The organism is Flavobacterium psychrotrophum, assembly GCF_003403075.1.
GTDB lineage: Bacteria > Bacteroidota > Bacteroidia > Flavobacteriales > Flavobacteriaceae > Flavobacterium > Flavobacterium psychrotrophum.
In genome coordinates, this window is the sequence record NZ_CP031557.1 from 1,671,734 (window position 1) to 1,729,404 (window position 57,671).

49 protein-coding genes (2 of these 49 running past the window's edge) are annotated in these 57,671 nt (G+C 39.7%); 32 read left to right on the plus strand and 17 right to left on the minus strand.

The genetic code is table 11. From position 1 onward, the window contains the following. The 3 genes from DYH63_RS07295 to DYH63_RS07305 form a co-directional block, all read right to left on the minus strand. Positions 1–666, minus strand: the 5' end (the start) of a protein-coding gene (locus DYH63_RS07295) for a PH domain-containing protein (RefSeq protein ID WP_162926957.1). The gene continues 831 nt to the left of window position 1, outside the view; 666 of the gene's 1,497 nt are visible here — the first part of the coding sequence; the start codon lies at positions 664–666; its stop codon lies off the left edge, out of view. Beyond that, positions 650–1,258 (minus strand): PH domain-containing protein, encoded by a 609-nt coding sequence (locus tag DYH63_RS07300; RefSeq protein WP_116788180.1) that lies wholly within the window; start codon positions 1,256–1,258, stop codon positions 650–652. The genes DYH63_RS07295 and DYH63_RS07300 overlap by 17 nt, the downstream gene beginning before the upstream one ends. A gap of 125 nt (positions 1,259–1,383) precedes the next feature. Next, positions 1,384–2,226, minus strand: a complete 843-nt coding sequence (locus tag DYH63_RS07305; RefSeq protein WP_116788181.1) for a 1,4-dihydroxy-2-naphthoyl-CoA synthase — start codon at positions 2,224–2,226, stop codon at positions 1,384–1,386. A 207-nt stretch (positions 2,227–2,433) separates the two neighbouring features. Between DYH63_RS07305 and DYH63_RS07310 the strand changes: the two genes are divergently transcribed. The 3 genes from DYH63_RS07310 to DYH63_RS07320 all read left to right on the plus strand — a co-directional run bounded on the left by DYH63_RS07310 (position 2,434) and on the right by DYH63_RS07320 (position 5,340). Then, positions 2,434–3,630, plus strand: a complete 1,197-nt coding sequence (locus tag DYH63_RS07310; protein ID WP_116788182.1) for a serine hydrolase domain-containing protein — start codon at positions 2,434–2,436, stop codon at positions 3,628–3,630. A gap of 200 nt (positions 3,631–3,830) precedes the next feature. After that, positions 3,831–5,045 carry a sterol desaturase family protein gene (locus DYH63_RS07315; RefSeq protein ID WP_116788183.1) on the plus strand — a complete coding sequence of 405 codons (1,215 nt, stop codon included), beginning with the start codon at positions 3,831–3,833 and terminating at the stop codon, positions 5,043–5,045. A 4-nt stretch (positions 5,046–5,049) separates the two neighbouring features. Further along, the gene (locus DYH63_RS07320; protein ID WP_116788184.1) at positions 5,050–5,340 is read left to right on the plus strand and encodes a hypothetical protein; all 291 of its coding nucleotides are present in this window, start codon (positions 5,050–5,052) and stop codon (positions 5,338–5,340) included. A gap of 1 nt (position 5,341) precedes the next feature. Here DYH63_RS07320 and ygiD read toward each other — a convergent pair whose 3' ends face one another. The 3 genes from ygiD to DYH63_RS07335 form a co-directional block, all read right to left on the minus strand. After that, positions 5,342–6,172 (minus strand): 4,5-DOPA-extradiol-dioxygenase, encoded by an 831-nt coding sequence (gene ygiD, locus DYH63_RS07325; RefSeq protein ID WP_116788185.1) that lies wholly within the window; start codon positions 6,170–6,172, stop codon positions 5,342–5,344. A gap of 268 nt (positions 6,173–6,440) precedes the next feature. Further along, positions 6,441–7,262 carry a DUF4249 domain-containing protein gene (locus tag DYH63_RS07330; RefSeq protein WP_116788186.1) on the minus strand — a complete coding sequence of 274 codons (822 nt, stop codon included), beginning with the start codon at positions 7,260–7,262 and terminating at the stop codon, positions 6,441–6,443. Positions 7,263–7,294: 32 nt separating this feature from the next. Further along, a complete protein-coding gene (locus DYH63_RS07335; protein WP_116788187.1) occupies positions 7,295–9,670 on the minus strand; it encodes a TonB-dependent receptor in 2,376 nt (791 codons plus the stop codon). 303 nt (positions 9,671–9,973) lie between these two features. Between DYH63_RS07335 and DYH63_RS07340 the strand changes: the two genes are divergently transcribed. Then, complete coding sequence (locus tag DYH63_RS07340; protein ID WP_116788188.1) at positions 9,974–11,020, plus strand: sensor histidine kinase; 1,047 nt, start codon at positions 9,974–9,976, stop codon at positions 11,018–11,020. A 4-nt stretch (positions 11,021–11,024) separates the two neighbouring features. Beyond that, positions 11,025–11,747, plus strand: a complete 723-nt coding sequence (locus DYH63_RS07345; protein ID WP_116788189.1) for a LytR/AlgR family response regulator transcription factor — start codon at positions 11,025–11,027, stop codon at positions 11,745–11,747. Between the two features lie 86 nt (positions 11,748–11,833). On the opposite strand, the gene DYH63_RS07350 is transcribed toward DYH63_RS07345, so the two are convergent. Next, complete coding sequence (locus tag DYH63_RS07350) at positions 11,834–14,464, minus strand: valine--tRNA ligase (RefSeq protein WP_116790766.1); 2,631 nt, start codon at positions 14,462–14,464, stop codon at positions 11,834–11,836. A gap of 160 nt (positions 14,465–14,624) precedes the next feature. Between DYH63_RS07350 and DYH63_RS07355 the strand changes: the two genes are divergently transcribed. Continuing rightward, positions 14,625–15,053 (plus strand): DUF1573 domain-containing protein, encoded by a 429-nt coding sequence (locus tag DYH63_RS07355; RefSeq protein WP_116788190.1) that lies wholly within the window; start codon positions 14,625–14,627, stop codon positions 15,051–15,053. Between the two features lie 82 nt (positions 15,054–15,135). Here DYH63_RS07355 and DYH63_RS07360 read toward each other — a convergent pair whose 3' ends face one another. The 3 genes from DYH63_RS07360 to DYH63_RS07375 form a co-directional block, all read right to left on the minus strand. Beyond that, entirely contained in the window at positions 15,136–15,642 is a 507-nt protein-coding gene (locus DYH63_RS07360) for a hypothetical protein (RefSeq protein ID WP_116788191.1), read from the minus strand. Then, positions 15,635–16,789, minus strand: coding sequence for a type III secretion system effector protein (locus tag DYH63_RS07365; RefSeq protein ID WP_162926958.1), 1,155 nt, complete (start codon positions 16,787–16,789; stop codon positions 15,635–15,637). The genes DYH63_RS07360 and DYH63_RS07365 overlap by 8 nt, the downstream gene beginning before the upstream one ends. Positions 16,790–17,178: 389 nt before the next feature. After that, positions 17,179–17,460, minus strand: a complete 282-nt coding sequence (locus DYH63_RS07375) for a hypothetical protein (protein WP_116788194.1) — start codon at positions 17,458–17,460, stop codon at positions 17,179–17,181. Between the two features lie 175 nt (positions 17,461–17,635). Between DYH63_RS07375 and DYH63_RS07380 the strand changes: the two genes are divergently transcribed. Both DYH63_RS07380 and DYH63_RS07385 read left to right on the plus strand, forming a co-directional pair. Then, entirely contained in the window at positions 17,636–17,923 is a 288-nt protein-coding gene (locus DYH63_RS07380) for a DUF3817 domain-containing protein (protein WP_116788195.1), read from the plus strand. Next, positions 17,924–19,171 carry a mechanosensitive ion channel family protein gene (locus DYH63_RS07385; protein ID WP_116788196.1) on the plus strand — a complete coding sequence of 416 codons (1,248 nt, stop codon included), beginning with the start codon at positions 17,924–17,926 and terminating at the stop codon, positions 19,169–19,171. A gap of 14 nt (positions 19,172–19,185) precedes the next feature. On the opposite strand, the gene DYH63_RS07390 is transcribed toward DYH63_RS07385, so the two are convergent. Together DYH63_RS07390 and DYH63_RS07400 are read right to left on the minus strand one after the other, a co-directional pair. Beyond that, the gene (locus DYH63_RS07390; protein WP_116788197.1) at positions 19,186–20,907 is read right to left on the minus strand and encodes an ATP-binding protein; all 1,722 of its coding nucleotides are present in this window, start codon (positions 20,905–20,907) and stop codon (positions 19,186–19,188) included. A 652-nt stretch (positions 20,908–21,559) separates the two neighbouring features. After that, entirely contained in the window at positions 21,560–21,922 is a 363-nt protein-coding gene (locus DYH63_RS07400; protein WP_162926959.1) for a hypothetical protein, read from the minus strand. Positions 21,923–22,248: 326 nt separating this feature from the next. On the opposite strand from DYH63_RS07400, the gene recG reads away from it, so the two are divergent. From recG to pdeM, 7 genes are all read left to right on the plus strand, one after another. Continuing rightward, positions 22,249–24,348 (plus strand): ATP-dependent DNA helicase RecG, encoded by a 2,100-nt coding sequence (gene recG, locus DYH63_RS07405; RefSeq protein WP_116788199.1) that lies wholly within the window; start codon positions 22,249–22,251, stop codon positions 24,346–24,348. A gap of 75 nt (positions 24,349–24,423) precedes the next feature. Then, the gene (locus DYH63_RS07410; protein WP_116788200.1) at positions 24,424–24,843 is read left to right on the plus strand and encodes a lipocalin family protein; all 420 of its coding nucleotides are present in this window, start codon (positions 24,424–24,426) and stop codon (positions 24,841–24,843) included. A 99-nt stretch (positions 24,844–24,942) separates the two neighbouring features. Beyond that, positions 24,943–25,734 (plus strand): glucose 1-dehydrogenase, encoded by a 792-nt coding sequence (locus tag DYH63_RS07415; RefSeq protein ID WP_116788201.1) that lies wholly within the window; start codon positions 24,943–24,945, stop codon positions 25,732–25,734. Between the two features lie 420 nt (positions 25,735–26,154). Beyond that, positions 26,155–27,192, plus strand: a complete 1,038-nt coding sequence (locus DYH63_RS07420) for a ligase-associated DNA damage response exonuclease (RefSeq protein WP_116788202.1) — start codon at positions 26,155–26,157, stop codon at positions 27,190–27,192. Then, complete coding sequence (locus tag DYH63_RS07425; protein WP_116788203.1) at positions 27,193–28,797, plus strand: ATP-dependent DNA ligase; 1,605 nt, start codon at positions 27,193–27,195, stop codon at positions 28,795–28,797. Positions 28,798–28,942: 145 nt separating this feature from the next. After that, on the plus strand, positions 28,943–31,411 hold the full coding sequence (locus tag DYH63_RS07430; RefSeq protein WP_116790767.1) for a ligase-associated DNA damage response DEXH box helicase: 2,469 nt from the start codon (positions 28,943–28,945) through the stop codon (positions 31,409–31,411). 217 nt (positions 31,412–31,628) lie between these two features. Then, entirely contained in the window at positions 31,629–32,261 is a 633-nt protein-coding gene (gene pdeM, locus DYH63_RS07435; RefSeq protein WP_116788204.1) for a ligase-associated DNA damage response endonuclease PdeM, read from the plus strand. Between the two features lie 120 nt (positions 32,262–32,381). Here the strand turns inward: pdeM and DYH63_RS07440 are convergent, their stop codons facing one another. Next, a complete protein-coding gene (locus DYH63_RS07440; protein ID WP_116788205.1) occupies positions 32,382–33,257 on the minus strand; it encodes a DUF8428 domain-containing protein in 876 nt (291 codons plus the stop codon). A 106-nt stretch (positions 33,258–33,363) separates the two neighbouring features. Between DYH63_RS07440 and DYH63_RS07445 the strand changes: the two genes are divergently transcribed. Beyond that, the gene (locus tag DYH63_RS07445) at positions 33,364–34,398 is read left to right on the plus strand and encodes an arginase family protein (protein ID WP_116788206.1); all 1,035 of its coding nucleotides are present in this window, start codon (positions 33,364–33,366) and stop codon (positions 34,396–34,398) included. A gap of 294 nt (positions 34,399–34,692) precedes the next feature. On the opposite strand, the gene DYH63_RS07450 is transcribed toward DYH63_RS07445, so the two are convergent. After that, positions 34,693–35,370, minus strand: coding sequence for a hypothetical protein (locus DYH63_RS07450; RefSeq protein WP_116788207.1), 678 nt, complete (start codon positions 35,368–35,370; stop codon positions 34,693–34,695). Between the two features lie 244 nt (positions 35,371–35,614). Between DYH63_RS07450 and DYH63_RS07455 the strand changes: the two genes are divergently transcribed. Together DYH63_RS07455 and DYH63_RS07460 are read left to right on the plus strand one after the other, a co-directional pair. Continuing rightward, positions 35,615–36,163, plus strand: a complete 549-nt coding sequence (locus tag DYH63_RS07455; RefSeq protein WP_116788208.1) for a helix-turn-helix domain-containing protein — start codon at positions 35,615–35,617, stop codon at positions 36,161–36,163. A 25-nt stretch (positions 36,164–36,188) separates the two neighbouring features. Next, complete coding sequence (locus tag DYH63_RS07460; protein WP_116788209.1) at positions 36,189–36,635, plus strand: response regulator; 447 nt, start codon at positions 36,189–36,191, stop codon at positions 36,633–36,635. A gap of 172 nt (positions 36,636–36,807) precedes the next feature. On the opposite strand, the gene typA is transcribed toward DYH63_RS07460, so the two are convergent. Continuing rightward, positions 36,808–38,604, minus strand: a complete 1,797-nt coding sequence (gene typA / locus DYH63_RS07465) for a translational GTPase TypA (protein ID WP_116788210.1) — start codon at positions 38,602–38,604, stop codon at positions 36,808–36,810. Between the two features lie 348 nt (positions 38,605–38,952). Between typA and DYH63_RS07470 the strand changes: the two genes are divergently transcribed. From DYH63_RS07470 to DYH63_RS07485, 4 genes are all read left to right on the plus strand, one after another. Further along, positions 38,953–39,852: a MerR family transcriptional regulator gene (locus DYH63_RS07470; protein ID WP_116788211.1), complete on the plus strand. Its 900-nt coding sequence runs from the start codon at positions 38,953–38,955 to the stop codon at positions 39,850–39,852. Between the two features lie 61 nt (positions 39,853–39,913). Further along, positions 39,914–41,410, plus strand: coding sequence for a bifunctional phytoene desaturase/3,4-desaturase (gene crtID, locus DYH63_RS07475; protein WP_116788212.1), 1,497 nt, complete (start codon positions 39,914–39,916; stop codon positions 41,408–41,410). Further along, positions 41,407–42,246, plus strand: a complete 840-nt coding sequence (locus tag DYH63_RS07480; protein WP_116788213.1) for a phytoene/squalene synthase family protein — start codon at positions 41,407–41,409, stop codon at positions 42,244–42,246. The genes crtID and DYH63_RS07480 overlap by 4 nt, the downstream gene beginning before the upstream one ends. Before the next feature lie 8 nt (positions 42,247–42,254). Next, positions 42,255–42,704 (plus strand): sterol desaturase family protein, encoded by a 450-nt coding sequence (locus tag DYH63_RS07485; protein WP_116788214.1) that lies wholly within the window; start codon positions 42,255–42,257, stop codon positions 42,702–42,704. Positions 42,705–42,789: 85 nt separating this feature from the next. Here the strand turns inward: DYH63_RS07485 and DYH63_RS07490 are convergent, their stop codons facing one another. After that, positions 42,790–44,010 (minus strand): dipeptidase, encoded by a 1,221-nt coding sequence (locus tag DYH63_RS07490; RefSeq protein WP_116788215.1) that lies wholly within the window; start codon positions 44,008–44,010, stop codon positions 42,790–42,792. A gap of 355 nt (positions 44,011–44,365) precedes the next feature. On the opposite strand from DYH63_RS07490, the gene DYH63_RS07495 reads away from it, so the two are divergent. The 5 genes from DYH63_RS07495 (at position 44,366) to DYH63_RS07515 (ending at position 49,118) form a co-directional block, all read left to right on the plus strand. After that, positions 44,366–45,112, plus strand: a complete 747-nt coding sequence (locus tag DYH63_RS07495; protein WP_116788216.1) for an alpha/beta fold hydrolase — start codon at positions 44,366–44,368, stop codon at positions 45,110–45,112. Between the two features lie 161 nt (positions 45,113–45,273). Next, positions 45,274–46,305 (plus strand): methionine ABC transporter ATP-binding protein MetN, encoded by a 1,032-nt coding sequence (gene metN, locus DYH63_RS07500; RefSeq protein WP_116788217.1) that lies wholly within the window; start codon positions 45,274–45,276, stop codon positions 46,303–46,305. Then, on the plus strand, positions 46,298–46,951 hold the full coding sequence (gene metI, locus DYH63_RS07505; RefSeq protein ID WP_116788218.1) for a methionine ABC transporter permease MetI: 654 nt from the start codon (positions 46,298–46,300) through the stop codon (positions 46,949–46,951). The genes metN and metI overlap by 8 nt, the downstream gene beginning before the upstream one ends. A 29-nt stretch (positions 46,952–46,980) precedes the next feature. Continuing rightward, the gene (metQ, locus tag DYH63_RS07510) at positions 46,981–47,799 is read left to right on the plus strand and encodes a methionine ABC transporter substrate-binding lipoprotein MetQ (RefSeq protein WP_116788219.1); all 819 of its coding nucleotides are present in this window, start codon (positions 46,981–46,983) and stop codon (positions 47,797–47,799) included. Between the two features lie 35 nt (positions 47,800–47,834). Next, entirely contained in the window at positions 47,835–49,118 is a 1,284-nt protein-coding gene (locus tag DYH63_RS07515; protein WP_240409075.1) for a Glu/Leu/Phe/Val family dehydrogenase, read from the plus strand. A 50-nt stretch (positions 49,119–49,168) separates the two neighbouring features. On the opposite strand, the gene DYH63_RS07520 is transcribed toward DYH63_RS07515, so the two are convergent. Beyond that, positions 49,169–50,311: a helix-turn-helix transcriptional regulator gene (locus DYH63_RS07520; RefSeq protein ID WP_116788220.1), complete on the minus strand. Its 1,143-nt coding sequence runs from the start codon at positions 50,309–50,311 to the stop codon at positions 49,169–49,171. A gap of 85 nt (positions 50,312–50,396) precedes the next feature. Here DYH63_RS07520 and DYH63_RS07525 point away from each other — a divergent pair, with 85 nt between their 5' ends. The 5 genes from DYH63_RS07525 to DYH63_RS07545 all read left to right on the plus strand — a co-directional run. Further along, positions 50,397–52,811, plus strand: coding sequence for a TonB-dependent receptor (locus DYH63_RS07525; protein WP_116788221.1), 2,415 nt, complete (start codon positions 50,397–50,399; stop codon positions 52,809–52,811). Between the two features lie 3 nt (positions 52,812–52,814). Beyond that, positions 52,815–54,077 carry a DUF4374 domain-containing protein gene (locus DYH63_RS07530; protein WP_116788222.1) on the plus strand — a complete coding sequence of 421 codons (1,263 nt, stop codon included), beginning with the start codon at positions 52,815–52,817 and terminating at the stop codon, positions 54,075–54,077. An 85-nt stretch (positions 54,078–54,162) separates the two neighbouring features. Beyond that, positions 54,163–55,656 carry an ankyrin repeat domain-containing protein gene (locus DYH63_RS07535; RefSeq protein WP_116788223.1) on the plus strand — a complete coding sequence of 498 codons (1,494 nt, stop codon included), beginning with the start codon at positions 54,163–54,165 and terminating at the stop codon, positions 55,654–55,656. Positions 55,657–55,658: 2 nt separating this feature from the next. Continuing rightward, positions 55,659–56,144 (plus strand): DUF2271 domain-containing protein, encoded by a 486-nt coding sequence (locus tag DYH63_RS07540; protein WP_116788224.1) that lies wholly within the window; start codon positions 55,659–55,661, stop codon positions 56,142–56,144. 7 nt (positions 56,145–56,151) lie between these two features. Next, positions 56,152–57,671: the 5' portion of a PepSY domain-containing protein gene (locus DYH63_RS07545; protein ID WP_116788225.1), read on the plus strand. The gene runs 643 nt beyond the window's last position; only the first 1,520 of its 2,163 coding nucleotides appear in the window; its start codon is at positions 56,152–56,154; the stop codon falls past the right edge of the window.

Below are 57,671 nucleotides of genomic sequence, written 5' to 3' on the forward strand. Positions count from 1 at the left end.
AAAGCTCTCTTTTGTATCGTTATAAGTAAGATAGTCATCCAGGTGCTGAAATGTAGAGATAAAAAAGGCAAACAATATACCAAAGCTCCTTACATAATTACTGGTAATACCTGTTTTTAATATACTGGAAAAGCTTATGTAAATAAAAGGCTTTTGCTTTGTTAATCCTAAAAATTCATCATCATTAAAAGTATCATCGGTTACAGCACCATCTTGTAAAAGGCGTTGTTTAAGAGCCAGTGCATACTGCCTGGATACTGCTTTTATGGTTATTTCGGTTTTTGAGCTTCCCGCAGTATCAACCTCCAGTTCATATACTTTAAGTATACGCTGTATAAAATTCTGGTTGATGTTTACCTGCTGTATTTTATGCAACGGAACTGCAATGCGGGTTTTTTTAAAGATCCCTTTCCGTAAAACAAAATCGCCGTCTTCTATAAAAAAGGTAAAATTAAGGTACCGGAAATAACCTATTATTAGTCCGCCAACAAGTACAATAGCAAAAGGAATCACATAAAAAAGCCATTTCTTTTTTTCTGAAAACAACGATATTACAACAAACGGCAATAAGGCCCGCACACCCTCCTGAAACGAATCTGCAAACATTATAAAGATACCCAGTAATGACTGTCGCTGCGGGGTGTTGAAATTAATTTGCTGCTCCATCCTCATCGGTTGTTTCAGACAAAATTTCACGGTTACGCTCTTCAACAGCTGCCGAATAAAGATCAGTCTCCTCTTCTTCCTGTTTGTTTTCTATTTTACCAATAAGTAATTTTTTCAGGGCTGAAGCGTGTATTTTTTCAAGGCCGGGAATTTTAATGTCGCCACCTGTACCCCCGGCAGTAAATATCTCAACAGTAGCCAGGCCAAGCCAGCGCGCTACAATACCTTCATGCTGGGCTACGTGCTGCACCCTGTTATAAGGTATTATCATTGTAGTGGTGCTTATGGCACCGCTACGGTAAATAACATCGTGCGTGCGAAACGCAAAGCCTTTATTCCTGAAACTTATATAACGGGTTATAATAGTAAAAAGTAACAATACAATATACCCTATAGTTATTTGCATCCAGTAATCAGGCGCATCAGTAACAAAATAAAAGAGCAACCCGGCCACTATGGCCATAATGCCAAATACAAAGGCTATATTAAACCATATCACATTGAGGTATGAAGGATGTATGGGTGTAAGCTCCACATCTTCATACCGGGGCAGGTTAAGGGTATCTATAGTTTCGTTGCTAAAATCGTTCATTTTAGTTATTGGTTGTCAGTTGTTGGTTGTCAGCCTTACTCAGATAATTGTATGAAATAATTCATTATAAGCTTATAACGTATGATGAAGTTTCTATCAACCTGTAACTAACAACCATAAACCGGTTACGGTATCCACTTAATATCACGGAAGTTAGGCTTTCTCTTTTCAAGAAAAGCATCACGTCCTTCTTTTGCCTCTTCGGTCATGTAAGTAAGGCGTGTGGCCTCACCGGCAAATACCTGCTGACCTACCATACCATCATCGGTAAGGTTAAAGGCAAACTTAAGCATCTTGATAGATGTAGGCGATTTACCCAGTATTTCCTGTGCCCATTCATAAGCTGTATCTTCAAGTTCGGCATGGGGTATAACAGCATTTACCATACCCATATCATAAGCCTCCTGCGCGTTGTAGTTTCTTCCTAAAAAGAATATTTCACGTGCACGTTTCTGGCCTACCATTTTAGCAAGGTATGCAGAACCATATCCACCGTCAAAACTGGTAACATCGGCATCGGTTTGTTTAAAAATAGCGTGTTCTTTACTGGCCAGGGTAAGGTCGCAAACTACATGCAGGCTATGCCCCCCGCCTACTGCCCATCCGGGAACTACGGCAATAACTACCTTTGGCATAAAACGGATAACACGCTGTACCTCTAAAATATTAAGGCGGTGCATACCATCATCGCCCACATACCCCTGGTGTCCGCGGGCTTTTTGGTCGCCGCCACTGCAAAAGCTGTACACACCGTCTCTGCTTGAAGGCCCTTCGGCGCTAAGTAATACGACACCTATAGAGGTATCCTCCCTGGCATCTATAAAAGCTTCAAAAAGTTCGGCTGTGGTTTTAGGACGAAAGGCGTTGCGCACATCGGGCCTGTTAAAAGCTATGCGGGCTACGCCATTACATTTCTTATAGGTTATATCTTCAAACTCCTTTACGGTTTTCCAGTTAATTTTATCCATTACAGTAGTTATATTTTACCGTAAAAATAGGCAATTTTTATTGTTTGGTCGCAAGAAAAAAAATGCTTGGTACCAAAGCCGCTGCCTTTCAAAAAGTTAAAGAAAACAACACAATAAAATTTAAAAAATAACTGTTAACACTATCAAAAAAGGGTTTTATAACTAATGGCTTTAATTATATTTGCGGTTTCGACCCTAGACACACACATGAAGATTTTACGATATACACCCTTTATATTATTACTTTTATTAACGGCCTGTAAACAGGAATCAAAAGCACTGGCAGACAATACAGATGATAATGAGCCTGATACTGTACTACATATAACACCGTTAAACACAAAGTTCGCAAAGCTGAGCGACAGCTACAAAAATTCAAAAAAAACAGCCATACAGCATTTTTATAATAAGGTATGGTCTAAAGATGACCTGAGCGGTGGCTTTTTAGTAGCCAAGAACGGGCAAATAATTTTTGAACATTATGGCGGCTTTGCAAACAGGAAAGAAAAGACTGAGATAACCGAAGATACCCCGCTGCACCTTGCATCGGTAAGTAAGGTACTAACAGCAGCCGTGATACTTAAGCTGGTAGACCGTGGCAAACTGGATCTTGACCAGAAGGTAAACACGATTCTTCCGGAATTTCCTTATGAGGATATTTCTATAAAAATGCTGCTTAATCACCGTAGCGGACTGCCTAACTATGCTTATTTTAGTGATGACCGCGCCATTTGGGACCGGTCTATGATGACCAACCAGGATGTGTTGAATTTATTGGCTGAGCATAAATTTGCGCTTTACTTTAAGCCCGATAAAAAGTTTGGTTATTGTAATACAAACTATACCATGCTGGCACTGGTAATAGAAAAGCTTACCGGCATGAACTATCGCCAGGCAATGAAAAAGGTAATTTTTGAGCCGCTGGGCATGAAGAACACTTTTGTGTTTGATTATGAGAAAGACAAAGCTACGGCATCGCTGTCTTATAAAGGGAATGGCGTGTTGTATGATTATGATTTTTTAGATAACATATATGGCGATAAGAACATCTACTCTACCCCGAGGGATATGCTTAAGTTTGACCTGGCTACCTACTCTAAAAAATTCCTGAATCCTAAACTTGTAAAGCAGGTTTTTCAGGGGTACAGTTATGAACATAAGGGTGAAAGAAATTATGGCCTTGGCATACGTATGCACGAATGGGAAACAGGTGAAAAACTGTTTTACCATAACGGATGGTGGCATGGTAACACAACATCATATGTTACGCTAAAAAAAGATACTGTTACGCTTATAGCACTTAGCAACAGGTTTTCGTATAAGCCTTATAAAATATGGAAGCTTTCTACCCAGTTTGGTAAATATCCTATAAAACCGGATAAAGGAGACGACGGCGCAGAATAAATATAATCGTTTAAAAATTTTATAACCCCACTATGCAGTATGTGTATGTGGGGTTATTTTTTTGTGCGCGATAAGTCATTTTATAAATGTATTTCAGAATGTTTTGGGTTGTAAACAAAAATAGGTTGATAATTTTTTAATTCATTACTCTACTAATTTAGTAGAGTTTTATATTTTTGCAGTGCACACAATCAAAACACATGGAACATTATAATTACCTTGCCTTTGCCATGCCGGCATTTTTCCTTTTTGTATTTTTAGAATACAAGGCGGCACAGCGGCAAAAAAGGCCTGAATTATTTAAGTACGAAAGCTCGGTAAGTAACGTAAGCATAGGCATTGCAGAAAGGCTGCTTAACCTTTTTGTTGCAGGCGCATTCTATACCCTTTATTATTGGATATACGAGAACTTTGCCATATTTAAGATACCTAACCATTGGGCAATATGGATAGGCCTTATCCTGGCTACAGATTTTGTATGGTACTGGTACCACCGCCTTGGGCATGAAGTAAACATATTCTGGGCAGCGCACATTGTGCATCACCACAGCGAGGAATTTAATTTTACAGCTGCTGCACGTATCACTACAATACAGGCCGTTATCCGTACAGGATTTTGGTGCTTGTTGCCGTTATTTGGGTTCCATCCAGATATGGTTATTACCATGCTTATTGTTCATGGCGCTTACTCCTTCTTTACACATACGCAAATTATAGGGCGCATTAAGTGGCTGGAGTATGTTTTTATTACGCCTTCATTACATGGCGTACACCATGCTAGCGATGAGAAATATCTTGATAAGAACTATGGCGATATGTTTGTATTTTGGGATAAACTATTTGGTACTTTTCAGGTAGAAGAAGAAAAACCAAAGTACGGGCTTACGCACCCGCTAAAGAGTTATAGCTTTTTATGGCAGCATTTTCATTACTATTTTGAGATAGCCGAAAGTTACAGGCGTGCAAGCGGTTTTAAAAATAAGTGGAATGCTGTTTTTGGTAGCCCTGCAAATATGGACCAGGATATTCGCCCGGAACTTGAAAAGCGTTTTTTACAAGACAGGAGCCTAAAGCTAAAAGCCCTGCGTTTTAAAGGATATCTTGCCGTGCAAATTGCACTTTCTACTTTTGTATTAATGCTGTTTACCTTCTTTTTTGATGGCCTTACATTAGAAGATAAAGTTTTTACCCTGCTCTTTATACTTATTACACTTATAAATTGCGGTGCCTTGCTGGAGCAGCGCAAATGGATATATTACCTTGAGTATGCCCGCCTGCTCTTATTTGCTACACACATTTTATATATTGAGGGTTATCCTGAATATTCGTTTGTAGTGCTTATTATGATGGTGCTTGCCGAGAAACTTTTCTCATTAGGAAAATGGTATCAGGGATATATTCTTCAAACACGATAAACCTATGGATACAACTAAAATAAAACTGAAGATGCTGCGCCGCATTATGGATGCCGATGAAACACAGCTGGAACAAAAAGTACACGAAGCCTTTACAGAATTTTGTAGCGACTGTAATACATCGCCAAATTCTGTATGTGCTAAAAATGAAATACCTAATCCTGTTTTAGCCTACAGCCGCGACGGCCAGCCATTAACAGCCACAACCCTGAAAGAAGAACTTCTTTCTATTACCGAAGATGCTAACAAGGGGTTGCCGGTACAGCACAGGTTAAATAGTATTTTCTGGCTGTAGCTTAGCCTATCTTAACCCCTGTCATGTTTAATGATCCGCCTACCATTTTATCATTAAAAAAGTTAACATTATCTGTACTATCCTGCAGGCCGAGAGTGTATAATAACGGATAGTAATGATCTGGCGTAGGGATGGCAAGCTTTGCTGCTTTATTTAACTTTTCATAGTTAATAAGCTCATCATGGCTACCATTACCTATCTTCTCTTTAAAAATGGAATTCATTTCTATAGCCCAGTCAAAACCGTAATTGGGTTCGTTTAATTTCTTCCAGTCTACCATGCGCAGGTTGTGTACCATATTACCGCTACCTATAATCAGTACACCCTTTTTACGCAATGCTGCCAGTTGTTTTGCAAGGTCATAATGATATTGTGGTGGCTTGTTATAGTCAATACTCAACTGTAAAACCGGAATATCGGCATCGGGATACATGTGGCGCACCACCGTCCAGGTACCATGATCTAAGCCCCAGTCGTGGTCAAGGCCAACGTTTGTTGATGTAATTAGCTTTACTGTTTCTTCAGCAAGTGACGGGCTGCCGGGAGCCGGATACTGCACATCAAACAATGCCTGCGGGAATCCGCCAAAATCGTGTATGGTTTTTGGGTTATCCATAGCAGTTACGTGAGTGCCATGCGTAAGCCAGTGTGCCGAAACTACAAGTACAGCTTTTGGTTTTTCTACCTCCTGCCCCAGCCTGTGCCAGGTACGGCTAAACTCTGTATCTTCTATACCATTCATAGGTGAGCCGTGGCCTATAAAAAGTACAGGCATTTTTATATCTTCCTGTTTAAGGTTATCTGTCCAGTTTTTAAAAGTATGTAATGACATTGCTTGTAGTATTTAAATTTGATATCTACACATACAACTATTGTAAATACTTAACATGTATACACAACATTTGTATATACAAATATAATATATTTATTCTGATAAATAGATATTTTTAAATACAGTATAACAGCGGTTTATGGTGGTTTTATACTCTGGGTTTTTAAGCAATAGTTTTTTTGCTGTACCAATCGAAGTATTTAATAATAAAAATGCCGGCTTACGCTTTTGTAAGCCGGCAAACAAACCCAAAACAAAATTTATGAAACTACTGTATTGTATAATCTTTTGTACTAACCTCAGTAAGCCTGAAATAGCCAAAAGCAAAGTTGTTAAAATCGGTCTGGTTTACAATATTTCCGCGTACGGCAGACGGTGTTGCAGGCCATGGGCCACCATCGGCGCCAGATGCTACAATTAATTTATTCATGTATTCATAATAGCGTTTAGAAATTCCGTAGAGCTTTATATTAACTAAGTCTCCGGGTTTTAAATCTTCATGCGAGTAAAATTCGGGCACTATATTACCCTGGTTGCTTAGGTCATCTTCAACCTCATATACAGGGAAGGATACTCTTGGTGAGGTTACGCCAAACAAATAATAATTTGTAGCATTAGCATCATCCTGGTAATAGTAGGTAATTTCTATTTCGTCGCCGCCCATACCACCTTCATTATCCTGTTCAATAGTATCCATGATATCCGGAGCAGATGTTAGTGTCTCAGATGCTTTGTAAGTCTGCCCGTTAAGAATTATGGTCATTTGGTACGTTTCTCCTAATACCGGCTCGAAATTATTACATAGGTACTCACCGGCATTGCCCGATTCCGCAAAATAAAATACTGTTCCAGTGGTATTTTTAACGGTTATTTCTGCACCGGATACCGTTGGAAAATCGGCACTGTAGTAGCCTGTAGTGGTTGACAGCACTATCTTCTGTTCATTGCCGGGAGTACCTTTTACCCAGTCTATAGAGGCATCTATTACAAGTTGTGGCGCAGCAGTATCAAGGTCTACAGTTATTACATCTTCGCAGGAAACCATCAGGCTTCCAATAATTAGTAATGCTATTATTTGGTATATTTTCATTTTATTGACTTTTAGATTATTCTACTGCATTTTTAAAACTTGAAATTGTATGTTACGCTGGGCATAATGCCGAATATAGACATACGTTTTGCCTCGCTTGCACCGGTATCCTGGTTTTGCCCAAAGGTGTATGAAGCTGCATTATTACGGGCATAGGCATTATAAATACTAAATACCCATTCACCTTGCCAGCCTTTAATTTTATCGGGTTTAGGAACATATGTTGCAGAAAGATCAAGATGGTGGTAAGCCGAAAGGTTATCGTCATTTCTTGTTCCGTAGTTTGCTACTGTGATACCCTGATATTGGTATTTACCATTAGGGAATGTAGCAGCTTGGCCACTCTGTAATGTGAATATTGCCCCGAATGACCATTTCTTGGTAAACTGGTAAGCACCTGTTAACGAAAGGTTATGGGTTTTATCATAATTAGCCCGGTACCAGTCGCCATTATTTATGCCCTTACCCCCTGCTATGCCACCAGGTGTACGCTGTTCTGCCCTTGATAATGTGTAAGAAAGCCAGCCTGTAAGCTTGCCTGTATTCTTTTTTAACATTAGTTCAAGCCCGTAAGCCCTGCCTTCGCCGTTAAGCATTACTCTTTCAATAGCTCTGTTCGCAATCAGGTCGGCTCCATCAATATAATCAGCTTTGTTTTTAATGGTTTTATAAAACACCTCTGTTTCAAGCGAGTATTTATCTTCAGAGAAATTCCTGAAATATCCTAATGCTACCTGATCAAGGATTTCGGGCTTAAGGTATTGATCTGTTGGCGCCCATATATCAAGTGGCGTAGCAGATGCTGTGTTTGAGATAAGGTGTATGTACTGGCTCATGCGGTTGTAGCTCGCCTTTACAGATTGGTTGTCGTTTAGCGCATAGCTAATGCCTAACCTGGGCTCAAGGTTATCAAAACCTGCAACTTTTTGATTACTGTTGTATTGCTTGGTACCTGTTGGCGTTGCCTCTTCATACACCTGAAACTCTTCGTTAAATACCACCGGTCTATTATCTGCATAAGTATTCCTTAACTCTTTACCTAACCTTAAAAAGTTACTATAACGCAACCCGTATGTCATAGATAAGTTATCGGTAATTTTATGCTGCGCACTTATATAAGCTGCGTTTTCCCAGGCATATTTTTTTTCAAGCTGTTCAGGGTTCACACTAGATGTACCTGCAATGGGCGTAATTGTACCGGGATTAAAGTTGTAATAAATAGAGTTTACACCATAATCAAGCGAAAAACTGTTAGACACATAGTGTTTAAAGTCGTACTTAAAATTATAGTTCTTAATTTCGGTAACCGCGTTAAGCCCGGCAAACTTAATCCTGAGGTTATAATCATAATCGCTGTAAATGGCAGATGCGTTTGAGAAAAGCTTATCTGAAAAAATGTGGTTCCATCTTACATTTAAAAAAGTGTTACCATAATCATTAACCAGGGCATCATTAAAATTCATATAGTCGTAACCGTAATAGCCGGATAGAAAAAGGTTATTATTATCATTAAACTTATAATTAAGCTTAGCATTTAGGTCATAAAAATAAACAGAGTTGGGTTCATCAGCCAGTTTAAGAAAAAGATGCATGTAGGAGCCCCTGCCCGCCACAACAAATGAACTCTTTTCTTTTACTATAGGGCCTTCTACCAAAAGCCGGCTTGATATAAGCCCTAACCCGCCTGTGGCATGGAATTCTTTATTGTTTCCCTCTTTTTGGTAGATGTCCAGTACTGACGATATTCTACCACCAAAATTAGCAGGTATGCCGCCTTTATATAACTTAAGGTCTTTAATAACATCTGAATTAAATACAGAGAAAAAGCCAAAAAGATGCGAGGTGTTATATATTACTGCCTCATCTAAAAGCACGAGGTTACCATCTACAGATCCGCCCCTTACATTAAAACCGGAGGCACCCTCCTGAGCATTAGAAACACCGGGCAATTGTAATATGGATTTCAGTACATCAACTTCTCCCAGTACGGCAGGCATTTTCTTAATTGTTGCTATCGATAATTTGTTTACACTCATCTCAGGCTTGCGGATGTTAGCCTTGCCGGAATTTGATGTAATTACAACTTCTTCCAGCTGTCGGCTGCTTTCTGTCATTGCAAAATCTTTTTTAGTATTTGCCTGTAAACTAACCTGCTCCTGTACATCTGTAAATCCCATGTAACTTATAATAACTGTATAAGTTCCCTTAGGGAGTGTAACCGAGTAAAAACCATAAGAATTTGTAGTTAGCGCCACATCGGCTTCAGGAATGTAAATACTTACACCTATCAGCGTTTCGTTATTAGATTGATCTGCTACCGTGCCACTAAGTGTGGCTTTTTCCTGAGACCAGGCGCTAAAGCCTACTGTTAAGGCTAAAAGCAATACATAAATGATTTTCTTCTCCATATTTAATGATTAGAATTAATATTTAAATCCGGAGCTAAACTAATTTTTTACATAACCCTTATTTTAGATACTATACCAACTTGAATGTTTACTATATTAAAATAAGTATTGGCACTACTAAATAAATTAGCTTATGGGTTTAAAGGGATAAAAGCAATCAAACTTTTTAGCTGTTCAAATTATATCCTTTTATATAATGTACATTTGGCAGCCAAGTTGGTAGATGCCATTTTATATTTAGTATAATAAAAATATGCTGTCGTGCTTTTTAAAATACATTTGCCCGTATAATATAATAGCGTTATGATTGAAACTTTACATACACAAACAATGGATACCGATTTGGTACTCCAATTAATTACTTCAAAAAAATACCGTATATACAGGCATATAATATTAATGATATTTAGCATCACGGTACTTTACTATAGCCCGCCAGAGTATACAGAACCAACTGAGACACATAGCCGTATTGTTTTCTTTTTTCAGATATTGCTACTGGCATACAGCAATATGTATTTTTTTGTACCTAAATTTTTATTTAAAAAAAAATATCTAAACTATGGCGCATGTGTATTGGTAGCAATGATTATTTCATCTCTGATTTATTGGGTTGCTTATGAGTTTTTTGAGCCTTACTTACTGCCCAGTAAAGAAGACAGCATTAACCTTTTTACATTTTCTTTTATAATATTGGTCCTTATTCTTGCATCGGCAGCAGTTAAGTTATTCCAGCAATGGATATTTGATGCGCAATTGATATACGATCTTAAACAGGCAAAAACAAGCGCTGAATTAGAACAGCTTAAAAATCAGATTAATCCTCATTTCTTGTTCAATATGTTAAATAATGCCAATGTGTTGACTAAAAAAGACCCTGATAAAGCCTCTGAGGTATTGGTAAAACTTAGTGACCTGCTACGATACCAGCTTTACGATAGTAGCCGCGAGAAAGTATTGCTTACATCAGACATACACTTTCTCGAAGACTTTTTAAATTTAGAAAAAGTAAGACGCGACAGTTTTCATTTCATGATATCTAAAGAAGGCAACCTGAGCGGGGTTCAAATCCCCCCCCTGCTTTTTATTACATTTGTAGAAAATGCTGTAAAACATAATAACGATGCTTCGGGTCAATCTTATGTTCATTTGTTTTTTGCTGTTGTAGATAATGAACTCTACTTTATATGCGTAAATTCTAAACCTGCAAAAAAAGCCGTGAGTAAAGAAGGCGGACTGGGACTGGCAAACATCAAGCGAAGGCTCGAACTTTTATTTCCGTCGTCTTATATGCTTAAGATTGACGATGAAGAGGAAACTTATACTGTTACGTTAATAATAAAACTATAAAAACATGACCTGTATTATTGTAGATGATGAACCACTGGCAAGAGAAGCTATACAAATGCTGGTTGAGCAATTTAGTCAACTGGAACTTATAGGCACCTTTAACGGCCCAGAAGCCGCCGGGAATTTTATTACAGATAATAAAACAGATTTAATATTCCTGGATATACAAATGCCGGGTATAAACGGCATTGAGTTTGCCCGTGCCATATCTAAAGAAACACTGGTAATATTTACAACAGCATTTTCTGAATTTGCAACAGATAGTTATGAAGTTGATGCAATAGACTATCTTATTAAACCGGTAAAAGCAGAACGCTTTGCCAAGGCTGTAGAAAAAGCCGCTTCGTACCAAAAGCTGCTGAATGCTGATAATAGCGCAAATAATATTCAGAATGTAACAGAAGATTATTTTTTTGTAAAAGCAGACCGTAAAATGTTTAAAGTATATTTTAAAAATATACAATATGTAGAAGGACTTAAAGACTATGTGGTAATGCACACCGAAGGCCAAAAGGTTATTAGCGGTATGAACATAAAAACCATTTTTGACCAGTTGCCAAAAAGTATGTTTGTAAGAGTGAGCAAATCATATGTTATAAACATAAACCATGTAGATTCTGTAGATAACAATACCGTGTATATTGGAAGAGCCGAAATACCTATTGGCAATGTGTACCGCGATTTCTTTTTTGATGAATATGTAACAAAAAAAATATTAAGTAAATAATCTCTTCAATAAAGCTACAATATAAAAACAAAATGGCTACTTCATTTTTGAAGTAACCATTTTGTTATTTTTAAAGCATAACTAAATTATCTTAGTGATTCCAGGCTTTGTTGAAGCGTTGCAATTTTTGCAAGGGCATCAGCTTCTTTTTGTCGCTCGTTAGCAACAACCTTTTCAGGTGCGCCGGCCATAAACTTCTCGTTATTAAGTTTTGACTGTACCGATTTTAAGAAGCCCTGGTTGTATTTCAGCTCCTCTTCCAGTTTAGCGATCTCCTCTTCAATATTTACTGCACCGGTAACAGGAATAAAATATTCATTGCTCTTAACACGGAAGGTAAGTGCGCCGTTTATTTTTTCGGTTATATATTCTACGGCAGTTACGTTACCCAGTTTTGTAACAATACTGTCAAAACTGTCAGATACATTTTCGCTGTTAACAATTTTAAGTTCAATAGTCTCCCTGAACGGAATATTCTTGTCTTTTCTTATTGTACGTATACCCGCAATTACCTCGGCAGCATGGTCAAAGTCTGTAAGCAACTTTTCATCAACAGGCTTTGCTACCGGCCATGTAGATACAATAAGTGCTTCTTTAGTAGATCTTTCTGCAATGTGTTGCCAAATTTCTTCGGTAAGGAACGGCATAAACGGATGCAGCAGCTTAAGGTTACTTTCAAGCATTTCTATAGCTTTAGCAAAAGTAGCGCCGTCAATAGGCTGCTGATAGCCCGGCTTAATCATTTCAAGGAACCAAGAACAGAAGTCGTCCCAAACCAGTTTGTAAATTGCCATAAGCGCATCGCTTATTCGGTACTTTTCAAAATGGTCATCAATTTCTAAAAGGGTCTTGTTCAGCTTAGCTTCATACCAGGCAATCGCTTTTTTAGCATATTCGGGCTGTTCTATATCAGCTACCTCCCACCCTTTTATCAGGCGGAATGCATTCCATATCTTATTTGTAAAGCCTTTACCCTGGTTACAAAGCTCTTCGTCAAACATAATGTCATTACCGGCAGATGCGCTAAGCAACAAACCTACCCTTACACCATCGGCACCAAATTTTTCAATAAGGTCCAGCGGATCCGGTGAGTTACCTAACGATTTGCTCATTTTCCTGCGCTGGTTATCGCGTACCAGACCAGTAAGGTATACATTAGTAAACGGCTTTTCGCCACTAAATTCATATCCCGCCATGATCATACGTGCCACCCAGAAGAAAAGGATATCCGGGCCGGTAACAAGATCATTTGTTGGATAGTAATATTTAAATTCTTCGTTATCAGGGTTTACAACACCATCAAATACGCTCATTGGCCACAGCCATGCAGAGAACCAGGTATCAAGCGCATCAGGATCCTGCTTCAGGTCGGTAATGGTAAGTGCTGCATTACCGGTTTTTTCCTTGGCTAATTCCAGTGCAGCTTCGGGTGTATTAGCTACAACAAAATCTTCTTTTGTATCGCCATAATAGTACGCCGGTATCTGGTGTCCCCACCACAGCTGGCGCGAAATATTCCAGTCGCGTATGTTTTCAAGCCAGTGGCGGTAAGTGTTGTTAAAACGGCTTGGGTACAGCTTTACATCTTCCGTTTCAAGTACCGCTTTTATGGCCGGCTTTACAAGATCTTCCATTTTAAGGAACCACTGGTCGCTAAGCCTTGGCTCTATAACCGCTTTAGTCCTTTCAGATGTGCCTACCTTATTAAGGTGTGTTTCTACTTTTTCAAGATTGCCAAGTTCTTTAAGTTCTGTAGCAATTTCATCGCGCACCACAAAACGGTCTTTACCAGCATAGTGCAGGCCATAACTGTTAAGGGTAGCATCTTCGTTAAATATGTCAATTATCTCAAGGTTGTGCTTGTTACCAAGCTCCTTATCATTAACATCGTGCGCAGGTGTTACCTTAAGTGCACCTGTACCAAATTCCATGTCTACATACTCATCAAAAATGATAGGTATTACACGGTTTACAATAGGCACGATTGCCTTTTTACCCTTAAGGTGCGTATAACGCTCATCGTTAGGGTTAATACATATTGCAGTATCGCCAAGAATAGTCTCAGGGCGTGTTGTAGCAACAGTTATATAATCCTGGGTACCTTCAATCTGGTATTTAATATGATATAGCTTACCCTGGCGTTCTTCATAAATAACTTCTTCGTCAGAAAGCGTTGTCTTTGCCTCCGGATCCCAGTTTACCATACGGTAACCACGATAAATAAGTCCTTTGTTATACAGGTCTACAAACGATTTTATAACCGCTGCACTCATATCAGGGTCCATAGTAAACTTGGTACGCTCCCAGTCGCATGACGCTCCCAGTTTTTTAAGCTGGTCCAGGATTACACCACCATATTTATGTGTCCACTCCCAGGCATGCCCTAAAAATTCTTCACGGCTCAGGTCGGCTTTGTTTATGCCTTCTGTTTTTAGCTTGGCAACTACTTTAGCTTCTGTAGCTATACTGGCGTGGTCTGTGCCGGGTACCCAGCAGGCGTTAAAGCCCCTAAGGCGTGCACGGCGTATAAGTACATCCTGTATGGTGTTATTAAGCATGTGGCCCATGTGCAGTACCCCGGTAACATTAGGCGGCGGGATGACTATGGTATAAGGTGTACGGCTATCTGGCTCTGAATGGAAATAGTTGTTTTTCATCCAGTAGTCATACCACTTGGTTTCTACTGCTTTTGGGTCAAATTGCGATGGTATTGTCATATCGTTTTTCTTGCTTAAATAAACATCCAAAAAAATGGTGCGATTTTTGTAAAATTGTATGCAAAAGTAACCATATAAGAACAATTATAAAAAAAGACAATGCAATATTTGTTCTTTACTTTAAACTGAGTATTTTTACGGATAAGAAATGCATTTTAGAATGAAAAAAATTTTACTATTAGCAGCTGTGCTATTTACCGGAGTTGCTACTTATGCACAGAACGGGCCTAAAATTGAATTTAAGAGTGATACCGTAGATTATGGTACCACCACAAAAGAAGAAGACAGCGGCCTGAGGGTATTTGAATTTACCAATACCGGAAATGCCGACCTTATAATTACCGATGTAAAATCTACCTGTGGCTGTACGGTACCCAGCAAGCCTAAAGACCCTATTAAGCCCGGACAAGCCGGAAAAATTGAGGTGAAATATAACATGCACCCCGGCCCCATAAGGAAAACAATAACCGTACAAAGCAATGCGGTAAACTATCCTGAAGGTACTGTAGCCCTAAAGCTTAAAGGCGAAGTAGTTGAAAAGGGTAAAGTAAACGTACTCGAAAAGAAAAAGTCGCTGATGGACCAATAAGAACATTAATCTGCCAGTAGTTGATATAAAAATGAAATCCCTGAGTTATGCTCCGGGATTTCATTTTTATATCAGATGTGGATTATATTCTCATATATCCAAATGTACTTAATTCGGCCTTTCTCAATATAATATTTTTATCTTTCCTCTTCAGACTCTCTTCATCTATAACATAAATTACTTTTTTAGAAGGGGCATAGCTCCTTGCCCCCAGATACCCAAAGAAAAATTCCCGGTTTCTGTATTGCTTTATGATATCCAGATTTAAAATCTGTTTTTTATATGTTTTTAAAAACATTTTCCTATTTACCTCTATAGGAAAATTATCTTTAACTATTTTAGGATTCAACCTGATGCTAATTTCAATTAATTTTCCAACAGAATCTTTATCTGTAAAAACATATTGAGTAACGAAACCATTAGAGTCAATAGCAATATCAAATTTATTGTACTTTATATGTGAGGGAGTTTCACTAAACATCTTTGGTAAAGAAATGTAAATGGTGTCCTGAGATTTCAGATAATCTAAATTTTGTGCTGAAAGTTTTAAAGAAACGATAAGCAATATATATAATATTATTTTATTCATGTTTAAAAGCGGAATTACCAATGCCTATATATTTTTTACAAAAATAGTAATCATTTGATCCTCTTGGGAAAATATTTATAAACTCAGGATGATCTACTAATCCATCATAACTTTGCCATTGAAAAAAATTACTCCAGTTCCATAGTAAAATCTGCTGAGATTGCGTAAGAGGATTAGCAGGTGATATATTTAAAGGCGCATATAAATAAAAACTTTCATAAACTTCAGGATGTTCTACTTTATGAATTTCAGCCGCTGTAAACAAACTGTTTTTAATTTCTAACAACATTTGGGTTATTACAGGCCCAAAATTTTGGGCCATAAAATTATGTTGTCCTGCTTCATTAGCCAAATCATTCTTGTAATAATTGTGTATGCAAGCCGCTAAATCGTCTGATGCTATAATTGATGGGTCTACTCCACCACGTAGCCTCAGTACGTTTAGGTATGCATGTATCATTTCATGTATTATGGTGGTAGCAATACTTACTGTAGATCCCTGTGTTAGAAAATCAGGGCTTAGTGTTACTGTATTTGTAACTGTGCTATTAGACGAAGCCGGTATTGTTGTACCATTAGCATTTACGGTCGGGCCTATCTTAAACTTTACATTGTATCTTTCACTGGTGCCAAACATATTTGTAATCATTTTTTTAAACAATGGTGATGACGCAACCGTATTATAGATGGCATTAAAACGCTGCTCATTAGCTGAATTGCCGGCTACGGCACTAAAATCTATATTGGCTGGCGATGCCACAGATTTTTCTATATCATAAATTGCACCGTTTAACCTTGCCTCATCAAGCAACTGATCTAATATTTGCTTCAAACTGTTTGATAAAGGATGGGTTTTTAAGTATTCCTGTATACTTTTTACAATTTTAGAACTTTGACTCTTATTCCAAAATTCTTTATTAGCATCACTTAACGTATTGGTATAGCGCTCTAAATTAGTATAAAGTGGATGTACAATACCTATAATTGGCAAGGTATAAGGGTTATTATATTGCGAGTCAGGATCCTCATCTTTTCCCGGGTTAGGATTAAAAAGGCTTGGTGTACTACTCCATGAGCCACCTCCAACAGATCCTGTGCCACCTGCGGTTCCGCCTGACAAATCTACAATGGCTAAATATTGTTGCAAGGTAATTCCTGAACCAGGTGATGATGGTGAACCACCTACACCGCCGGGAACATTAGTACAAGTGTATAGTCTATGTTACCATCTTGATAAATAACGACTTTGTCATATCTATAACATTTTCCGTCAATCATCACAATATGACCATTTCCATTAGTAGTATAGCTATTATTCCCAATGCTATAATCAATGTTGATATCTAATTCCTTAAAAGGCCTAATTATAATTTTAGACATAAGGTTGTCTATAAGGCTGCCTGTTTGTAAGTTCTTTAAATCTTCTTTAGTAAATTTATATTGCATAAGATACGCCAGGTATCCGCCTTGGTACTGATGTAAAAATAAATTTTCTGTTACATTAGTAATAGTATCTCTGTATACAGGAAAACTAAATTATTTATAGTTACCTTTTTCTATCATTAAAGTCTGGTCTGTATCTATATTAAAATTATATTTTTTGCTAAAGGCTAGTTTTCCGGCAGCATTAGCCTGCTGATTTGCAGCATTTAATTTATCTGCGATGATCTTATCTAACTCATCTGAAGAAATAAACCTCGCAGTAATGCCATTGGTTTGAGTTATTTTTGTTGAAGAAACGATGTTGTCTTCTGTAGAACAGCTAATTATTAATAAGCAAAAAGACAGTAAGAATAATCTAATGTAAAAAGTTTTCATTTAAAAAAAATGTGATTGATTTGTAGGGCAAAAGTAAACATAATGAGATAAAAACTATCATTGATGCAAAAAAATCACTTATAAAAACCATAATGAAATATTGATGTTTTATAAGATTTTGCTTCTTTAAAAACCTTTGCTTGGTTACCTTTGCACATAATTATCAAATTCTATCATGACCAAATTTTTTAAAATAATCGCTACCCTCGAAGGGCTTTCTCTTTTGTTATTATTTTTTGTGGCAATGCCTATGAAATATGCTTACGGCAATGAAACCCTTATACGCCCTGCCGGTATGGCACATGGCGTTTTGTTTATAGGTTATATTATTCTTGCTTACCTGCTTAAGGAGGAACAAAACTGGAGCTTTAAAAAATTCTTTATCGTAGCCATAGCTTCTATCATTCCGTTTGGTACGTTTTATATTGAGTGGAAATACCTAAAGGATACCCAAAAGAACTAAATGGATTTTTTTCACTGGGCATATAAAATATTCAGGAACCTGCATTTTAGCCGCATGACTGCCAACTATGGCAATCTTGCGGTTAATCTTGTGCTTATTGCCGTAGCAGCCTTTCTTATAGACCTTATTGCCCGGAGAATACTGGTTCTTACCATGGGGGTGGCTGCTAAACGTACCAAGACATCGTTTGATGACTTTATGGTAGCCAATAAAGTACCGCAGTATCTAGCACACCTTGTACCCATCATTGTTATTTATAATGCCGTACCAAAAGCACTTGAAGGCTTTACATACTGGGATTATATATTTGATAAAAGCATTACAACTGTAGGCATATTACTTGGGCTATGGATAGTGCGCAGTATGTTCCATTCATTACGCGATTATCTTAAAGAGCAGCCCGATTATAATGATAAGCCCATAGATAGTTATATACAGGTAGTAATGATCGTGTTGTGGATATTTGCCATAACTACCATTATCCTTATATTGTTCAATACCAAGATTACCGTGCTGCTTAGTACCTTTGGTGCAATATCGGCTATTGTAATCTTAATTTTTAAAGATACTATATTGGGGTTTGTAGCCAGCATTCAGGTTACCGTTAACGACATTGTGCGCATAGGCGACTGGATAACCATAGAAAAATTTGGTGCAGATGGCGATGTTATCGAAATTAACCTTGCTACCGTTAAGGTGCGTAATTTTGATATGACTACTACAACCGTGCCTACATATAGCCTGATATCTGACTCGTTTAAGAACTGGCGCGGTATGCAAAACAGTGGTGGCAGGCGTATTAAAAGACACATACTTATCAAAGCATCCAGCGTAAAGTTTATAGGAGATACCGAAATAGAGGAACTTAAAAAGATACAGCTTCTTACCCTCTACCTGGAACAGCGCGAAGCCGATATTGATAAATTTAACCGCCATACTGGTGCAGATAAATCATTACCCATAAATGGTCGTAATCTTACTAACCTGGGCGTTTTTCGTAAGTACATTAACAGCTATATAGAGAGGCATCCCGGTGTAAATAACGAAATGAGCATTATGTGTCGCCACCTGCAACCTACAGAAAAAGGCATTCCTATAGAAATTTATATGTTTACTAAAGATAAGCGCTGGATAAACCACGAGTTTATAATGGCCGATATCTTTGACCATATTATTGCATCAGTCGGCTATTTTGACCTCGAAATTTTTGAACTCCCATCTTCCGGAAAAGATATTAGCGGACTATAAGTTATTGTATCAGCTTATGCAGATATAAAGCTCAACGTAAAAACACTCCCCTCTCCTAATGTGCTCATAACATTTATGTTGCCACCTTGTGCTTCCATAAATTCTTTACTAATGGCAAGGCCAAGGCCAGTGCCTTCTTTTTGCGTACCGGGTACACGGAAATACTTATCGAATATGCGAGACAGGTACGCTTCGGGTATACCGGCACCTGAGTCCTTAACCCTAATCTCTACACCGTTTTTCTTTGTACTAACGTGAATTTCTATTACCGAATTTTCATAAGAATATCGGATCGCATTAGATATAAGGTTAGATAATACCCAGACTGTTTTTTCTTTATCGGCCACAATATCCGGAAAGCCATCAGATATTTTAAAATCAATGCTAATATTATTAGACAGTGCAGCAATCTTATTACTGTCTATCGCTTCGTTTATTATTTCCTCTACATCACAGGCTTGTGCATTAATCCGCGCATTACCTGTTTCTACTTCAGATATTTGAAGTAATTCCCCCGTAGTACGTAATAGCCTGTCAGCATCTTCGCGAATGCCCTCTACAAGGCTTTGCTGCTCAGTATTCAGTACACCAGTCCTTTCATTACTAAGTAATTGCAGGCCCATTTTCATGCTGGCTATAGGTGTTTTAAATTCATGCGATACCGTAGCAATAAAATTGGTCTTGGCAAAATCAAGTTCTTTAAAGGCTGTAATATTACGCAGGATAATAAAAGTGCCCAGCCTCTTTAATTCTGTCTCGCCCGTAGGTGTAATATTTATGGGCACCAAAACTTTCTCAAAATAGCTTTCCTTTTTGTCGGCATATATTTTAAGAGTTTCGGCGGTGTAATCCCGGTCAATGATCAGGTCTTTGCTTAGGGTATGAACAAGGTCATTAAAAAGCGCAACTTCCTGAATGTTTTTATTTAGTAATGCTTCTTTTTTTAACCCTGTAATGGCAAGAGCACCGTCGTTAGCAAACAGTACGTTATGATTTTCATCAAGCCCTATAACAGGGTCTTCCATAGTGCTTATTAGCAGCTCTACCCGTTTCTTTTCGGTCATCAGGTTAGACAAATCAGAGGCAGTGTACTCTTCCAGTTTTTGCGCCATAGAGTTAAAGGTTTTTGCCAGTGTGGCAAACTCATCATTTCCTTTAAGGTATACCCTGTGGCTATAGTTCTTCACGGCAATTTGCCTTATACTTTCGGTAAGTTTTTTAACCGGCCCTGCAATGGCATCCGGCAGGTTGAGCAGCATGGTAAAACCCAGTATAAAGCACACCGCAGCTGATAGCCCTATCCATATCTCAGATCGGTCTGCTGTTTTTTCTGCTACGCTGCTTTTGCGCTTTATGGCATCCATGTTGAGTTTCATGATGCTATTAAGGTCGGCACGTACTTTTTTAATTGCAAGTGTATCTTTCCTGTTGTCAATTAGCACTTTAAAATCCTGCTGAAGATTCTGTGTGAGTTCCTTCTCACCCACTTCAGTAATATTATTGCCCTGCCCTCTCATCTTATCCTGAAATAGTTGTATTGCATCAGGTTGCGTGTCAATGTCATCCATTAGCTTATACATGGCACGGGAATAGTCAAGCGACTGGTAGTTTGCCGTAAGGATGTTACGGGTATCGCGAGCAAGATAGTTTACCTGCCTTATGGCTAACCCTGAAAGTACAACGATAAGAAGGAACAGTATGCTGAAAGAAAGGATCAGCTTGGTTTTTATTTTCATGGATTATGACAGTATGATAAAGTCGATATCGCTTGATGACAATTTGTTTAACAACGAATTAAAAATATTTGTAGACAAAATTACTTTAAATAATGTGAGGTGCGGCTTGCCTACGCAAATGGTTGTTATCATTTTTTTTTCAGCCTGCCTTATAATGGCCGATGCTATGCTGCTACTCTGTGTTTTAATAATCTATGCCCCAGCTCTGTAGCCAGTTTGAAGTTGTTTATAAGGTGGCGCTTTTTATCGAGCGCTATCTTGTCAGGGGCTTCAGCAGGCATTTCTACATATAGCAAAAACCACTTACTGTGGTATAAGTTTGCAGTCGTGCTGTTTTTCTTATTACGGTTTTAGCCGTTTTATGATTTTCAGGTGTGGATATTTTACCTTCTTTTAAGACGTGATATAAAATCATCTGTCGTAACGTTATTAGGTTATAATTAAATCATCATAAAAAGTCATAATTCAGCATAGATAAAAAGTTCGTTAGGTGTATAGTTGAATTTTCTTTGGTGCTTTTAGCTTTTGCCCATTTCTTTCTATTTGATTTAGGGTAAGGCTGCGCAGCTTTTCTTAATCGTTAATGATCAGCAGCATGAACATAAAATATTTTTTTAAAAGTAAGACCTTCGTCAAAACAGCAATGTAATGATTAAAGATATTTTTCGATGATTTCAAAGTCTTCATATTTTACCCTAACTGGCTCCATCTGTATTACCTGAAAATCAAATCCGGCACTGGCTACAGTAGGCAGATAATTTTCAGATTGCATTTCATAAGCTGCACTCCAGGCATCATCTTCAGTGCTAATTTCATCAGACTCTATTAACAGCACATTTTTATATTTAGAAAGTGTTTGTAGCACTTTTTCGGGTATAAGCGGATTGTCGGCCAGCATTACAATAAGTGCGGTTCTGTTAGCAATTGCATTGCGCATTGCCTCTTTAAACAATGTTGCATTTTGCGGTAGCGCAAGCTCGCGGCCACCTGGTATAAAAAAAAGTGTTGTTTTCAAAGTGTAAGGTTGCATCGGGTGCATTAATTTTTGCCGAAATTACATTGCCTGCATTGAAAACAAAAACACATTAACATTATGTAAATACGGGTTTAACTAAAAATTTAAAGAGGGGCAAGCTCCTCATTATTTTATAAGTCTGCATAACCGGGTAGTGCTCTCAATTTTTGCTGACGACTAAAAATTCTGTATCTTCGTGCTGCTAAAAAAACAACAAAGCAGCTGGATAGAGCACCTGCCTTCTAAGCAGGCGGCCCTGGTTCGAATCCTGATGCGATCACTAAATCAAAATGTTAGTGATTTGAATCCAGTCGAGGTCACATATAATGAACAACCTACTCGAAACCCCCATAGAATACCTTAAAGGTGTGGGTCCGGCACGCGGAGAGCTGCTCCGGAAAGAGCTGGGTATTCATAAATATGCCGACCTGCTCAACCTTTACCCCAACCGCTATATAGACCGTACCCGCTATTACCGCATTAACGAGCTTATGAACAGCGGCAGCGAAGTACAGGTAGTTGGTAAGGTTATCCACCTTAAAACATTAGGAGAAAAACGCACCCGCCTTGTTGCTACTTTTACCGATGGTACTGGTGAAATGGAACTGGTTTGGTTTCAGGGGCAAAAATGGATTCGGGAAAATATTAAACTCAACGCTCCGTATGTAATTTTTGGCAAAGCAAGTGCCTTTAACGGCGTGTTTAATATGGCACACCCTGAAATGGAGCCAATGGCAGAACACGAGGCAAGTCTTCGCAGTGCCATGCAGCCCATTTACCCCAGCACCGAAAAGCTAACGCAACGCGGCATTACAAATAAGGTTGTAAACAAAATAATGCAGCAGGTATTTACCGAAACACAGGCATTATTTACTGAAGTACTCTCGCCCGCCCTTTTAAAAGAACTGGATTTGCTGCCTAAAAATGCAGCATTGTTTAATATTCATTTCCCAAAGAGCCAGGATTTATTATTGAGGGCACAATTCAGGCTTAAGTTTGAGGAATTGTTTTTTATTCAGCTACAGCTGATTACCAAAAACCTGGTACGAAAGCATAAAATTAAAGGCCACCCTTTTGGCAATGTGGGTGAATACTTTACTGATTTTTATAACAATCATTTGCCTTTTGAGCTGACCAATGCGCAAAAGCGTGTTATAAAAGAAATACGTAATGACATGGGGCAACCCGCCCAAATGAACCGCCTGTTGCAAGGCGATGTAGGTTCGGGTAAAACCATCGTGGCGCTTATGAGTATGCTGCTGGCGCTCGATAACGGTTTTCAGGCATGCCTTATGGCACCTACCGAGATTTTGGCCAACCAGCATTTTATGGGACTTAGCGAACTTGCTACCCCGCTGGGCATCAATATCAAAATACTTACAGGCTCTACTAAAACTGCCGAAAGGCGTATTATTCACGAATCACTGGAGAGTGGCGAACTGCACATTATCATCGGCACACATGCCCTTTTAGAAGATAAGGTGAAGTTTAAAAACCTTGGGCTTGCCGTAATAGACGAGCAGCACCGCTTTGGTGTAGAGCAGCGCAGCAAACTCTGGAAAAAGAACGAAATACCGCCACATGTGCTGGTTATGACTGCCACACCTATTCCGCGTACGCTTGCCATGAGCCTCTATGGAGATCTTGATATTTCGGTTATTGATGAGCTGCCACCGGGACGCAAACCCATACAAACCGTGCACCGGTATGATGGTAACCGTCTTAAGGTTTGGAAATTCCTGAAAGACGAAATAGCTAAAGGCCGCCAGGTATATATTGTATATCCTTTAATTCAGGAAAGTGAAAAGATGGACTACAAAGACCTGATGGATGGCTACGAAAGCATTTCGCGCGATTTTCCACTGCCGCAATATAGCGTGAGTATTGTTCACGGTAAAATGAAACCCGCCGAAAAAGACAGTGAAATGGCACGTTTTGCTGCCAATAAAACCAACATTATGGTAGCTACAACGGTTATAGAAGTAGGCGTTAATGTACCTAATGCCAGTGTTATGGTTATAGAAAGTGCAGAGCGTTTTGGCCTGAGTCAGCTGCATCAGCTACGCGGGCGCGTAGGCCGTGGTGCAGACCAGAGTTATTGTATATTGATGACAGGGGAAAAACTGAGCAACGATACCAAGACCCGCCTGGAAACCATGTGCCGCACTAACGATGGTTTTGAAATTGCCGAAGTAGACCTCAAATTACGTGGCCCCGGTGATATTATGGGAACCCAGCAAAGCGGTGTGCTTAATCTGCAGATAGCAGACCTGGTTAAAGACCGCGACATTTTGATGCTTGCCCGCCAGTATGCCATTGCATTACTAAAAGCAGACCCTGGTATGAACCTGCCCGAAAACGCTGCCCTGCGCAATGCTTATATTGAGCTTACCAAGAAGAAAAATATCTGGAATTATATTTCTTAGTCAAAATTTAGTGTTTTAACGCAACCGTTTGCAATGTACTGTATCTCATAAGTATAACCAATTAAAATTTATCTTATGAAAAAGATGCTACTATTAGTTACAGGTCTTGTATTATTAATAGCCTGTAACAATGACAATGATGAGAACCAAACTCTTGTCAGCACTTCAATTCTTGGAGAATGGACCTTAACCGAGGTACTGGCAGATCCCGGAGATGGTTCAGGCAGATTTCAGCCGGTGCAAAGTAATAAAACACTTACATTTAACAACAATGGCGAGGTATTTAGCAATGGAGACATCTGCAGTATCAATTCTGAAACTGCCGTGGCTACAAATGGTACATTTTCTGAAGAAAATCATCGTATTACCGGGAGATGTACTGCTACAGGCTACCCTATTATCTATGAAATTGACGCCAATGACAATTTAATACTAAACCATCCCTGCATAGAATCATGTAGAGAAAAATACACAAGAATATTACAAGACTGGTAGTTGAACACTATTGTTTCTAAAAGAAACAATTAACACTACGTTAACCGCCATCTTATGTTTGTATCCGTAAATTTATAGGAAATAAACATACAAAATAACATGAGTTCATTTAACGGAAAAACGGTAATTATTACCGGCGGTGCAATGGGGCTTGGCCTTGCTGCTGCAAAAGTTTTGGCACAAAAAGGTGCTAACCTTGCCATTGTTGATTATAACGAAGAAGCTCTTAATAAGGCAAAAGCTGATATTAGTAGCCTTGCACACCAAGCAAAAATACTTACTATAGTTGCCGACGTTTCCAGCGAGGAGGCGGTTAAAAATTATGTAGATAAAACAGTAGCCGAATTTGGCACAATAGACGGGTTTTACAACAATGCGGGCATAGAGGGTAAACAGGCACCTATAATTTCATATGATATAGAAGTGTTTAAAAAGGTAATCGACATAAACCTGCTTGGCGTATATTATGGCCTGCGCTATGTAATACCTGTAATGCAGAAAAATGGCGGCGGCAGGATTGTTAATGTAGCTTCAGTGGGCGGTATACGCGGTGTTGTAAACCAGATGCCTTATGTGGCGAGTAAACACGCAGTTTCGGGTATGACAAAGAACGCAGCTATCGAATATGGTAAGGATAATATCTTTACCAATGCCATCGCACCCGGAGCTATACTTACCCCTATGGTAGCAGAGGCATTTAAACAGGTTAACCCCGCTGACCCCAAAGCTGCCGAAGCAGAATATGCACAGCGCAACCCTACCCGCAGGCTGGGACAACCGGAGGAAGTTGGGCACCTGGTTGCATTTTTACTAAGTGATGAGTGTAACTATGTAAATGGGCAAACCATTGCTATAGATGGTGGTGAGAGTAACCTTTACGGAAATTCGTAATTATAATTTTTACGATATATCGTAAAAATCACAAGCGAGCGATACAATAGTGTCGCTCGTTTTTTTGTTCATAGTGTAATCTAATTTTTCTTTGACTCCTGAAATTGTGTAATGAAGAAAAAGACAAGAATATATCCACTAAACGGCTAAAATTGTCCGTTCGTCTACACAAATGGGCAGTTAGTCTATTTATTCATCAAATAACATTAATTATGTCGGATATTTGTACTGTTAATTTCTAGCAAATTAACATTGGTTGGTTGGTTTTGTAATGCCCCTCTACTTCGAGGGGCATTACTGTTTTTAAGATATTTATTAGTTGGTTAGCAAACTTTAGAACTACACTTAACCGTTAAACTTCCCCTAAACCAACACCACAAAATCTTTACAGTTTGTAACTTTATATAAAACTGTATCCTAATGAAACAGCCCCTGCTGGCATTTAACGACAAAGGCATATACTGCGCACAGGCCGATGTGTACCTTGACCCATGGCGTGCGGTACCAAAGGCTATTATAACACATGGGCATGCCGACCATTCCCGCTGGGGTCATGGCAGTTATATTACCAACCACATGAATGTGCCCATAATACAGCACCGCCTGGGTAATATCAACGTTACCGGCAAGGCGTGGGGCGAAACCTTTACCATAAACGGTGTTACGTTCTCTTTTCATCCTGCCGGTCACATAGTGGGCAGCGCTCAGGTACGGGTAGAACATAAGGGCGAAGTATGTGTATTTACGGGCGACTACAAAACCGAAGACGACGGCCTTTCCACACCTTACGAAGTAGTTAAATGCCACACATTTATTACTGAAAATACCTTTGGGCTGCCCTGCTTTAAATGGACACCACAAGCCGAGGTAATGAACGATGTAAACACCTGGTGGTCGCAAAACCGTGCTGAGGGACAAACGTCTGTGCTATTTGGCTATACATTGGGCAAGGCACAGCGATTACTAAAACATCTAGACCCATCCATTGGGCGCATATACACGCATGGCGCGGTAGAAAACATGACGCAGGTACTCCGCCAGATGGTTGACTTTCCTGAAACCATACGCATTACTGCCGAAACTAAAAAGGAAGACCTGCTGGGTAGTATGGTACTGGCACCGCCCAGTGCACACGGCACTACATGGATAAGAAAAATGACACCTTATGTAACGGGTTCTGCCAGTGGTTGGATGGCATTTCGCGGCGCGCGCAGAAGGCGGGCCATTGATAAAGGCTTTGTGCTTTCAGACCATTGCGACTGGGCAGGCCTGCTGGAAAGCATTCAGGCTACGGGTGCCGAAAAGATAATATGCACCCACGGCTATAGCGATATATTTAGCACCTACCTGCGCGAGATAGGCTATGATGCCCGTACCGAAAAAACCCAGTACGAAGGCGACGAGGGCGAAACCGAAACTAAAGAACCGGAAACTGTTCCGGAGGGGGAGGGCCTATAAATGCAAAACTTTGCCGAACTTATAAAAACGCTGGATAGCAGCAATAAGACTAACGTAAAGGTGGAAGCCCTTACGCAATACTTCCTTGCGGCCAGCGATGCTGACAGGGTCTGGACAATTGCCATACTCTCGCACCGCCGTCCGCCGCGCCCGGTTAATACCAATTTACTTAGGCTGTGGGCATCAGAGTTGGCAGGCATTCCGCTATGGCTGTTCGAAGACAGCTACCACATTGTGGGCGACCTTGCCGAAACTATTGCCCTCGTAATCCCTGCTTCTAAAGACCACAGCGAAAAAACGTTAACGGAGTTTGTGGAGGAGATGATTACGCTCAAAAAGAAATCGGATACTGAGAAAAAAGAATATTTACATACCAACTGGCTTTCGCTCAATTATTACGAACGCTTTGTGTTTACCAAACTTATTACAGGGAGCTTCCGAATCGGCGTAAGCCAAAAGCTGATGACTCGTGCACTCAGCAAAGCTACCGGCGTAGACGAAGACGTACTGGCCTATAAACTTATGGGCGAATGGGATCCGGCACGCATTAGTTTTCAGGATCTGGTGCTGGAAGAAAACCCGCAGGATTTCCTGTCCAAGCCCTACCCTTTTTATCTGGCGTATGCCGTAGAGGGCGAAGTTGAGGATTTGGGCGACGTAAGCAACTGGAGCGCCGAGCATAAGTGGGATGGCATCCGTAGTCAGAGCATTATCCGTAATGACCAGTTGTATGTGTGGAGCCGTGGCGAAGAACTGGTTACCGATAAGTACCCGGAATTTAATAGCTTCCTGGGCATAATCCCGAACGGTACGGTTGTCGATGGCGAAATTTTACCGTGGACGGATGGCGGCATCGGTTCTTTCAACGATCTTCAAACCCGCATTGGCCGCAAGGTAGTTACTCCTGCCCTGCTCAAAAAAACGCCGGTCATCATTCGCGCATACGACTTACTGGAATATAACGGCGAAGACATCCGCGCCCTGCCGTATATCGAACGCCGTAAGTTGTTGGAACAATTATACGAAACGATAAAAGATTACGGATTGCCGCTGCAATTATCTGAAAGGATACAACTCAGCAACTGGGATGAAGCATTACATGAGAAAGCTAAAGCGCGGGAACTACGTAGTGAGGGCCTGATGTTTAAACGAAATGATTCAAACTACGGCGTGGGCCGTAAAAAAGGCGACTGGTGGAAGTGGAAACTTGACCCTTTTAGCATTGATGCCGTACTTACCTATGCCATGCGGGGCAGTGGCCGCCGCGCCACCCTGTTTACCGATTATACCTTCGCGCTCTGGCAAACCAATGAAGACGGCACTAAAGAGCTGGTCACCTTTGCTAAGGCATATTCCGGTCTGACCGATGCGGAGTTCAGGATGGTAGATGACTTTATTAAAAAGAATACATTAGACAGGTTTGGCCCTGTGCGCAGCGTTACACCCAAACTTGTTTTTGAAATAGGCTTTGAGGGCATTGCCTTTTCCGGCAGGCACAAAAGCGGTGTCGCCACACGCTTCCCGAGGATACTGCGGTGGCGACATGACAAGACCATTGAAGATGCAAATAGTATTGATGATTTAAAAGACATGATACCGAAGTGAGTCTTTTTATTCCGCAAAGTTTCACAAAGCAGACGCAAAGAATCGCAAAGGCATAGCATACACTTAAAAACTTTGTGCGACTTTGCGCCTCCTTCGTGTGTCTTTGTGTAACAACTTTCATAAAAAACAACAACAAACCAAAAACATGAACAGGGAACAGCTTTTCGATATTGCTACAAACTGGTTTACGAGCCGGGGGTGGAAACCGTTCCCATTCCAGACCCAAACATGGACCGCTTTTTTACAGGGAAAGCACGGCCTGCTTAATGCCCCTACCGGTAGCGGCAAAACCTATGCCCTGTGGGTACCCATTGTTTTAGACTATATTAAAAACAACCCTGATTATAAAACCAAACACAAACCGGGGCTTAAAGCCATCTGGATTACGCCACTACGCGCATTGTCGGTTGAAATAAAACAAGCCGCAGAGCGTGTAGCTAATGAACTTGAGACGGGACTTACCGTGGGGGTGCGCACCGGAGATACGTCGGCAGCCGACAGGACGAAGCAAAAAAAGACGATGCCCGACCTCCTGATTACCACTCCTGAAAGTATGCAGTTAATGCTCGCCAGTAAAGACTATGCCACTACCTTTAAAAACTGCGGCGCCATTATCATTGATGAGTGGCATGAGCTATTGGGTACTAAACGCGGCGTGCAGGTAGAACTGGCCTTAAGCCGGTTGAAGCATATAGCGCCAAAACTCCGCATCTGGGGTATATCGGCAACCATAGGCAACCTGCAACAGGCATTAGAAGTATTAGTGGGCACAAGCAGCGAAGCGATAAATAATGCTGTAATGATCAGGGCGCACATCAATAAAAAGATCAATGTAATATCTGCCATACCAGATAAGATGGATGCTTACCCCTGGCGCGGACATATGGGGTTGCACCTTGTAGCAGAAGTAGCAGAGATCATCAAAAAAAGTCGTACCACACTCATCTTTTGCAATACGCGCTCGCAATGTGAACTGTGGTTTCAGGCATTACTGAATAAATATCCTGAATTTGCGGGAGAGCTTGCCATGCACCACGGCAGCATAGCCAGAGAAACCCGTCAGTGGGTAGAGCAGGCCATTCGAGATGAACAGCTTAAGGCGGTGGTGTGTACGTCCAGTTTAGATTTAGGTGTAGACTTCGCACCTGTAGAAACCGTGGTTCAGGTAGGCGGGCCTAAAGGTGTTGCGCGTTTTTTACAACGGGCAGGCCGCAGTGGGCACCGCCCGGGGCAGGAGAGCAACATCTACTTTCTTGCAACACATGCTATAGAGCTGGTTGAAGCCTCTGCCCTGCGACGTGCCGTGCAGGAAACCGTCGTGGAAGACCGCGTACCTTACCTAAACAGTTGGGATGTACTGGTACAATACCTTGTTACGCTTGCAGTAAGCGATGGTTTTTATCCCGATGAAATTTTTAAGGAGGTAAAAAGCAGCTTCTGCTATCAGGGCATGACAGAAGATGACTGGCAGTTTTGCCTCAACTATATTACCCGGGGCAGCCAGAGCCTGCACGCGTATGATGAATATAAGAAAGTAGAAATCGAGGCCGACGGTAAGTTTAAGGTAAACAGCAAAACCGTTGCCCTGCGGCACAGGATGCAGATAGGCACCATAGTGGGCGACTCTGTAATGAATGTTAAGTTTCTTGGCGGAGGCTACATAGGCAATATTGAAGAATGGTTTATTTCTAAACTAAGTCCCGGTGATACTTTTATTTTCGCAGGGCGCAAGCTGGAGCTGGTACGCGTGCGCACTATGGAAGTACTGGTGCGTATGGCAAGCCCGGGTGCCAAGGCCATGCACGCCAGCTGGATGGGTGGCCGCATGACGCTTTCGGCACAAATGAGCGAACTGATACGCGAAGAGCTTTATGCTGCCAATACCGATACCATGAGCCGTGAGCTGAAATCGCTCGCGCCAATGTTTGCCCGCCAGCGCAAAGAAAGCATTGTACCTACCGATAGCCAGTTTTTAATAGAAACCTTTAAGACTCGTGAGGGCTACCACGCCATATTTTACCCTTTTGAGGGGCGCTATGTACATGAGGCTTTAGCCAGCGTTATGGCTTACCGCATAAGTTTGCTTACCCCAATAACATTCTCACTGGCATATAACGATTATGGTTTTGAGCTACTTTCTGACCAGGAAATAGACATGCAGCAGGTTCTTGACAACGACCTCTTTACCCCTACGCACCTGCACGCCGACCTTCAGCATAGCCTTAACGCTACAGAAATGGCGCGCCGAAAGTTTCGTGATATTGCAGTAATAGCGGGGCTGGTTTTTACGGGCTATCCGGGTAAGGTGGTTAAGACCAAACACCTGCAAAGCAGCAGCCAACTTATTTTTGAAGTATTCCGCGATTATGAGCCTAATAACCTTTTGTTTCAGCAGGCCTATCGCGAAACCTTTGAACACCAGCTGGAAGAAGGCCGCCTACTCCTTGCCCTTGAACGCATACAACGACAGGAAATTGTATGGAAGCCCTGCGAAAAGCCTACACCTTTTAGCTTCCCGATAATAACCGACAGGCTGCGGGAACGCTTATCCTCCGAAACTTTAGCAGAGCGTATAAAGAAAATGACGGCAAGCTATATGAAGGGAATAGAGTAGTTTTTCGACTGCCTGAATAATGGAACGCGGATGAAACGGATGCTTCGCAATCGCGGATTTTCGCAGATTTATCTTAAGTGAAGCTATTCCCATTCTTTAGAGGGGTGTCCGTAGGGCGGGGTGATCAATTATCCAATCTAAAAATGAATAAAACCTTTGTGTAACTTTGCGTTTTCTTCGTGAAACTTTGCGAAATCCAAACCATGAAAGAGATTAAATGACGTTAGATATATCCATAAACAATCACGATTTTGTATTGCATTGCTCTGGTGCTTTGTACTGGGTACAACGCCATATGCTGCTTATAAGTGATGTGCACTTAGGTAAGGTATCACATTTTCGTAAATATGGGGCAGCGATACCGGATGGCATCATCCACAAAAATTTTATAAAACTTGATGAAGCTGTGAATCATTTCGACCCCGAGAGTATCTGTTTTTTGGGCGATCTTTTTCATAGCGAACTTAATAATGAATGGCAACTGTTTCACGATTGGGTAGCACGTACCAACCTTCCTATAGTATTAGTGGCCGGTAACCATGATATTATCAATCCACAAAAGTACCATGACATTAATATCCAAATCGTTAGCAAATGGGTGCTTGATGGTTTTCTGCTTACCCACTATCCTGAAGAACGTGACGAACTTTTTACGCTGTGCGGGCACATACACCCGGCTGTAGAGTTGCGCGGTAAAGGCCGACAATTCTTAAAGCTGGCATGCTTTTTCAGATCGGCACACCAGATGATACTACCAGCCTTTGGCGAGTTTACAGGCACTTATGTGATGCAACCAACAGATCAGGATGCCGTTTATTTGATAGTTAAATCTCAAGTAATTAAATTGTGAGGATATTTGTTGTTTAAGAAACAACCATAATAATTTGATAAAATCAGTTTATGATCTATACAAAAAATGCCATCCTATTCAGGATGGCATTTTCATTTTTTAAGCTTTTGCTTTCTTTTACTATTTTAATGTAAAAGTAGTATTGGCAACTAAAGTACCTTTATCAAAAACATTTACTGTATAAAGGCCTTTTTCAAAATCTTGTCCTTTAATAGTTTCATTTACATCCAGCGTTTTACCTTGGTAAGATGCTGTAGTTATAAAACTGTATGTAAGGCTGTAACCATCAAAAGCTTCAGTCTTTTTCTCACCTGCTACATTGTTCTTAGGGTCTATAACCTGCACATAATAAGACTTATCACCTGTAGGTGCTACTTCATTACTTGCAATAGTAAAGCTAATTTTTATTACATCTACCCTACGGGCTTTGTCTGTCTGAATAAGCTTACCAGAGCTACGCTCTTTATATGGCTGTGTATGCAGGTTAACTATAGAAAGTTTTTGTGCTTTTTCAACCGTTTTGCTAAGCTTTTCATTTTGCACAGATAGCGTATCGTTAAAACGTTTACTTTCATCTAAGGCCCCACGAGTACTGTCGCGCTGGGTGGTAAGTACGCCATTTTCTTCTTTGAGCTTGTTGTTATCTGCAATCAACTGGTCATGGTCGCGCTTAAGTTTAATATACAGATTTTTATATTTCTGTAATGACTTAGCATCTCCTTTAGATTTTTCAACCTCTGCAAGCAATTCTACAATCTTAGCGCGTTCAGCCTCTAAATCACCTTTAAGGCCGGTGTTATCGGCTATTGCAGCATCATAACTCGCTTTTTGTGCCTTAAGGTCTTCTATCAGCTGATCTTTTTCGGTTAATAATGTTTTTTCGGTTTTTTCGCTGTCTGTACTCATTTTATACATCCATGCAAGGCTTCCTACCAACAGTATGGATAGTATGATAATAACAGCCTTTAAACTAGAATTACTCTTTTGTTTTTCCATCTTTTAACTATATTATTTTCTTCAAATTTACTTATATTTTAATACGAATTTTCGCTTTTAACGAAAAATTAGAGAAAAGTGTTACTTTTGATATAACAAAAAACTGATGAAAAATATTGTTCCTTTTACCATAGCCGACCTGTTAAAATATACTAAACAGCGTAGTGGCGAAATTAAATTTGGAGAGCGTATAGCAACCGTTCCTAAGGATGCTGATGTCTTTGAGTTTATGAAAGAGTCTGACGCACAGTTTGTTCTGCTTGGCATACCGGAAGATATAGGTATAAGGGCAAACTACGGTAAACCCGGTGCGGCACTTGCATGGCACTATGCCTTAAAAAGTATTTGTAACCTGCAACATAACCGTTTTTGTAAAGGAAATAGCCTTATAGTTTTGGGTCAAATTGATATTGCAGAAGCCATGGAAGCTTCAAAAACTATTGATTCTTCTACAAAAGAAGGCCGTAGAGAGCTTTCTGCCCTTGTAGAAAAGATAGATAAAGATGTTTCTCACGTAGTATGCCGCATTATACAGGCCGGTAAAATACCCATAATTATAGGTGGTGGGCATAATAATGCTTATGGCAATGTAAAGGGCGCTGCACTTGCAAACGGCAGACCTATAAGTGCGATTAATTATGATAGCCGTGCAAGGTTGCGCATGTTAGAAGGACGCCATAGCGGTAACGGCTTTAATTATGCTATAGAAGAAGGTTTTCTTAAAAACTACTTTATTTTTGGAATGCACGAAAGTTATGCTAATAAGGGCATACTTGAGACTATAAAAAAATATGCCGAACGTGTGCGCTATAATACCTATGAGCAAATAGCGGTTAGGAAAGAAAAACATTTTAGTGAGGAGATAGCCCTTGCAAAAGGTTTTATTGCTGACGATCCGTTTGGGTTAGAAATAGACCTTTCTGCTTTGCCACACATTCCTACAGATACAATGACAGCCAGTGGGTTTAGCATAGAAAAAGCACGGCATTTTGTGCATTATTTTGGCAAATGCAAAAATGTATCTTATTTGCATATCTGCGAAGGAGCACCTGAATATGATTATGCCAGCTATACACACCTTACGGGTAAACTTATTGCAGCATTAGTGTCTGATTTTATTAAAGCAAAAGTAAATGTATAGTTACATTTACAACAATATATCAATTAAGTAGTAAAACCGTATTTTAAAAATAAGTTATGTAAAAAATATCATAATTAATGTGCGATTATTATTAATAATAATTAGTTAATTTTTCGCTTATTTTTATATTTTTACTCCCCGTTTAAGTTTGGATAAAGCTTTCTCGGTATGTTTAAATTTTTTTTTACGGCAAAGCCAGGTAACTGGAAGAGCAAAAACAAAATACTTTTAAATGCTATTACCCCATTTGCAACTGGTCCCCTGCAAATGGGTTTTTTTATGCTCAGTAAAACATCATAACTTAATTTTTAAGCAATTTATCAGAAATAAATATTTAAACATACTAAAAGCAGCGACAGCGCCAAATGTATGCCATAAGAAATGAGTTCCGGTACTTATCCAACCCCAGCCATCTGCTATCCTAAAAAATAATGCAATAATAAATGCTGTTAATGCAAAACCTACCCAACGCCCATATGCAAAATGTGTTTTAGAAAGATATACCAATACCGGAAGCAAAACTACTGCCCCCATAATGGCATAATTTATATTTATAAATAATTGCATATTTCCACCTCCTTTTACATAACTAACTGAAAATAGGTAAAAAACAAAATATAATAATACTAACAGAGCGCCGTAATACCAGCGGCTGATGCGGGTAATAAAATAAATTCCTGCGGTAAGGCACAGTAACATGATTGGTAACCAATCCATCATAATAAAAAAATGCCACTGCCTTAATCCATGATATATGGTACCTCCTATTCCTCCTATGTAAAGTAATATCACAGCGAAACTAAGAAATGTATATTGTTTCCATTTGCCCCACAACTTTATAGTCCAGTAAATGGCAATACAAAGAAAAAAAACAGATGTAACCGTATTTAAAGGTTCAGGAAAAAGATGGTTAAAATTAGTTTCAGTATATAACATTCCGCCATCAGGTGGGCTTTGAATATTGTTTATCATATAATAAGAATTATCTCCCTTAAAGTTAAAGCATACAAGATTAAAATCTCAAAATTTAATAAATATTTATAAAATTAAACATATCAAAATAGTGTATATATGCTTGAAATATAATTAATTAAGAATTAAACCTCTAAAGATGTTACAAATTTAAGCATTCATAAAAAGTCTACGCAATACAAAGGATATTTTCGTACATTTATGTTTTGTAATTACTCAAAATTTTTAGAGGAAATAATAAGGAATGGAGCTTTACATAAAGTATAACATTGACATGATGTGCAAGGTTCTGCTACAGCAGCAACTGGATAAATATAATATTGATTGTAAAGTTACAGAACCGGGATATGTAAGATTCAAGGAAAATATTCCTATGGAAACCTACCGCGCTTTTATTAATTCTTTAAACGAGTTTGGGATTGAAATTGTTGATAATCAAAAAAGCATTTTAGTACAAAAAATTAAAAACACCATCATAGAAATGCTTTACTCTGATAAGGGTATGCAATCTTTAAAAATATCAACATACCTTTCTGAAAAACTTGATGAGAATTACAGAACATTATCGCAGGTTTTTTCTGAAGTAACTTTTATATCAATAGAAAATTTCATTATTTTGCATAAAATTGAGCGGGTAAAACAGCTACTTCTAACAGAGAACCTGTCGCTTACTGAAATTTCATTTATGATGAATTACAGTAGTGTAGCATACCTGTCTCAACAATTTAAAAATATTACGGGTGTTACACCCACATCATTTCAAAAAATAATGCGCCAAAAACGCTATATATAACCCAGTTTAAAACCTATAGAGATAAATGCATCCTACCCCCCTACACATAATGCTTGCGGATGATGATGAAGATGACCGACTGTTTTTTAAGGAGGCATTTGAAGAGGTAAAGATCAAGTACCAGATAAGTACCTTTAATGATGGCGAGCAATTGATGCAGTATCTTAATCAAAACGGCAATCCGCTACCGGATATTATTTTTCTGGATCTTAATATGCCCAGAAAAAGTGGTATGGAGTGCCTAAAGGAAATACGTCAGGATGACCGTCTTAAAAGAATATCTGTTGCAATATATTCTACATCCTCATCAGAGCAGGATATAGAAGATACTTTTGTAGCAGGAGCAAATGTTTACATCAAAAAGCCAAACGATTTTAATATGCTTAAAAAAGTATTGAGTGATGTAGTACACATTAATTGGCAATATATTGTAGACGGCCTTAATAAAGATAGTTTTATATTAAGCCTTTAAAAAATCACATAGTATAAATAAAAAACCGCCCGGAATATTCCGGGCAGTTTTTTATTTATACTTTGATGTATCTCATAACTTTATTCTAAGACAAAAAAGCTATAAAGCAAATGAGGCTACCTTTTTATGGTAGCCTCATTTTTATTCTGGAATTGTCAGAGACAATAAATAATTATATTTTGAAACGTTTCCTGTCAGTTTCAGTCAGGTAGATTTTACGAACACGCAGGCTCTTAGGTGTAACCTCTACGTACTCATCTTTCTGGATGTATTCAAGCGCTTCTTCAAGAGAGAATTTAACAGCAGGAATAATTCTTGCTTTATCATCTGCACCTGATGAACGTACGTTAGACAGTTTTTTAGTCTTAGTTACGTTAACGGTCATATCATCACCACGAGAGTTTTCGCCGATAACCTGACCTTCATAGATATCTTCGTTAGGATCAACAAAGAATTTACCACGATCCTGTAGTTTATCGATAGAGTAAGGAATAGCCTTACCATTCTCCATAGAGATTAATGATCCACTCATACGTCCAGGTATCTCACCTTTATAAGGCTGGTACTCAAGAAAACGGTGTGCCATAATAGCCTCACCCGCAGTAGCAGTTAGTAACTGGTTTCTAAGACCAATAATACCACGAGACGGGATGTTGAACTTAACGATCATACGCTCACCTTTAGGCTCCATGCTTAGCATTTCACCTTTACGCATTGTTACAAATTCTACTGCACGTCCGCTAAGGTTGTCCGGTAAGTCAATTGTAAGCTCTTCAACCGGTTCGCACTTGCGACCATCAATTTCTTTGATGATAACTTGTGGCTGGCCTATCTGTAGCTCATAACCTTCTCTTCTCATAGTTTCAATAAGTACAGATAAGTGTAGTACACCACGGCCAAATACCATAAATTTATCTGCACTATCTGTATCCGCTACACGAAGTGCAAGGTTTTTTTCAAGCTCTTTAGCTAACCTGTCTTTAATGTGGCGCGAGGTAACAAATTTACCTTCTTTACCAAAGAAAGGAGAGTCATTAATAGTGAAAAGCATACTCATTGTAGGCTCATCAATAGCAATAGAAGTAAGTGCTTCAGGATTTTCGAAGTCAGCAACAGTATCGCCAATTTCAAAACTTTCAAGACCTACAATAGCACAAATATCTCCGGCTACAACTTCTTCTACTTTTTTACGCCCAAGGCCTTCAAAAGTATGAAGCTCTTTTATTTTAGACTTGCTTATTTTACCATCGCGTTTTACAAGGCTTATGTTTTGCCCTTCTTTTAGAACACCTCTTTGAAGGCGGCCTATAGCAATACGGCCTGTAAAGCTGCTAAAGTCTAATGATGTGATAAGCATTTGTGGTGTACCTTCAGAAACTTTAGGTGCAGGCACATGCTCAATAACCATGTCAAGAAGCGGCTCTATATTATCTGTAACATTTTCCCAATGGTCGCTCATCCAGTTGTTTTTTGCCGAACCATATACGGTAGGGAAATCAAGCTGCCACTCTTCAGCGCCAAGCTCAAACATCAGGTCGAATACTTTTTCGTGAACTTCTTCAGGAGTACAGTTTTCTTTATCTACTTTGTTGATAACCACACATGGCTTAAGGCCAAGGTCGATAGCTTTTTGCAGTACAAAACGCGTTTGAGGCATTGGGCCTTCAAAAGCATCTACAAGAAGGCAAACACCGTCTGCCATGTTAAGTACGCGTTCTACCTCTCCACCAAAATCGGCGTGACCAGGGGTATCTATAATGTTGATTTTTGTTCCTTTGTAGGTTACCGAAACGTTCTTAGAGGTAATGGTAATACCACGCTCACGTTCCAGGTCATTGTTGTCAAGTATCAGGTCTCCTGTGTTCTCGTTTTCACGGAACAATTGACAATGATACATAATTTTGTCTACCAGGGTAGTTTTGCCGTGGTCAACGTGTGCAATAATCGCAATGTTTCTAATAGCAGCCATCTTCGTTTTTTTGAAGCTGCAAAGGTACATTTTTTTTTCATAAAAAAAACTTTAATTACTAAGGGTTTAGCTGTAAAAATTTTAATGTAACCTGAAAGAGATAATTTACTAACACACAATATCAAAAAACAAAAGTGCCGGCATATTTTGCCTCCTCTATATTGTTAAGTTTTAAATCAAAAAAATGAAATCAGCTGTGGTTAGTAAAAAGTTTGCGTATATTAACCTAAAACTAGAATTAATACACTAATTGTCAGAAATTTACTTAATAAAGAATGGTTTTTAACAGTATATTTACAATTGAAAGCATCTTTTATAGTAAATTTGTTTAACTCTTACCCCAAAAAGATGAACAACATAAAAAGCGTTTTTACTATAAAAGATCTTGAGAACCTGACCGGCATCAAGGCACATACTATTAGAATATGGGAAAAACGATATGCAGTACTCCAGCCTATGCGTACACAAACCAATATAAGGGTATATGATGGCAAAAGCCTGCAAAAACTATTAAATATAAATACGTTAAACAGTTTTGGTTATAAAATAAGCACTATATCTAAGATGCCGGAAGAAAATATTTCTGCAATGGTTAAAGATATAATGAGTAGTAAAATAATAAACGATCATGTTATCAGTGCCTTTAAGCTTGCTATGATGAATTTTGATAAGCAGTTATTTATGGACACCTATAAAAGGCTACTTGAATCTAAATCTTTTCTGGATGTTTTTTACGACTGCTTTATGCCCCTGTTAGAAGAAGTAGGCAGCTTATGGCAAACAAATACCATAACACCTGCACATGAACATTTTATAAGTAATCTTATAAAACAAAAAATTGCTGTAAATATAGAATCATTACCTCCTGTTGAAAGGCACCAGAATGATAGGATATATGTACTTTATCTGCCTGAAAATGAATCGCATGAATTAGGACTCATGCTTATCAATTATAAACTACAGCTTAGGGGTTACCGCACTGTTTATCTTGGCGAAAGTATTCCGGTAGAAAACCTGTCTGCTATTAAAGAAATTTTCAGCAATATAACTTTTGTCACGTATCTAACTACAGAACCTGCAACCCAGGATATCAACCAGTATATTGTTGATGTTAAAGAGATGGTACTAAATGATGACACCACACACCTGTACCTATTTGGCCGTAATGCACAGGAAATAACAAAAACAATGGTTAGCAATAAAGTAAGGGCATTTAATATGATACAGGGCTTTACGGGTCAACTCTGATTTATATTTTGTTTAACAACTGTTATAATACATTCCACAAGCAATTAGCTAACTTACAAGCATGTCCACAAATATAAAAATAATAGGTTCTGGTTTCTCTTCGCTTGCAGCCGCGGCATATCTTGCCAAACAGGGGCATGATGTTACTATTTACGAAAAAAATGCTACTCCGGGCGGCAGGGCAAGACGATTGAAAAAAGAAGGTTTTACCTTTGATATGGGGCCTACCTGGTACTGGATGCCTGATGTATTTGAACGCTTTTTTGCCGATTTTGGTAAAAAGCCTGCCGACTATTACTCTCTTAAAAAACTATCGCCTGCTTATAAGGTTTATTTTGAAGAAGATAATGCTGTAAACATTGCTGATAACCTGGATGATATTGCCCAAACATTTGAAGGTATAGAAAAAGGCAGTGCACAGCAACTCCATAATTTTATAGATGAAGCACGCAGCAATTATGACATTGCCATAAAAAATTTGGTATACCGTCCGGGAGAGTCGCCTTTAGAACTGGTTACACCACAAACAGTAACGCGGCTTACACAATTTTTAGGCAATATATCGCGCGATGTGCGCAAAAAGTTTAAAGATACCCGCCTGGTACAAATACTGGAATTCCCTGTGCTTTTTCTCGGTGCCAAGCCAAGTGATACACCAAGTTTTTACAGCTTTATGAATTATGCCGACTTTGGACTGGGTACCTGGCATCCTGAAAATGGTATGTATAGCGTGGTAGAAGGCATGGTTAATCTGGCAGAAAGCCTGGGTGTTAAAATTGTTGCCAATGCTAACATTACAAAAATCAGCGTAGAAAACGGTAAAGCTTCATACCTTACGGTAAATAACCAAAGGGTTGATGCCGATATTATAGTGTGCGGGGCCGATTATCATCATGGAGAATCTCTATTAGAACCACAATACCGTAAGTATAGCGAAGCTTATTGGGAGAGCCGCACCTTTGCCCCATCATCCCTTTTATTTTATATAGGGTTTGATAAAAAACTGAAGAATGTAGAACATCACACTCTATTTTTTGATACCGATTTTGATGTTCATGCCAAAGATATTTATGATAATCCACGCTGGCCGGATGAACCTTTGTTTTATGCCAGTTTCCCTTCTAAAACAGATATTGGTGCTGCACCAAACGGACAGGAGGCTGCTACATTCCTCATTCCGCTGGCACCGGGCATAGAAGATACTGCTGAACTAAGAGAAAAATATTTCAACATTATTATAACGAGACTTGAAAAACTGACCAAACAGGAAGTAAAGAGCCACATTATATTTAAAGAGTCTTTTTGTATAAACGATTTTGTAAACGATTACAATTCTTATAAAGGCAATGCTTATGGTTTAGCAAATACATTGTGGCAAACTGCCTTTTTACGCCCAAAACTACGCAGCCCAAAAGTTAAAGGCCTGTATTTTACAGGACAACTTACCGTACCGGGACCTGGGGTACCCCCAGCACTTATATCCGGCAAACTTGTTGCTGAACTGATACAGAAACAACTTGCTAAAAAAACATCACAAACTGTAACCTCACCTGTATGAAATCAATCTTTGACACTGTATCGTTTGCCTGTGCGCGCTACGTTACGCGTGCTTACAGCACATCGTTTTCTACAGCGGTAAAAATGCTTGCACCATCTATAAGGCAGGACATTTATAACATTTATGGTTTTGTGCGCTGTGCAGATGAAATTGTAGACAGCTTTCATGATTATGATAAGGAGCTTTTGTTTAGCCAGCTTGAAGTCGATCTTGAAATGGCATTGCAACAAGGCATAAGCTTAAACCCTGTACTTAACGCGTTTCAGCATACGGTACATAAATATAATATTCCGCAAAGCCTTATTGATGCTTTTATGAAAAGCATGAAACTGGATCTGGTTAAAAAAGAATACAGCAGTTTTTCAGAATATAACGAGTATATTTATGGTAGTGCAGATGTGGTAGGGCTTATGTGTCTTAAGGTTTTTGTAAACAATGATGATAGCCGATATGAACAGCTTAAAGCCAGTGCTATGAGGCTGGGATCGGCATTCCAGAAAGTCAATTTTCTACGCGACCTTAAAGCCGATATGGAAGACCTTGACCGTACCTACTTTCCTACACTAAACCTTAACGAAATGGACGATGCCACCAAACGCGCTATTGTTGAGGAGATAGAGGCCGACCTGCACGAAGGTTATAAAGGTATCTTGCAGCTACCCGCCGAAGCAAAATTTGGGGTGTATACTGCTTATGTGTACTATAAGGCACTGCTAACCAAGCTTAAAAACACCCCGCCGTTAGAGATAAAAAACAGGCGCATAAGGGTACCTGATTATCAAAAAGTAACCCTGCTTGCCAAGTGCTATCTTGATTACCGTTTTAATTTTATTTAGTAAAAGTTATGCCCACCTGGATATATATAATAGTTTTCTTCCTCACATTTTTTATGATGGAGTTTATGGCGTGGTTTACGCACAAGTATATTATGCACGGCTTTTTATGGAGCCTGCACGCAGACCATCACCGCAAAGACCACGACTCGTGGTTTGAGCGCAACGACACGTTTTTTATATTCTATGCGCTTATAAGCATTGGTTTCTTCCTGCTTTGGCAAAATGATATTTTACAAATAGGGCTGGCTATAGGCCTGGGTATTTTTGCATATGGTCTTACCTATTTTTTAGTACACGATATTTTTATACACCAGCGTTTTAAAATATTTCGCAATGCTACCAGCCGTTACGGTAAAGCGGTGCGCCGTGCCCATAAAATGCACCATAAACACTTAGGAAAAGGCGACGGCGAATGTTTTGGAATGCTACTTTTCCCGATGAAGTACTGGAAAAAGTAACCTTCAAAGCTAACAACAATACTAAATACAAAAAAAGTACCTGAAAATAAATTCCAGATGCTTACCTACATGAACCCTCTTGTAATTATTTATGTCCTTTTGTGGCGGCATCAAATATGCGGCAAAAGTTATCACCGCCTATCTTAGCTATTTCGCCCTCATTAAATCCTGTTTTAAGTAAAGCATCTACAACTGCGTAATAGAATCCAGCTTTTTGATCTTTCCAGGCACCGTTGGTACGCTCTCCTACTCTTTCGCTACCTTTGTCACCGCCTTTGTTTTCCGGCTTACCGCTTTGTGGTTTGTCGTTATTCCCCTCTGGCTTTGGCCCCTCTCTTTTATCATTTGGTGATCTGTAACTTGGTGTCAGTTTAGTATCTGTACCTATGCACACATGGTCTATACCCATAACATCTACCATAGCACGAATATTTTGTGCATATTCCAGTGGGGTATCAGCAAGGTGTGTCCATACCCCTATAACGCCACCTGCATCGGCTACAATCTTTGCCTGCTCCTTACTTACAAGCCTTGGCTTCATCATCTTTGCCATAAAAGGATTTTGACCTAATTGAGTATCAAGACCGGTGTGCGAAATAAGCACCGGTTTTGTAGCTACCTTAAGTGCCGCGTTAATAGTATCGTTACTGGCATGGGCCAGGTCTACCAGTATGCCAAGCCTGTCGCATTCTTTAATTACATCAGTACCCAGTTGCGTAAGTCCACCAAATTTTACCAGATTAGTATATACATCCCCTAACGGAACAGAAGCATCATTATCATGCAGTAATCCAAGTTGCCTCAGCCCACGGTCATACGCTATCTGTACTCTGTCTGCATGTCCTTCAAGAAAATGGCACCCTTCTACCGATTGTATTACCGTAGGCTTACCTGCTTTTTTAGCCGTATTAAGATCGTCTAGGTTTAAGGAACGCTTTATGTTATTGGTTTTAAGTACAACGTCCATAGCATCTAAACCTGCTATAAACCTGTTGTAAGCATCACCAACATTTGGCAGCTTTTGGTAATCAACAGCAAATGTCATAGAAATAGCCAAAAGCCCTGATTTTTTAAATTCGCTTATAAGATCAAGTTTCGGACCGGGCAATTCACTCGCATTTAAAGGTACATCGATATGATTATGAGTATCTATACCCATTATTTTTGCTACAATGGCGGCTACTTTAGGATCTTCCTCTCCCTCAAATGCCCACATTAACGGAGGGTTCATAAACATAAGTGCTCCTGCACCGGTAAGTGTACTGACAAATTTTCTGCGGGACCATGGGTTTTGATGTATTGACATATATTAATAAAGTTGTGCAGAAAAACCTGCTATGATGATGTGTAAAATTTAGTAAGGGGATATAAATACAGCCTTACAAATTTTAGACAATTACAACATTAAAAAGTTTAATTGCGTCCCGACTTTATTTCAATTAAAAAACAAAGAATTATAGAATCTCTACACTGTTGTATAACAATACGATAAGCATCGTAAATATAGCAATCAAATAATACAAAAATTCAATAGTCGATCAACTAACAATAAGCGTATAAAACTAAATGTTAAATTTTAGTAAATTATTAGTCTATTGATTTGGTAGACTAATTAAAACTTCCCTACTTTTGCAAAGCATCCACCATAAAGATTTTTAGCTATGGAACAAAAAGTAATTACAAGACAGGGAATAAAGGTAGCTTCTAAGCAGAAGCATATTGTATTGCTGCATGGGCTCTTTGGCGACCTTAGCAACTGGAGTGCTTTTGAAGATTATTTTGGCTCTCACCATAGTGTACATACGCCACAACTTCCACTATATAAAAAGCAGGGTAAAGAAAATAACCTGGACCACTTTGTTGTTTTCCTTGAAGAGTACATAGCCGAAAATAAAATCGAGCAACCTGTACTTGTAGGTAATTCGCTTGGTGGACATATTGCACTATTGTATACGCTAAAACATCCGGAAAAAGTAGACAAGCTTATCCTTACCGGAAGTTCAGGCTTATACGAAAACTCTTTTGACGTGCCATTTCCCAGGATTAATGACTTTGAGTTTATATCAGACCGGGTTCGAGAAGTATTCTTTAACCAGGAGGCCGCTACAGATGCTCTTATAAAACAAGTTTTTAGCACCATACAAGACAGGGATAAAGCATTATCTGTAGTACGCACCGCAAAAGCGGCACGTAACCAAAACCTTAAAAGCATACTCAGTACCATAACACTGCCCGTACTGCTAATATGGGGTATGCAGGATATTGTAACGCCAATGACCGTAGCAGAGGAGTTTTACTACCACCTGCCTAACTCGCACCTGTTTCTTATAAACAATTGCGGCCATGCCCCAATGATGGAACAGCCTGAGGAATTTAATAATAAAGTTGCTGAATTTTTATCTTCTTAATTTTGAAAAACTTAACTAAAAATATGATCATGAACTGCTGCTGCGTACGGAAAATTCTGTGTTGCAAAAGTACCTGTGCCCATACTTTATGAGCTAAGCCTTTTACAACATTGTAAAGGGCTTTTTTTATGCAACTAAGAATACAAATACGATAATAATAAATGATCGAATTAAAAAACATCTCCAAAACGTTTTATAAGGCAGACAGGGAGATAAAGGCACTGAACAATGTTTCGCTGCACGTGCCAAAAGGCAAAATTTTTGGTGTGATAGGTACTTCCGGTGCCGGAAAAAGCACGCTTATACGTTGCATAAACCTTTTAGAAAAACCTACGTCTGGTGATGTAGTTATTGAAGGAAAGTCTTTGCCGGGCCTTAGTGCGGCGCAGTTAACCCGCGAACGCAGGCAAATGGGCATGATATTTCAGCACTTTAACCTGCTTTCATCAAGAACGGTGTACCAAAATATAGCCTTTGCACTGGAACTTGCCAATACTCCAAAAAATATAATTGATGCACGGGTAAAAGAACTTTTGGCACTTGTAGGGCTTGATGAAAAAATTAACGATTACCCGGCAAGCCTTTCCGGCGGTCAAAAACAACGTGTAGCCATAGCCCGTACACTGGCAAATAATCCTAAGATATTACTTTGCGATGAAGCTACAAGTGCTTTAGACCCCGCTACTACCCGCGCCATATTAAACCTGCTTAAAGATATTAACAAGCGACTTAATATTACCATATTGCTCATTACCCACCAGATGGAAGTAGTAAAGGCCATTTGCGACGAGGTTGCCGTAATTAGTGGTGGCGAGCTTATAGAGCAAGGTACTGTAGGAGAAATATTTGCAAAACCACAACAACAGCTTACCCGCGAGTTCATAGCCTCTGCCCTTCATATCGAGATACCTCCTGTTTATACTGAGCGCCTTAAAGCATTACACAAAGACGGGCTTAGTAGCCTGGTGCGCCTGGAACTGGGCGGCAATAGTGCAAATGAACCCTTTATTACCGATGCTGCGAGGCAATATGATATTGATATTAAGATTATTTCTGCCGAAACATCGTATGCCGGGACCACCAGCTTTGGCATTCTAATCATAGAAATATCCGGCGATTTGCCCCGGCAGAATGATGCACTACAATTGTTTAATCAAAAAAATATAAAAACTGAATTGCTTGGCTATGTCTGAATCAACTATTACACTTTTATTAAACGGTACTTGGGAAACACTTATCATGACTTTTGTGTCAGGTTTTTTTGGTTTTGTATTGGGCCTGCCTACCGGTATACTGCTGTTTCTTACCCGCAAAGAGCAGGTACTGCAAAATTCAGCACTCAATAAAAGCCTGTCTATACTGGTAAATATATTTCGCTCCATACCTTTTATAATACTTATAGTATGGATGATACCTTTTACCCGTGCTGTAGTAGGTACATCTATTGGTGTAAGTGCGGCACTTGTGCCTTTAAGTATTGGCGCTGCACCATTTATAGCAAGGCTGGTAGAAAACAGCCTACTGGCATTGCCAAATGGTATCGTAGAAGCTGCAAGGGCGCTGGGTGCTACTCCCTGGCAAATAATATATAAGGTATTACTGCCCGAGGCTTTGCCGTCGCTAATTAATGCAGCATCTATTACGCTCATTACACTTGTAGGGTATTCTGCCATGGGAGGCGCTGTTGGTGCCGGCGGACTGGGGCAAATAGGCTACCAATATGGCTACATTGGTTATGATGCCGTAGTCATGAATACCGTACTCATACTGCTTGTACTGCTGGTTTTTGCAATTCAACTGGCGGGCGATGCACTTTCTAAACATTTTGATCGCCGATAAAAAAAAACACAACATTTATACTTTATTTTATGAAATCAATATTCAGATTATCTATAATTAGCTTACTTTCAATTTCTGCCATCACACTGACCAACTGTGGCAAAGACAAAAAAAATGATCCGCACAGGATCAAAGTTGGCGTATCGTCAGGGCCGGAATATACCGTGGCACAAGCTGCCCAAAAGGTTGCCAAAGAAAAATACGGCCTTGAAGTAGAGCTGGTATCGTTTAACGATTATGTAATTCCAAACGAAGCCCTTAACAATGGCGATATAGATGCTAATGCCTTTCAGCATAAGCCTTACCTTGACGAACAGTCTAAGCAAAGAGGCTATAAACTGGCAATTGTTGGAAAAACGTTTATTTACCCTATAGCGGCTTATTCTAAAAAAATAAAATCGTTGGCTGAACTTAAACCGCAAAGTACGATAATCATACCTAACGATCCTACAAATGGTGGGCGCTCGTTGTTGCTTCTCGCTAAAAACGGACTTATAAAACTTAAAGCTGATGTGGGCCTTTTACCAAAGCTTACCGACGTTACAGAAAATCCTAAGAACTTTAAAATCCTTGAACTGGAAGCTCCTCAACTGCCCCGCGCGCTCGAAGACCAGAATGTAACCATTGCCATTATTAACAACACCTTTGCTGCTCAGGCTGGCCTTGTACCCTCAAAAGATGCGCTGTTTGTAGAAGACAAAGATTCGCCTTATGTAAACCTGGTCGTAACCCGTGAAGACAACAAAAATGCCGAAAATGTAAAGCAGTTTGTAAAGGCATACCAGAATGCTGAAGTAGAACAAGCAGCTATAAAAGAATTTAAAGGCGGAGCTGTAAAAGGCTGGTAAAATAACTGAAGATAAATTAATCAATTGTCATAAAAATGAATGCTCCTGTAATACAACAAAACCCTTACCAGTCTATGCTGGACAGGTTTAATATTGCTGCAGATATATTGCAGCTTACACCATCATTACGCCAAAAATTACAGCAACCGGAAAAGCAGGTGCTTGTAAACTTTAGCATAACACTGGATAATGGCGAAGAGAAAAACTTCGACGGTTACCGTGTTATACACTCTACGGTATTAGGTCCTTCTAAAGGCGGTATACGCTATGATACCGGTGTACATCTTGACGAAGTTAAAGCCCTTGCCGCATGGATGACCTGGAAATCGGGTGCCACAGGTATACCTTTTGGTGGTGCTAAGGGCGGTATAATCTGCGAACCAATAGAACTTTCTAAAACAGAACTCGAAAGGCTTACAAGGGCATATACAAAGGCTCTGGCTGATACTTTTGGCCCTGATAAAGATGTTCCGGCACCGGATATGGGCACCGGCCCTGATGAAATGGGCTGGCTGATGGACGAATTTTCTTTATTGCACGGCAAGCCCGTACACGCGGTAGTTACAGGTAAGCACCTGCACTCTGGCGGGTCGCTGGGCCGTACTGAGGCTACCGGAAAAGGTGTCAGCATCATTACACTGCTCACCCTAAAAAAACTGGGATTCTCCCCTGCCCATACTACTGTAGCCATACAGGGCTTTGGTAATGTAGGGCTGCATACGGCCTTGTTTTTATATGAAAACGGATTGAAAGTTATTGCAGTTAGCGATATTGATGTAGCATTGCATAATGCCGATGGTTTTGATATACCGCAGCTCATTGCCTATTATAATGCAAATGGCAGGTCGTTGCTTGGATATAAAAATGCAGATGCAATACCGCATGAAAGCCTGCTGACACTTAATGCAGATGTACTAATACCGGCAGCTAAAGAAGATGTTATCACTGCGAGGAATGCGGCAGATATAAATGCAAACATTATTATTGAAGCGGCTAATGGCCCTGTAGCGTCTGATGCGGATGCTATATTGAATCAAAAAGGTATCACCGTAGTACCGGATATTGTGGCCAATGCCGGTGGGGTAACGGTATCTTACTTTGAGTGGCTGCAAAACTCGCACCTTGAATCGTGGGATATTGATACTATAAACCAAAAGCTGGAGGAAATACTCTCTGCCAGTTTTGAAAACCTTTATGAAACCGCCAGAAGCTTAAGCCTGCCACTACGTACTGCGGCTTATGTTATTGCAGTAAAAAAAGTAGCTGAAACACTAAGGCTTAAACAAAACATACCGGGCGGTGCCATTACTGCCAATTGATATCTTTGATGTCTCAAATTTAGATAACCGCCTGTAACAGGGCGGTTTCTTTATATAATGAAAAGCGCTTCTGCGGCTACTTCATAAAAAATGTGCAGGCATCCATAAAGCAACTGAAGTTTGCCTTTAATTAAAAAATCGGGCAACATGGCTTGTTTAGGTGTAGCACCATGGTATTTTTTAAACAGGCATATAAAATGCGAAACACTTTTATATCCCAGATGAGAGGAAACCTCGTTAACCGGCTGCTGTTCGGCAAGCATTTTCCTGGCTTTTTGCATCCTGATTTTAGTAACGTAGTCGTGTATGGTGCTCCCAAAATTTTCTTTAAAACCCGTTTTAAGCTTCAGTTCGTTTAAGGATATGATACGCGACAATTGTTTAATTGTGGGCGGCGTAGCATAGTGAGTAACAAGATATGCCTTGGCAGATTCCAGTTTAGTTAGCAATTCATCAGTTATCGAAGGAATATTACTTCCTGAGGCATTTGTAATAAACAGTTGCAGGAAAAGCTCTTTCAGTTTATGCTCTATAAAATACTTTTTTACTGCTCCATCATAATTATTATCCAGTATCTCAAAAATAATATTTAGTATGGTGGCATTGGTTGGTATCAGGTTTTTACCAAAATGCACATAGCTGTTTTTCTTAACCTCATTATAAAAAGGAGAAGCATTTATCCAGCTCTCGTTTTGCATAAGCGACAGGTAAAACGGCCTTGCAATAAACATCCTGATATAACGCATGGGTTCGCCATTACCGGGCATTTTCATGCTCACATCGGTATCTCCCCTAAAAACCAGTTGTAATATTCCGGTTGGCAGGTCACGTACCCTGTTATATTTTTCCTTAAATGTAGCTACACTGCCCGTTAGCAATAATGACATCTGTACATAATCGCCGCGCTTGGTAAGCAGTTCTGTATAATCGGCATAATTGCTGAAATTAGTCTCTATAATAAAAAAGCCATCGGTATGATGAACACCTCCAGATACGTATATCTCATCTTTTTTATCAAATTTTATTTCGCTGTATTCTACACCGCTTGTGCTGTCGGCATTATCTTTTACATCTACTTCATACAGGGTTATTCCCTCTTCTTTCAGTCGTGAGCGTACATACATAATACCATTCCCGTTATTTTTAATACTAATTCCATTATCCGGTAAAAGCTGTCCGAAATACTTTTGCATAAAATTATTTATAACCAGTCTAATTAAAAAGAACAAAAGCTAAATTTTTGAATATTTTTTTAGAGAACAGGATAAGCAACCAATAATGAAACAAATTTTACTACAAACTTTTATTTTTATTGTATTTACTGCAACAGCATTTTCACAGTCCGGCAGCAATATTCATGGTACGCTTACCAACAACGGTATTCCGGTACAGGGCGTTTTAGTATTTGCAGAACAAACAAAATACACTACCGAAACCGATGCAGCCGGGCACTATAGCCTCACCTTGCCCGAGGGTAAATACACCATACGTTTTTCAGGTGTGGGATATGCCGACGAAACCATAGAGGTAAGCCTTAGCGCAAACGAAAAAAAAGAAATAAGCCTACCCTTAAAGCTTAGTACACCTACAGAACTTGAAGAAGTTGCTATAAATGGAAAAAGCGCCATACAACGTATAAGAGAAACGCCTTTTAATGTAGTAGCACTTGATGCCAAATCGATGTACAACACCACCCTGGACCTTGCCCATCTGCTTGATAAGGCATCGGGTGTAAAAATAAGGGAAACAGGTGGTGTAGGCTCTGATATGTCTATATCCCTTAACGGTTTTACAGGCAGGCACATTAAGCTTTTTATGGATGGTGTGCCCATGCAGGGATTTGGTTCGGCATTTCAGCTAAATAATATACCCGTTGGTATTGCAGACCGTATTGAAGTATATAAGGGCGTAGTACCTGTAGAATTTGGTGGGGATGCTTTGGGTGGAGCCATTAATATTGTAACCAACCAGAGTGCCAATACTTATGTAGATGCCTCATATTCTTTCGGTTCGTTCAACACCCATAAAACAAACCTTAACGTAGGCTATACTTCTAAATCAGGCTTTACGGTACAGGTTAACGCATTCCAAAATTACTCAGACAATGATTACAGGGTATTCATTAAAGAGATAATGGATATTAACACACAGGAATATTCCATTAAAAATAAATGGGTAAGGCGTTTTAACGATACGTATCATAATGAAACCGGGGTTGTAAAAGCCGGATTTGTAAACAAATGGTGGGCAGACCGCTTTTTAATAGGCATTACAGTAGGCCAGGAATATGCCGATATACAAACTGCTAACCTGATGAAGATAGTGTATGGCCAAAAATACCGCACGGCCAATACCTTTATGCCATCGCTTAGCTACGAAAAAAAGAACCTGTTTACTAAAGGGCTTACGTTTCGCCTTACGGCAAACTATAACCGCAACAAAAATGAAAACTTTGATAAAGCAAGCCGCCAGTATAACTGGTACGGACAGTATCGCGAAACGGGATCTGTAGGCGAATCTGGAGTATCAGGGCTTACTAACTTCCTGAATGATAATTACTCATCAACCGCTAACCTAAATTACCGCATTAACGATAAGCACTCCATCTCTATAAATGATGTTGTTACAGGTTATGAAAGAAAAAACGAGGTTAACGTTACATCTGCCGAGTTAGGTGTAACCTATGATAATATGCGCCGCATAAGCCAGAAGAATGTTTTAGGGGCATCATACCGCTATCGCTTTAGCGAAAAATGGAATATAGATGCTTTTGGTAAAAACTATAACCAAAAAGTTATAGGCCCTGTAAACAACGGCGACCTTGCACACACCGCTTTTACCGAAGTAAAGAAAACTTATAACACTACTGGCTATGGTGTGGCTACAACATATTTTCTTAAAGATATACAGCTTAAGGCATCAGTAGAAAAAGCCTACCGCCTGCCTACCGAAAATGAACTTTTTGGCGATGAAGTGCTGGAAACCGGCAATGCTTCTATAGAAGCTGAAAATTCTATGAACTATAACCTGGGGGCTACGCTGAATAAAAAGATTTCAGAAAACAGTTCTATATACGCCGATGTTAACCTGTTTTACCGTGACACCCAGGATTACATCCGCCGCCTTACAGAGCAGCGCCTTGGTACAGGTTATTCTACAAACCACGGTACTGTACATAATACAGGTGTTGATGCTGAATTGCGCTATTACTACAAAAATAAATTTACCATAGGTGGTAACGTTACCTGCCAGAACTTGCGCGATAAAGAACGCTTTCAGGCTTCGAGTTCCGGCAATATGATGGAAAGCCTGTCTTATAATGTAAGGATACCAAATGTTCCGTACTTCTTTGGTAATGCAGATGCTACTTATTATATGCACGACTTTTTTGGAAAAGGCAATGTGCTGAGTGCCGGCTACCACTTAAATTTTATCGATAGGATATTTCTTAACTGGCCTAACCTGGCAACAGCCAATAATAAGCTCGACCTGCCACAGCAAATTTCGCACGACCTTAATGTAACCTTCTCTTCTGCCGGAGGTAAATATAATATCGCCCTTGAAGCCCGCAACATTACAGATGAAAAACTGTATGACAACTACGCCCTGCAAAAACCGGGCAGGAGTTTTTCGATCAAACTGCGCTACTTCTTTATGCAAAAACGAAATAATACTAATCAAATAAATAACTAACTGATGAAAAAAGTGAAATACACAGGAGTATGGGCTTTGGCCCTGGCCCTATTAACCCTTGCAGGCTGTAGCGATGATACTACAGGAGGTAATGCATCTCAGGGCAACTATTTTGTAGCGGCTACACAGGGAGATTTTACCTATATGCTGTCTGTAAACGACCTGGAGTCAGGTACGGCAACCATAGTAGGTAACGGCAGCGCTATTGAAGAGCCTTATGCATTTACAGCATTTGTAGCTAACGGAGAGCGTTCTGTAACTGCCATGCAATACCGCCAGGGCGACCCTTCTATAGGTATGTCATACAGCCTTAACAGCGAAGGTGTAATACAAAAAACAGGAAACGAATTTCAGCTTGAAAAAGGCTACGGTACCTGGGGTTCTTTTGGTAACTACATAGTGGCAGCACGTAGTGGGCAAACCCTTACAGATGGTACTACGGGTGCTATTGCCTATCTTATAGACCAGACAAACGGTAATGGCGTTTCTACAAAATATCTTTCTACAACAGGCCTAAATGGTGGTATAGAGTATTATGGTGTAAAAGAAAGTGCTACACTATCGGGCGTTGTAGACCGTGGTAACGGTACCTTCCTTACAGCAGGTATATTCTCTCATGGTGTTACAGGCTCAGGTGGCAGTACTACCGCTACCGTGGGCAACCCTGATGAGTGTTGGGTTTTTGAACTCGACCAGAATTTTAATGTTGTACGCTCTTTTAAAGACGATCGCATTAGCTACTCAGCCGGACGTTACCGTTCTGCTTACTATTCTCAGATAGACAGCGATGATAATAACAATGTGTATGTCTTTTCAGGTGCTTATGATGCCACATCTACAAAAAATGCAGGCGTGGTAAGAATCCCTTCAGGTGCGAGCACATTTGACTCATATTACTGGGATCTTGAAACGGCCTCTGGTGGTTACCGTTTCCGTAAAGTATGGCACATTACAGACGATTATTTCCTGCTAGAGTACTACAACGAGCAGTATGAAACGTTAAACATAAGCAGCGCCGCTACGCAGTATGCAGTAGTAAGAATGGGAACCAAAGACTTTAAATGGGTAACTACAGGTTTCCCTGCAAAAGGCAATATTACCGGAACAGGATGGCCATTTGCTCACAACGGAAAAATGTATTTTCCTGTAACTACAGACAGTGCACGCCCTACAGTATATGTTATAGATCCTGCTACAGCTGTAGCAAAAGCAGGCCTTGTAATAGAAGCTGAAGGAGTTTCTGCCCTGGCACGTTTAGCTTATTAATATTTAGTAATTTTGGGTTTTTACAATAACAGGGCAGTTCATATCTTTGACTGCCTTGTTATCCCTTTTTTAGACAACATTTAATATGAAAAAAATAGTATTCCTGTCGTTCATACTGGCAGCGTTTGGTGCAAATGCACAACAAAAAAACACATTGCTTGATCAGGCTTTCTGGAAAGCAAACCCCGATGTAGCAGCTGTAAAAGCAGAAATTGCTAAAGGTAACAGTGCCACCGAGATGAACCCGATGGCTTTTGATGCCACTACTATGGCAATAAATAACGGTGCATCGTTAGAAACCATAAAATTACTTGTAGAGCAACCCGGCAACGGTATAAGCAAGCCTACGCACGACGGACGTATTTACCTGCACTGGGCGGCTAATAAAGGTAATGCAGATGTGGTAGACTACCTTATTAAAAAAGGGTCTGATATTAATCTTGACGATAGCCATGCTACTACCCCACTTGCTTTTGCTACCGGAAACGGACAAACAAACACAGCAGTTTACGACCTTTTTTTTAAAGCGGGACTTGACCCAAAAAAAAAGTATAAAGATGGTGCAAACCTGTTGCTAATGGCTATGCCTAATGATAAAGACCTGACGCTGGCAACTTATTTTGCTACAAAAGGCTTATCTCTTAAAGATACAGATACCAATGGTAATACAGCATTTAACTATGCTGCAAAAACAGGTAATGTAGAGCTGCTTAAAACCTTGCTTAAAAAGGGTGTTAAGTTTAACGACAATGCACTTATTTTTGCTGCTCAGGGTACTCGTCGCACGGCTAACACCATAGAAGTTTACAAATATCTGGTAGAGGACTTAAAAATAAAACCTACCGTTGTAAGTACTGATGGCGAAAATGTACTGCACTTTATCGTGCGCAAACAAAACCAGGCAGACATCATTAAATATTTCCTGGATAAGGGTGTAGATGCAAACAAGGCAGACTATGAGGGCAATACTGTTTTAATCAATGCCGCATCCGGTAAAGATGTAGCCGTTACAGCGCTTTTATTGCCTAAAGTTAAAAATATAAATGCAGTGAATGCAAAAGGAGAATCGGCACTTATACAGGCTGTAAAAAGCGGATCTCCTGAGATGGTGGGATTTCTTTTAGATAAGGGTGCAGACCTGAACGTGGCAGATAAAGATGGTAACAACCTTGCTTATTATTTAGTACAGTCGTACAGGCCGCAACAACCGGGCCGTGGCGGCGAGGCTAAAGACGATTTTGGAGACAAGCTTAAAGTATTACAAGCAAAAGGCTTTAACTTTGCCGGCACCCAAAAAGACGGAAGCACGCTATTTCACGTTGCCGTGATTAAGAACGACATTACGCTTTTAAAGAATCTTTCAGCTTTAAATATCGATGTTAATACTAAAAACAAAGAAGGATTAACAGCACTGCACAAAGCGGCAATGGTATCTAAGGACGATACTATTTTAAAGTATCTTCTTTCTGTAGGGGCTAAAAAAGATATTAAGACTGAGTTTGACGAAACACCGTACAACCTGGCTAAGGAAAACGAGTTCCTGACTAAAAACAATGTATCTGTAGATTTTCTTAAATAATCATGAAACACATCCTTAAAATTTCGCTTGCGGCACTATTTATCTGCCTTTTTTCAGTGCAGGCTACCGCACAAAATACAAAGTATAAATGCCTTCTGCAAATGTCTAATTACATGGGCGATGGCGCTTATGTGGTGGTATCGCTTATTAACCCTAAAGGTGAATATGAAAAAACACTTTATGTAATGGGCGATGATAAAAAATGGTACAACAGCCTTAAAGAGTGGTATAAGTTTTACGCTAAAAAGCCACAAAACCTTAGTGCCATTACAGGTGCATCGGTAACAGGCGGCGACCGTAGCGTAACCACTTTCGAAATTGAGGATGCCAAGCTAAACAAAGGCTATAAACTACGTTTTGAATCGGCGGTTGAAGACCAGAAATACAATGTAACCGACCTTGAAATACCATTGACTACCGAAGGCCTTACTGAAAAATCAGAAGGTACAGGGTATATAAGGTATGTAAAATTCAGTAAGGTACAATAGTTATATAATGACGCTATCCATCTGGAGGTATGCACATTTAGCACTGGCGGTATTTTCGTCCATGTTTTTAGTACTGACATCGTTAACAGGTGCTGTACTGGCTGTAAATGCCATACAGGAGAAAATACCGCCATTTGCATTGCACGACCTTGACGGCATTACTGTTGCAGAAGCACTCCCACAACTGCGAAAGGTATATCCTGAAATTATAGAAATAGAAGTAAACCACAATGGCTTTGTAAAACTGCAGGGCACCGATGCCGATGGTAATGATGTAGATGCATATATAGATATTAAAACAGGTAAAGTACTGGGCAAACCTATTAAAAAAAATGAGTTCATCCAGTGGGTTACTTCGTTCCACAGATCTTTGTTCCTACATGATGCCGGCCGAATTTTTGTGGGCATTAACGCATTTCTGCTATTCCTTATCTCTGTCTCAGGGCTTGTACTTATTTTAAAACGCCAACAGGGCTTGCGCCGTTTCTTTTCTAAAATTGTAAAAGACAGTTTTTCACAGTACTATCATGTATTTACCGGAAGAATAGCTTTAATTCCTATCCTCATTATTTCCCTTACGGGAACATACCTTTCATTAGCGCGTTTCAACGTTTTTCCTAAAGAAAATGCAGAAATAAAGGATAGGCAAAACACGAGTTTCATTTTTAAATCGACCTATTTTTCAGAAGTCGACAAGATTGAATTTCCGTTCTCTGACGATCCGGAAGAATATTACATGCTAAAGCTCAAAGACCGTGAGCTTACTGCTGACCAGGCCGGTAAAGTGCTTAGTGAAACCCAATACCCTTTTACAACGGTAATAGAAACCCTTAGCCTTGATCTGCATACCGGGCGTAGTAGTATAATTTGGGCGGTGGTACTGGGGCTGGCTTCGCTCAATATATTGTTTTTCATCTACTCCGGATTTACAATGACCTTAAAAAGGCGTTCGTCCAGGATCAGAAATACATTTAAAGCTGCGGAAAGCGAATATATACTGCTCGCAGGTTCAGAGAACGGTAGTACACTCCGGTTTGCTAATGCTGTATTAAAACAACTGCTGGATCAAAATAAAAAAGCACACCTTACAGAGCTGAACAATTACACCGTTTTTCCTAAAGCAAAGTATATCATCATACTTACAGCTACACACGGATTAGGTGAAGCGTCTTCAAATGGAAAAAAGCTAATACAACTGATTAAAAAACATCCTCAGCCACATACTATAAATACGGCAGTAGTAGGTTTTGGGTCAACTGCATATCCTGATTTTTGTGCATTCGCAAAGGAGGTCGACAATTTGCTTACTACGCAAAGCTGGGCAAACCCTATTGTTCCGTTATATACCATAAACGATAAATCTGCGGTAGCATTTGCTGCATGGACAAAAACCTGGGCAGATGCTACAGGCATACCACTTGCCACTACTCCTGCCCTATACAACAAGAAACCAAAAGGGCTTCAAAAATTTACGGTTGTTGAAAAAACAACGGTAAGCAGTGACGACCAAACCTTTATGCTTACCAT

What these genes read in the sequence shown, in the direction of transcription:
- pdeM (WP_116788204.1), top strand. Translation starts at nt 31,629, where the DNA reads ATGACGTTAGATATATCCATAAACAATCACGATTTTGTATTGCATTGC.
- DYH63_RS07305 (WP_116788181.1), bottom strand. Translation starts at nt 2,226, where the DNA reads ATGGATAAAATTAACTGGAAAACCGTAAAGGAGTTTGAAGATATAACC.
- DYH63_RS07360 (WP_116788191.1), bottom strand. Translation starts at nt 15,642, where the DNA reads ATGAATAAAATAATATTATATATATTGCTTATCGTTTCTTTAAAACTT.
- DYH63_RS07300 (WP_116788180.1), bottom strand. Translation starts at nt 1,258, where the DNA reads ATGAACGATTTTAGCAACGAAACTATAGATACCCTTAACCTGCCCCGG.
- DYH63_RS07480 (WP_116788213.1), top strand. Translation starts at nt 41,407, where the DNA reads ATGAAATCAATCTTTGACACTGTATCGTTTGCCTGTGCGCGCTACGTT.
- metI (WP_116788218.1), top strand. Translation starts at nt 46,298, where the DNA reads ATGTCTGAATCAACTATTACACTTTTATTAAACGGTACTTGGGAAACA.
- DYH63_RS07425 (WP_116788203.1), top strand. Translation starts at nt 27,193, where the DNA reads ATGCAAAACTTTGCCGAACTTATAAAAACGCTGGATAGCAGCAATAAG.
- DYH63_RS07385 (WP_116788196.1), top strand. Translation starts at nt 17,924, where the DNA reads ATGGATTTTTTTCACTGGGCATATAAAATATTCAGGAACCTGCATTTT.
- DYH63_RS07350 (WP_116790766.1), bottom strand. Translation starts at nt 14,464, where the DNA reads ATGACAATACCATCGCAATTTGACCCAAAAGCAGTAGAAACCAAGTGG.
- crtID (WP_116788212.1), top strand. Translation starts at nt 39,914, where the DNA reads ATGTCCACAAATATAAAAATAATAGGTTCTGGTTTCTCTTCGCTTGCA.
- DYH63_RS07490 (WP_116788215.1), bottom strand. Translation starts at nt 44,010, where the DNA reads ATGTCAATACATCAAAACCCATGGTCCCGCAGAAAATTTGTCAGTACA.
- DYH63_RS07345 (WP_116788189.1), top strand. Translation starts at nt 11,025, where the DNA reads ATGACCTGTATTATTGTAGATGATGAACCACTGGCAAGAGAAGCTATA.
- DYH63_RS07375 (WP_116788194.1), bottom strand. Translation starts at nt 17,460, where the DNA reads ATGAAAACTTTTTACATTAGATTATTCTTACTGTCTTTTTGCTTATTA.
- recG (WP_116788199.1), top strand. Translation starts at nt 22,249, where the DNA reads ATGAACAACCTACTCGAAACCCCCATAGAATACCTTAAAGGTGTGGGT.
- DYH63_RS07520 (WP_116788220.1), bottom strand. Translation starts at nt 50,311, where the DNA reads ATGCAAAAGTATTTCGGACAGCTTTTACCGGATAATGGAATTAGTATT.
- DYH63_RS07320 (WP_116788184.1), top strand. Translation starts at nt 5,050, where the DNA reads ATGGATACAACTAAAATAAAACTGAAGATGCTGCGCCGCATTATGGAT.
- DYH63_RS07355 (WP_116788190.1), top strand. Translation starts at nt 14,625, where the DNA reads ATGAAAAAAATTTTACTATTAGCAGCTGTGCTATTTACCGGAGTTGCT.
- DYH63_RS07415 (WP_116788201.1), top strand. Translation starts at nt 24,943, where the DNA reads ATGAGTTCATTTAACGGAAAAACGGTAATTATTACCGGCGGTGCAATG.
- DYH63_RS07515 (WP_240409075.1), top strand. Translation starts at nt 47,835, where the DNA reads ATGAATGCTCCTGTAATACAACAAAACCCTTACCAGTCTATGCTGGAC.
- DYH63_RS07445 (WP_116788206.1), top strand. Translation starts at nt 33,364, where the DNA reads ATGAAAAATATTGTTCCTTTTACCATAGCCGACCTGTTAAAATATACT.
- typA (WP_116788210.1), bottom strand. Translation starts at nt 38,604, where the DNA reads ATGGCTGCTATTAGAAACATTGCGATTATTGCACACGTTGACCACGGC.
- DYH63_RS07330 (WP_116788186.1), bottom strand. Translation starts at nt 7,262, where the DNA reads ATGAAAATATACCAAATAATAGCATTACTAATTATTGGAAGCCTGATG.
- DYH63_RS07310 (WP_116788182.1), top strand. Translation starts at nt 2,434, where the DNA reads ATGAAGATTTTACGATATACACCCTTTATATTATTACTTTTATTAACG.
- DYH63_RS07460 (WP_116788209.1), top strand. Translation starts at nt 36,189, where the DNA reads ATGCATCCTACCCCCCTACACATAATGCTTGCGGATGATGATGAAGAT.
- DYH63_RS07530 (WP_116788222.1), top strand. Translation starts at nt 52,815, where the DNA reads ATGAAAAAAGTGAAATACACAGGAGTATGGGCTTTGGCCCTGGCCCTA.
- DYH63_RS07540 (WP_116788224.1), top strand. Translation starts at nt 55,659, where the DNA reads ATGAAACACATCCTTAAAATTTCGCTTGCGGCACTATTTATCTGCCTT.
- DYH63_RS07485 (WP_116788214.1), top strand. Translation starts at nt 42,255, where the DNA reads ATGCCCACCTGGATATATATAATAGTTTTCTTCCTCACATTTTTTATG.
- DYH63_RS07535 (WP_116788223.1), top strand. Translation starts at nt 54,163, where the DNA reads ATGAAAAAAATAGTATTCCTGTCGTTCATACTGGCAGCGTTTGGTGCA.
- DYH63_RS07525 (WP_116788221.1), top strand. Translation starts at nt 50,397, where the DNA reads ATGAAACAAATTTTACTACAAACTTTTATTTTTATTGTATTTACTGCA.
- metN (WP_116788217.1), top strand. Translation starts at nt 45,274, where the DNA reads ATGATCGAATTAAAAAACATCTCCAAAACGTTTTATAAGGCAGACAGG.
- DYH63_RS07495 (WP_116788216.1), top strand. Translation starts at nt 44,366, where the DNA reads ATGGAACAAAAAGTAATTACAAGACAGGGAATAAAGGTAGCTTCTAAG.
- DYH63_RS07450 (WP_116788207.1), bottom strand. Translation starts at nt 35,370, where the DNA reads ATGATAAACAATATTCAAAGCCCACCTGATGGCGGAATGTTATATACT.
- DYH63_RS07390 (WP_116788197.1), bottom strand. Translation starts at nt 20,907, where the DNA reads ATGAAAATAAAAACCAAGCTGATCCTTTCTTTCAGCATACTGTTCCTT.
- DYH63_RS07440 (WP_116788205.1), bottom strand. Translation starts at nt 33,257, where the DNA reads ATGGAAAAACAAAAGAGTAATTCTAGTTTAAAGGCTGTTATTATCATA.
- DYH63_RS07470 (WP_116788211.1), top strand. Translation starts at nt 38,953, where the DNA reads ATGAACAACATAAAAAGCGTTTTTACTATAAAAGATCTTGAGAACCTG.
- DYH63_RS07430 (WP_116790767.1), top strand. Translation starts at nt 28,943, where the DNA reads ATGAACAGGGAACAGCTTTTCGATATTGCTACAAACTGGTTTACGAGC.
- DYH63_RS07335 (WP_116788187.1), bottom strand. Translation starts at nt 9,670, where the DNA reads ATGGAGAAGAAAATCATTTATGTATTGCTTTTAGCCTTAACAGTAGGC.
- DYH63_RS07340 (WP_116788188.1), top strand. Translation starts at nt 9,974, where the DNA reads ATGATTGAAACTTTACATACACAAACAATGGATACCGATTTGGTACTC.
- ygiD (WP_116788185.1), bottom strand. Translation starts at nt 6,172, where the DNA reads ATGTCATTACATACTTTTAAAAACTGGACAGATAACCTTAAACAGGAA.
- DYH63_RS07380 (WP_116788195.1), top strand. Translation starts at nt 17,636, where the DNA reads ATGACCAAATTTTTTAAAATAATCGCTACCCTCGAAGGGCTTTCTCTT.
- DYH63_RS07410 (WP_116788200.1), top strand. Translation starts at nt 24,424, where the DNA reads ATGAAAAAGATGCTACTATTAGTTACAGGTCTTGTATTATTAATAGCC.
- DYH63_RS07315 (WP_116788183.1), top strand. Translation starts at nt 3,831, where the DNA reads ATGGAACATTATAATTACCTTGCCTTTGCCATGCCGGCATTTTTCCTT.
- metQ (WP_116788219.1), top strand. Translation starts at nt 46,981, where the DNA reads ATGAAATCAATATTCAGATTATCTATAATTAGCTTACTTTCAATTTCT.
- DYH63_RS07420 (WP_116788202.1), top strand. Translation starts at nt 26,155, where the DNA reads ATGAAACAGCCCCTGCTGGCATTTAACGACAAAGGCATATACTGCGCA.
- DYH63_RS07455 (WP_116788208.1), top strand. Translation starts at nt 35,615, where the DNA reads ATGGAGCTTTACATAAAGTATAACATTGACATGATGTGCAAGGTTCTG.